The organism is Mycobacterium timonense (assembly GCF_025821985.1).
GTDB lineage: Bacteria > Actinomycetota > Actinomycetes > Mycobacteriales > Mycobacteriaceae > Mycobacterium > Mycobacterium avium.
Genome location: NZ_JACKSY010000113.1, coordinates 114,130 through 158,788 on the forward strand (window position 1 = coordinate 114,130; position 44,659 = coordinate 158,788).

A 44,659-nucleotide genomic window follows, 5' to 3' on the forward strand; every position below is an offset into this window, starting at 1 on the left:
TCGACGCCGAGCTGCGCCGCATCTACCAGGGCTGCGACGTTGCGGCGGGTTGAGCTCGCCGGAGGGCAATTGACGGTCAGCGCAATAGGTTTCGGGTGCGGCGCGCTGATGCAGTCGCCGTCGCGCAAGGACCGGATGGCGGTGCTCAGCGCCGCGCTCGACAGCGGCATTACCCATTTCGACACCGCACGCATGTACGGGCTGGGGCGGGCGGAGGCGGAGCTCGGGACCTTCCTGCGCACCGTCGACCGGGACAGCGTCACCATCGCCACCAAGTTCGGCATCGACGTCGGCGGCGCGGCCCGCCGGCTCGGCCGCTTCCAGGCGCCGGCGCGCGCACTGCTGAAAAAGGCACCCACGCTGCGCCGCATCGTCAAGCGGCAGCAGGAACCCCCGGCGACCGCCCGGGTGTACGACGCCGCCGGCGCGGCGCGCAGCCTGGAGCGCAGTCTGACGGCCCTCGGGGTCGATTACGTCGACATTCTCTTCGTCCATGCCCCCCGGCCCCAGGACACGGTCGCCGCCGCGCAACTGTGCGAATTCTTCGAGCGCGCCCGCGGGCAGGGCAAAATCCGCGCCTGGGGGGTTTCCCAGGACGAGGGGCTCGAGGTCGACTTCGCCCGCGCATTCGCCCCGCACGGGATCAGCCAGCTGCGCAGCGACCTGCTCGACCCCGCCCCGCGCGCGGCCGATCTCGCGTTCGCGGTGCTGCGCCGGCCGCACGCCGCCCTGTCCACGGCCCTGCGGGCCGACCCCGAGCTGGCGGGCCGCTGGCGCCGGGCCCTGCAGCTCGACCCGCTGGCACCCGGTGTGCTCGCCCGGCTGATCCTCGCCGCGTCGGCTACCGCAACCGGTTGCCGCGCAATCATTTACAGCACCACGCGGCCGCCGCGGGTGGCCGAGGCGGCGGCCGCCGTCGCCGCCCCGGACGCCGAGACCGTCGCGCGGTTCCTCGCCCTGGTCACCGAATTCCGCGGGGGGCGGGCCGGATGATCCGCGGCGCGCGGGACTTCACCCCCGGCATGACCATCACCACCGACGTGGCGGTCGTCGGGTCCGGCCCGATCGGCATCGTGACCGCGCTGGAACTCGCCGCCTCGGGTGTGCAGGTGGTGCTGATCGAAAGCGGTGCGCAGCGCCCGGACCGCGCGGCGCAGCAACTGGCCGAATTCGATTCGCGGCACGACGACTATTTCCATTCGCGCAGCGGGCTGACGGTGCGCCGGCAGGTGGGAGGAACCTCGGCGCTGTGGGGTGGGCGCTGCGTCAAGTTCGACCGCATCGACTTCGAGCACCGGCTTATCACCGAACAGGCGCCGTGGCCGATCGGATACGACGACGTTGAGCCGTACCTGCAGCGGGCCTGCGACTGGGCGGCCTGCGGCCGGGCGGTGTTCAACGCCCGCGACATCCCCGAACTCGCGCACCGGGACCTGGTCGCCGGGCTGCCCGACGGCGCCGTCCGCAGCACCGACCTGGAGCGCTGGGCGCTGCCCACCCGGTTCGGCCGGCATTATCGAAAAGCGTTGCGGCGCACCGCCGGACTGACGCTGTGGACCGGACTCACCTGCACCGAGATCGTGACCGAGCCGGCCGGCGGCCGCGTCGATCACCTGGTGGTCAAGACGTTGCCCGGCGCCCAGGGCAAGGTGGTCGCCACCGTCGATGCAGCGGAAAAGTCCTGGTCAGCCGAGGTCTGTGGCCCCTGCGGGACCGGTGACCAGCGGTTCGCCGTGACGAACGACATGTGTTTCCCCTTACGCGGAAAAGACGACCGAGACGTTGTTTAGCCCGTCTGCAAACTGACCATCGCACAATAGCGTACAAAACATACTAATAGTTTGACAACACGGTGTGACCTAGACCGCAGGTATTTACGAGCGCGTCAACCAGGACAGCCGTATGACTGCTAACCTCTGTGGTGGGCTAAATGTCTCGAGCGACGCGAATCCGTGTTCGCTCCGATCCCCTAAAAGAACCGAGGTACTTGTGCCCTGCTCGAGCAACGGCGTCGTCAACGCGACGGCCGGCGCCACGGCCCGCGGCGCCGGGCCCGGCAGGAACGCGTGCCTCATCACCGCCCCCACAGGGGAGCCGAGCTTTCGAACACGATGACCACCCATTCGACCGACGGACGAGCGGATGCGACCCGGCAACAGATCCTGCGGGCCGCATCGCACCAGTTCGCCCGGCGGCCCTACCACGACGTCGGCCTCGACGACATCCTCGCCGAGGCCGAGCTGACCAAGGGCGCGATGTACTTCCACTTCAAGTCGAAGCACGCGCTAGCGGTCGCGATCATCGAGAGCCAGACCGCCAGCGGCGCCGTCGCCGTGCAGGACCTGCTGACCCGCGGGCTCTCCGGCCTGGAGACGCTGATCGACTTCTCCTATCTGATCGCCGTCAAGGACATCAAGACGGACCTGGTCCGGTCCGGGCTCAACCTGATGGAGTCGGTCGGGCTGTCCGACGGGTTGCAGGAGAAGCTGTTCGACCGGTGGATCAAGGCCCTGGCCCGGGTGGCCGAGCAGGCCAAGGGCGAGGGCGACATCAACGAGCACTGCGATCCGCAGGACATCGGCCGGTTGATGGTGTCGCTGCACATGGGGCTGCGCAAGACCAGCAACCTGGACGACCCGGAACGGTTCCTGCGTGATCTGGAGAAGTGCTGGTCGCTGCTGCTCACCGGGATCCTGCAGCCGGACCGCACCGAGTACTTTCAACAGTTCCTGCGCAGGCGTGCTGCCCTCGCGATCAACACCAGTGCAACCGATGATGACGAGTCCTAGCAGCCGGGCCGACGCGCGGTCTGCACATCCGACGAGCCTGCGGGGGTGCGGGGGCGATGGCCCGCCAAGTTCGGTCTGAGGCCACCCGGCAGAAGATCCTGGACTCGGCGATCGAAGTCTTCGGCGAGGTCGGTTACGCCGCGGCCGGGTGGAGCACCATCATCGAGCGGACCGGCATGACCAAGGGCGCCCTGTATCACCACTTCGATTCCAAAGAATCGTTGGCGTCCAACATCATCGAGGAGGGCTCCGACCGGCTGCTCAGTGCGTTCCGCAACGTGTGCGGGTCATCGTCGCCGGGGCTGGAAAACCTGGTGCACGGCACCTTCACCATCGTCGAGGTTTTGCGGTCGGACAAAATGGTGCGCGCCGCAGCGCAATTGGCCACCGCGCTAAGCGGATTCAACGGTGCGGCATCGCGCTTCTACGCGAATTTGGTGCTGGAAACGGCGCAGGAGGCGCGGCGGGCGATCAAGGAAGGCGACCTGCGCGACGACATCGACCCCGACGTGCTGAGCGCGTCGCTGATGGGCACCATATTCGGGGCCCGGTTGATAGCGAGCACCATTTCCGGTCACGGCCGAATCGGTGACATCATCGGCGACCCCACCGCGCGGTTGCACCAGATCTGGAGCCTGCTGCTGCCCGGCATCGTCTCGCAGGCATCGCTGCCGTATTTCGAGCAATTCCTGCGCCGCGAGGGAATGCGCCACGCCACAGCCAACCCCGGCGCGGAACCGGAAGGCGAATAGCCTTCGGCGAGAGCCGTTGCCCGGGTGCCGCTTCGGTCGTCACGATCGCATTTCCGTTATTGGGGTTGAAGCGCTTTCAACAATGCATACTGTTCCGGTGAAGTTGCGGAAATCCCTCGGCCGGGTAATCGCACTGGCCGGTGTCGTCGGATTCTTGGTGAACAGCGTCCCGGAATCCTGGGCCGCGCCCGCCGATCCGAGCGCCCCCTCGGACTCGACGGCGAGCACGACCACCACCACCACGACGCTGTCGATGCCCGACCTCGGGTCGTCGTCCACCCTGGAATTCTGGGGGCTGACCAGCACCCAGCAGTTGTCGCTGCCGGTGCTGCACGGGCTGACCCCGACCGCGCTGAACGCGACGGTGGAACTGCCGATCAACCTGCGGTCCGGGTTGCTCACCGTCACCCAGGGGGAGCGCACCATCGCCAGGCTGAACCTGCCCACCACCGACCAGGCGCCGCTGGTCGTCCCGCTGAACGGGGCCGAGGTGACCGGCAATTGGCTGAACGTGACGTTGCGGGCCTACCTGGTGCCGTTGGACGGCTACTGCCTGTACCCGGAGAGCCCGCTGCGGCTGGTCAACGGGACCGTCAACTACACCGGCACCGAGCTGCCGCCCACCACCGTGTCCCACTTCCTGCCGCCGGTGCTGCGCAAGCTGACCATCTATCTGCCGCAATCGCCGTCGACGGCGGAGTCCGACACGGCGATTCAGCTGGCCACCGCCGCCGCCGCGCACTACGGCAAGCAGGCTCCCGACATCGTGGTGGTCCCATTGCAGGAAGGGCAGGCGGCTCCCCCGGCGCCGCCGCAATCGCTGGAACGCCAGGTCGTCATCAAAGAGGGCCCGGACAACGGGCTTTCGTTGCAGGGCTCCGCCGGGGTGCCGTGGTTGCTGGTCTCAGGGCCGCTGAACCGCACCGACGAATCGGACACCGCCCTGCTGTTCGGCGACCTGTCGGATATGGCCCTGGCGTCCAAGGTCGCGGTGGAATCACCCAAGCCCAAGCCCCAATTGCCTTCGGACAGCGCTACTTTGCGCGAACTGGGCCAGTCGGTCGTCAAAGCGACGTCGCTGCAGCCCCGGATCTCGATCGGGCTGGACCAGACCCGCTTCGGCAGATCCGTGCATTCGGTGCGGGTGCATCTGCAGGGTTCGTACACGCCGACGCCGAGCAACATCGCCGGCCAGATCGCCGTCACGGTCGGCCGGGAGACCATCGACCACTGGCCGACCGACGGCCACGGCACCATCGACCGCTGGGTCGACGTGCCCGATCGGCTGCTGCAGCGCTACACCAGCCTGGATCTGGTTCTCGACGTCGCGAGCAACGTCGGGCATTGCGGAGACTTCTACACCGCCGGCCCCGGCAACCAACTGCTCACGCTGAACATCAACGGCGACAGCGTCATCCAGAGCAGCCCGGCCGCGCCGCCGGTGCCGGACGGGTTCCAGTCGATGCCCCAATCGCTGTTGCCCCGCCTGCAGGTCGGCATCGCCGAGCACTCGTTCGTCGACACGGTGCGCGCGCTCGATCTCCTGGTGGGCCTGCAGCGGATCAGCGCGATACCGATCGACACGACCGTCACCACCGTCAAACAAGCGATCGACTCGTCGAATCCGGCGCTGCTGATCTCGGCCGACGGGTGGAACCAGTCCGACGTGACGCTGCCGGTGGCCGCCGGGCCCAGCGGCCCGATCACTGTCAACGCCGTCAACTCCGGCGACAAGCCCACCAAGCTCACCTTGGACCCGGTGCTGCGATTCGCTTCTCTGCAAACGGTTTTCCACCACGGCAGGTCGTTGCTGATCGCGACGTCCAACGGCGCGGCCGGGCAGCTCGACGAGCTGATCCGGTGGCTCAAGAGCGACACCGACAAGCACTGGCAGCGGCTCAACGGCGTCGCGGTGGTGTCGGTGCCCGGACAGGATCCGGTCACCGTCGACCATCCGCCGCTGGCCGCCGGTGCGTCCGCCGCGGGCGCCGGGCATCACTCCGACCTGGACTGGCTGTGGTGGTTCGGCGCGGGCTGGCTGGCGGTGGCCGTCGTCGGCGCCGGGGTGATCCTGTGGCGGGTGCGACGCGAATCATGGCGGCGCCGCTAGGGTTTCGGCCCCGAGGGCACGCGTGAGAGCCATCGCGACGCGCGCGACCGTCAAGAACGCGGCGGCCGGATTGCTGTGCGCCGCCGGGCTCGACGCGCTGGCCCGGCGGCGACACCGCGACGCACTCGCCATCCTGATGTTCCACGGGGTGGAAGACCGACCGCCGTCGCCGCCCTGCTGGCACGTGTCGGGCGCCGCGCTGTTTCGCCGCCAATTGCGCTACGTGCGCGCGCATTTCAACGTGCTCGCCCTCGAGGACGCCCTGGACAGGCTGGCCGGCGGGACGCTGCCGCCGCGGGCCCTGGCGATCACCTTCGACGACGGCACCCGCAACCTGGCGACCCACGCGATGCCGGTGCTGCGCGAGCTGGAACTGCCCGCGGCGGTGTTCTTGGCGACCGGCCCGATCGGCACCGACCGAACGCTGTGGCCCGACCGGCTCTGGCTGGCCATCGCCCGCAGCCCGGCACGCGAAATCGACTTGACGCCATGGGGATTGGGAACCCGCCCGCTGAAAAGCAACATCGAGCGCGGCGCGGCGTACGCGGTGGTGGTCGAGAAACTGAAAAACCTGCCCGACCCGCAGCGCATCGCGGCGCTGGACGAGATCCTCTGCGCGCTCGGTCATCACGACGACAGCGACGGCGGGCCTTTCCGGATGCTCAGCTGGGAGCAAGCCCGCCAACTGGCCGCCGAGCCGCTGGTGACGCTGTATCCGCACACGGTGACCCACCCGATCCTGGCCCGTTGCGACGACGCTAAACTGCACCGGGAGATCACCGAGTCGTGCGCCGTCATCGAGCGTGAGACAGGCTCGCCGCCAACGGTTTTCGCCTACCCCAACGGCCGGTTGCAGGATTTCGACGAGCGGGCCAAGGACGTGTTGCGGGCCCGCGGGGTGCGCTGGGCGCTGTCCACCGCACCGGGATTCGCCGACCGGAGCTGCGACCCGCTGGCGTTACCGCGGTTGGCGGTGGGCGGCGACGCGTCGTTGAACTACTTCAAGCTGCTGGTCTCCGGCGGACTGCCGCGCCGTTAGCGCGCCTCTTCCCAAAGCTGTTCGGTGAGGTCCTGGAACGCGGCCAGGGCGAACTGGTCGTCGGCGCGCATCACCGCCGACTTGCTCATCATCGCGCGAACCACCGACCCGTCCCGGTGCGCCAGTTCGACCACCATGTTCGCCAGCGCATGCACCGTCGCCAACAGCGACTCCGACGCCGGGGCGTGATGGAAGATCTGCTCGAAGCGCAGCGCCAGTGCCTCCTGGGGCTGGTAGCCCAGCATGTCGGCAAATGCGGTGTTGGCGAACAAGATACTGCCGTCACCCGCGATGGCCAGCACGGGAACCGGGATCCGCTCCAGCACGACCAGTGCGGGCAGCTCCCTGAGGGTGGTCATCGGCGATTGGCTGTGTTGCCGGTTCTGGCGTCGTTCCACGAGCCGATTATGGTCTATGGCACAGGTTGGGTTGGAGGCTTTCGTCCAACGCCGCTCAATCGACTTTCTCCGACTCCGCCTGGTAGCGGGGAAACACACCGGTCGGAGGCGGCAGCACCGTACCCGGAGCCAGCCGCGCGCCCAGCGCGTCGAACGCCCGCCGATCTTGGCCCTGCCCCAGCAGATCCAGCAGCTTGCCGGCCGAATCGGGCATGACGGGCTGCACCAGCAGCGCGGCGATGCGGACCACCTCGCAGGTGACGTACAAGACGGTGCGGAACCGGGTCTGATCCGCCTCGGACTCGCTCTTGCGCAACACCCACGGCTGTTGCGCCGAGAAGTACTTGTTGGCCTCACCGAGCATCAGCCAGATCGCTTCCAGGCCCAGGTGCATCGCCTGCGAGTCGAAACTGGCGCGCACCCGCGGCAACAAACCGTCGGCCGTCTGCAGCAGTTCACGGTCGTCGCCGGTGAAGTCACCGGGTTCGGGCACCACCGAGTGCAGGTTCTTGGCGATCATCGACAACGAGCGCTGCGCCAGGTTGCCCAGCTCGTTGGCCAGATCGGTGTTGATCCGGGTGATGATCGCGTCCTCGGTGTAGCTGCCGTCCTGGCCGAACGGCACCTCGCGCAGCAGGAAGTAGCGCAGTTGGTCGACGCCGAAGGTGTCCACCAACGTGATCGGGTCGACGATGTTGCCCACCGACTTGCTCATCTTCTCGCCGCGGTTGAGCAAAAACCCGTGCGCGAAAACCCTTCGGGGCAGCTCGATTCCGGCCGACATGAGAAACGCCGGCCAGTACACGGTGTGGAACCGGATGATGTCCTTGCCGATCATGTGCAGGTCGGCCGGCCAGTAGCGGCGGAACATCTCCGATTCGGTGTCCGGGTATCCCACCCCGGTCAGGTAGTTGGTGAGCGCGTCGACCCAGACGTACATGACGTGGTCGGGATGATCGGGCACCTTGACGCCCCAGTCGAACGAGGTGCGCGAGATGGACAGGTCGCGCAGGCCGCCGGAGACGAAGCTGACCACCTCGTTGCGCCGCACCTCGGGGGCGATGAAATCCGGGTTCGCCTCGTAGTGGGCCAGCAGCTTGTCGGTGTAGGCCGACAGCCGGAAGAAATACGTTTGCTCCTCGGTCCAGGTCAGCGGGGCGCCGGTTTCGGCGGCCACCCGCGTCCCGTCGTCGAGCACCTTGGTCTCCGATTCGACGAAGAACCGCTCGTCGCGCACCGAATACCAACCGGAATAGCTGTCCAGGTAGATGTCGCCGGCCGCCTGCATCCGCCGCCAGATCGCCTTGGACGCTTCGTGATGATCGGGGTCGGTGGTGCGGATGAAGCGGTCGAAGGAGATGTTCAACCGCTCCTGCAGCCGCTGGAACACATCGGAATTGCGCCGGGCCAGCTCGGCCGTGCCGATGCCCTCGGCCGCCGCGGTCTCGACCATCTTGAGGCCGTGCTCGTCGGTGCCGGTCAGGAATCGCACGTCGAAGCCGTCGAGCCGCTTGAACCGGGCGATGGCATCGGTGGCGATGTACTCGTAGGCATGCCCGACGTGCGGGTCGCCGTTGGGGTACGTGATCGCGGTGGTGACGTAGAAGGGCCTCATCGAGAGTCCACCTTATTGTGTGCGCGTGAGCTCCAACCGACGAGAACGACAAGCCCCGCCCGCCCCGGAGCCGCTGGCGCCCCTGATCGACGCCCACACCCACCTCGACGCCTGCGCCGCCGGACCGGAGACGGGAGCCGCCGACGTGCGGGCCATCGTGGACCGCGCGGCGGCGGTGGGGGTGCAGGCGGTGGTCACCGTCGCCGACGACCTGGACTCGGCGCGCTGGGTCACCCGCGCGGCGGAGTGGGATCCGCGGGTGTACGCGGCCACGGCGCTGCATCCCACCCGCGCCGACGCGCTGGACGACGCGGCGCGCGCCGAGATCGAGCGGCTGGTGGCCCACCCCCGGGTGGTGGCGGTCGGGGAGACCGGCATGGACCTGTACTGGCCGGGGCGGCTGGACGGCTGCGCCGAGCCGGCCGTGCAGCGCGAGGCCTTCGCCTGGCATATCGATCTGGCCAAACGGTGCGGGAAACCGCTGATGATCCACAACCGGGAGGCCGACGCCGAGGTGCTCGACGTGCTGGCCGCCGAGGGTGCCCCGGACGTGGTGATCTTCCACTGCTTCTCGTCGGATGCGGCCATGGCCCGCCGCTGCGTGGACGCCGGTTGGCTGCTGAGCCTGTCCGGCACCGTGAGCTTCCGCAACGCCCGCGCCCTGCGCGAAGCCGTGCCGTTGATACCGCCCGGGCAGCTGCTGGTGGAAACGGATGCGCCGTTTTTGACCCCGCACCCGCACCGGGGGACGGCCAATGAGCCCTACTGCCTTCCTTATACTGTTCGGGCGATCGCCGAACTGGTGGATCGCCGCCCCGAAGAGCTGGCCGCGGTGACGACGGACAATGCTCGACGGGTGTACGGACTGGCCTGACGATCAGGGCCGGCGAACGGGTGATTCTTTTAGCATCGCCGCGTCGGAGTTGCCCAATATTGGCCGGTTCGTTACCGTCTTGTGATCGAACGGGTGGGCCTGCGGGCCCTTCATTTGTGAATTGCCGCTGAGTGAGTGGTTGCTGAGGTTGGGTAGCGCGCGTTGAGTGTATTGACAAAACTTCATCAGAACCCTTCGCCGATGTTGCGGCTCGTGGTCGGGGGGCTGCTGGTAGTCCTGGCATTCGCGGGCGGATACGCGGTTTCGGTGTGCAAGACGGTGACGTTGACCGTCGACGGTGTCGCCATGCGGGTGACCACGATGAAGTCCAAGGTGATCGACGTCGTCGAGGAGAACGGCTTCGTCGTCGACGACCGTGACGACCTGTACCCCGCCGCCGATGTCGCGGTGCACGACGCCGGCAAGATCGTGCTGCGGCGCAGCCGCCCGCTGCAGATCTCCCTGGACGGCCACGACACCAAGCAGGTGTGGACCACGGCCTCCACGGTCGACGAGGCGCTGGCCCAGCTGGCCATGACAGATACCGCCCCGGCCGCGGCCAACCGCGGCAGCCGGGTGCCGCTGGCCGGCATGGCCCTGCCCGTCGTCAGCGCCAAGACGGTGCGCATCAACGACGGCGGCGCCGTGCGCACCGTGCATCTGGCGGCACCCAACGTCGCGGGCCTGCTCAGCGCCGCCGGCGCGCCGCTGGCCGAAAGCGACCAGGTGGCGCCCCCGGCGTCGGCGCCGATCGTCGACGGCATGGAGATCCAGGTGACCCGCAACCGGATTCAGCAGGTCACCGAGCGGATGCCGTTGCCGCCCAACGCCCGCCGGATCGAAGACCCGGACATGAACATGAGCCGCCAGGTGGTCGAGGATCCCGGCAGCCCGGGCACGCAGGACGTCACCTTCTCGGTGGCCACCGTCAACGGCGTGGAGACCGGCCGGCTGCCGATCGCCAACACGGTGATCACCCCGGCCCGCGAATCGGTGGTCCGGGTCGGCACCAAGCCCGGCACCGAGGTCCCGCCGATCAGCGACGGCTCCATCTGGGACGCCATCGCGGGCTGCGAAGCCGGCGGAAACTGGGCGATCAACACCGGTAACGGGTATTACGGCGGTGTGCAGTTCGACCAGGGCACGTGGGAGCGCAACGGCGGGTTGCGGTTCGCCCCGCGCGCCGACCTGGCCACCCGCGAAGAGCAGATCACCGTCGCCGAGGTGACCCGAGAGCGCCAGGGTTGGGGTGCGTGGCCAGTGTGCAGCGGAAGAGCTGGTGCGCGCTGACCATCCGGCTCCTCGGGCGCACCGAGATCAGGCGGCTGGCCAAAGAACTTGAATTTCGGCCACGGAAATCCCTCGGCCAGAACTTCGTGCACGACGCCAACACGGTGCGCCGGGTGGTGTCGACGTCCGGGGTGAGTCGCTCCGACCACGTCCTGGAGGTCGGTCCCGGGCTTGGCTCGCTCACGCTGGCGTTGCTGGACCGCGGCGCCCACGTCACCGCCGTGGAGATCGATCCGGTGCTGGCCGAGCGGTTGCCGCACACCGTCGCCGAACACTCGCACAGCGAAATCCAGCGCCTGACCGTGCTCAACCGCGACGTGCTGACGCTGCGCCGCGACGAGCTGGCCGAGCCGCCGACCGCGGTGGTGGCCAATCTGCCCTACAACGTCGCGGTCCCGGCCCTGCTGCACCTGCTCGCCGAATTCCCGTCCATCCGGACGGTGACCGTCATGGTGCAGGCCGAGGTGGCCGAACGGCTGGCCGCCGAGCCGGGCGGCAAGGAGTACGGCGTGCCCAGCGTCAAGGTCCGCTTCTTCGGCCGGGTCCGCCGGTGCGGCATGGTGTCGCCGACGGTGTTCTGGCCGATTCCCCGGGTGTATTCGGGGCTGGTGCGCATCGACCGCTATCCGACCTCGCCGTGGCCCACCGACCCGGCCTTCCGCCGGCAGGTGTTCCAGTTGGTGGACATCGCCTTCGGCCAGCGGCGCAAGACCTGCCGCAACGCCTTCGTCGACTGGGCCGGCTCGGGCAACGAGTCGGCGGATCGGCTGCTGGCCGCCAGCATCGACCCGGCGCGCCGCGGCGAGACGCTGTCCATCGACGACTTCGTCCGGCTGCTGCAGCGGTCCGCCGATCGGGGCGGGAGCGACCGCGAGGGAACCAGCCCGCCGACCGCCGGACAGGGCGCCCCGGCCTGCTGATCGCGGGACGCCCCGGGTCGCGATGCGTGTGCAAGGCGGCCGGCAGCGATAGTCTGCTGCGGTGGGTAACGATGTCTGACGGCAACACCGCCGCGGCTTGGGTGCCCACCGGGTCGGTCACCGTCCGGGTGCCCGGAAAAGTCAACCTCTACCTGGCCGTCGGCGATCGCCGCGAGGACGGCTACCACGAGCTGACCACGATTTTTCAGGCCGTCTCGCTGCTCGACGAGGTGACCGTGCGCAACGCCGACGTGCTCTCGCTCGACATCGTCGGCGAGGGCGCCGACAAGCTGCCCACCGACGAACGCAACCTGGCCTGGCAGGCCGCCGAGCTGATGGCCGAACACGTCGGCCGGGCGCCGGACGTGTCGATCATGATCGACAAGTCCATCCCGGTGGCCGGCGGGATGGCCGGCGGCAGCGCCGACGCGGCGGCGGTGCTGGTCGCGATGAACTCGCTGTGGGAGCTCAACGTGCCCCGCCGCGATCTGCGCATGCTCGCCGCGCAGCTGGGCAGCGACGTGCCGTTTGCGTTGCACGGCGGCACCGCGCTGGGCACCGGCCGCGGAGAGGAGCTGGCGACGGTATTGTCCCGCAACACCTTTCACTGGGTGCTGGCGTTCGCCGACGGCGAGCTGCTGACCCGCAAGGTGTTCGCCGAGCTGGACCGGCTGCGGCGGGCGGGCGATCCGCCGCGGCTGCCCGGGCCGGGCCCGGTGCTGGCCGCGCTCGCCGCCGGCGACGCCGACCAGTTGGCGCCGCTGTTGGGCAATGAAATGCAGGCCGCCGCGGTGAGCCTGAACCCCGGCCTGCGCCGCACCCTGCGCGCCGGCGTACAGGCCGGCGCGCTGGCGGGCATCGTGTCGGGCTCCGGCCCGACGTGTGCCTTCCTGTGCCCGTCGGCGGCCGCGGCGGTGGACGTCGGCACCGAGGTGTCCGGGGTGGGGGTGTGCCGCACGGTGCGGGTCGCCAGCGGACCGGTGGCCGGTGCCCGCGTGGTCCCGGCACCGACCGAGGTGTGACACCCGAGCAGCGCGGCTGTGAAAAGAGCCCCAATTTCGCCATTAGTTTGGCGCTTCCCTAAGAGGAGTTTAAGATAATCCGCGGTGACGGGAAGCGTTGAGCAGAAACACTTAATCTCATCGTCCGCCGGGTGTTCCGGCGGACGATTGATGAATCGGGCCCGACAAGGTTTTTCGGGCCCGATTCGCGCTTGTCGGACGACCGGGCGCCGCGTCTTTGCCGCGGCCGGCGACGCATCACCGATCCGAGACCGAACCGCCGCCGAACTGTGCTTACCCGCCTGCGTCGCGGGGTGGCCCGGCGGGCGGAACATGAGATTTCGGGTGCTGGGGCCAGGGCTGGAACCGAGGAGGTTTTCGTGAGCAGGTTTACCGAGAAGATGTACCGCAATGCCCGGACCGCGAAGACGGGCATGGTCACCGGTGAACCCCACAACCCGGTCCGTCATACCTGGGGCGAGGTGCACGAGCGTGCCCGCCGCATCGCCGGCGGCCTGGCCGCCGCGGGCATCGGGCCGGGTGACGCGGTCGGCGTGCTGGCCGGTTTCCCGGTGGAGATCGCCCCGACCGCGCAGGGCCTGTGGATGCGCGGCGCCAGCCTGACCATGCTTCACCAGCCCACCCCGCGCACCGACCTGGCGGTGTGGGCCGAGGACACCATGAACGTCATCGGCATGATCGAGGCGAAGGCCGTCGTCGTCTCGGAGCCCTTCCTGGTCGCCATCCCCGTCCTGCAGGAGAAGGACATCAAGGTCCTCACCGTCGCCGACCTGCTGGCGTCCGACCCGATCGACCCGGTCGAGGTCGGCGAGGACGACCTGGCGCTGATGCAGCTGACGTCCGGCTCCACCGGGTCCCCCAAAGCCGTGCAGATCACCCACCGCAACATCTACTCCAACGCCGAGGCCATGTTCATCGGCGCCCAGTACGACGTCGACAAGGACGTCATGGTCAGCTGGCTGCCCTGCTTCCACGACATGGGCATGGTCGGCTTCCTGACCATCCCGATGTACTTCGGCGCCGAGCTGGTCAAGGTCACCCCGATGGACTTCCTGCGGGACACCCTGCTGTGGGCCAAGCTGATCGACAAGTACAAGGGCACCATGACCGCGGCGCCCAACTTCGCCTACGCGCTGCTGGCCAAGCGGCTGCGCCGGCAGGCCAAGCCCGGCGACTTCGACCTGTCGACGCTGCGCTTCGCGCTGTCCGGCGCCGAGCCCGTCGAACCCGCCGACGTCGAGGACCTGCTGGACGCGGGCAAGCCGTTCGGGCTCAAGCCGTCGGCGATCCTGCCGGCCTACGGCATGGCCGAAACCACGCTGGCCGTGTCCTTCTCGGAGTGCAACGCCGGCCTGGTGGTCGACGAGGTGGACGCCGACCTGCTGGCCGCCCTGCGCCGCGCCGTGCCGGCCACCAAGGGCAACACCCGCCGGCTGGCCACGCTCGGCCCGCTGCTGCAGGACCTGGAGGCGCGCATCGTCGACGAGAACGGCGACGTGATGCCGCCGCGCGGGGTCGGCGTCATCGAGCTGCGCGGCGAGTCGGTGACGCCCGGCTACCTCACCATGGGCGGCTTCATCCCGGCCCAGGACGAGAACGGCTGGTATGACACCGGCGACCTCGGCTACCTGACCGAGGAGGGGCACGTGGTGGTGTGCGGCCGGGTCAAGGACGTCATCATCATGGCCGGCCGCAACATCTATCCCACCGACATCGAGCGGGCTGCCTGCCGTGTGGAGGGGGTGCGGCCCGGTTGCGCGGTGGCGGTGCGCCTGGACGCCGGCCACTCCCGCGAGACGTTCGCGGTGGCGGTGGAGTCCAACGCCTTCCAGGACCCGGCCGAGGTGCGTCGCATCGAGCACCAGGTCGCCCGCGAGGTGGTGGCCGAGGTCGACATGCGGCCGCGCAACGTGGTGGTGCTGGGCCCGGGGACCATCCCCAAGACGCCGTCGGGCAAGTTGCGGCGCTCCAACTCCGTCACCCTGGTGACTTAGTCAGCCGAGCAGACACAAAAGCACCCAAAACATCGGCGTGTCGGGTGCTTTCGCGTCTGCTCTCGGTTCCTGCGCTACCAGGCGTGCACCCGGTTCTGGGCGGGCTCGAGCCCCAGTTCGATCAGCAACTCGGTGGCGTCGGCGGCCTGCTCGCAGATGGTCGGGACGTCGGCGCGTTCGGTGCCGGTGAAGTTCTCCAGCACGAAGGCCGCCGGGTCCTTGCGCCCCGGCGGGCGGCCGATCCCGATGCGGACGCGTTGAAAGTCCTTGCTGCCCAAGGCGCTTGCCACTGAGCGCAGGCCGTTGTGGCCACCCTCGCCGCCGCCGATCTTGAGCCGGATGCGGCCGAAGTCCAAGTCGAGATCGTCGTGGATGACGATGATGTCGCCCGGCGGCACCGAGTAGAACTTCGCCAGCGGGCCGACCTGGCGGCCGGATTCGTTCATGTAGCAGCGCGGCTTGGCCACCACCACGGAGCGCCCGGCCAGCCGGCCGCTGACGATCTCGGCGCCGGACCGCTTGTGCGCCTTGAACTTCGAACCCATCCGCGCCGCCAGCAGGTCGGCGACCATGAACCCGACGTTGTGCCGGGTGCGGGCGTAGTTGTCTCCGGGATTGCCCAGGCCGACCACCAGCAACGGCTCGGCCACGATGCGACCCGCCTACTCGGACTCGGCTTCGGCGGCCTCTTCTTCGCCGGCCTCTTCCGCCTCGGCCGCCGCGGGCTCCTCGGTGACCTCGCCAGCGCCCTCCTCGGCGAGTTCCTCGGCCGTCGGGGCGTTGACCACGTTGACCACCAGCAACTCCGGGTCGGAGATCAGGTTGACGCCCTTGGGCAGGGCGATCTGCCCGGCGGTGAACTGGGTGCCGGGTTCGGCGTCTTCGACCGACACGGTGAACTGCTCGGGAATCGAGAGGGCCTCGGCCTCGATCTCGATGGTGCTGGCCTCCTGGGTGACCAGCGAGCCGGGCGCGGCGTCACCCTCGATGACGACGGTGACCTCCACGACCACCTTCTCGCCGCGGCGCACCACCAGCAGGTCGGCGTGCTGAATGGTGCGGCGGATCGGGTGGATGTCGAGCGCTTTGGTCAGCGCCAGCTGTTCCTTGCCGTCGATGTCGAGGGTGAGCACCGCGTTGGTGCCGGCGTGCCGCAGCACGGCCGCGAAGTCGTGGCCGGGGAGCTCCAGGTGCTGGGGATCGGTGCCGTGGCCGTAGAGGACGGCGGGGATCTTGCCGGCGCGGCGGGCCCGCCGGGACGCGCCCTTGCCGGTCTCGGTTCGCACCGCGGCCGTCAGTTGGTTGAGTGCTTGCTTGGCCATCGTGTCGCTCCTGTGTGCTGTTGCGCTGTGTTCGGGGCACGGCCAGGACGCGACAGTCGTCGGTCTCCGTCGATAACGGTGCTGGCCAGCCAGCCACCCTCGCCGTGACGCCCGGCCAGGTTAGCGCATGCGCACCTCAGAGCGGAAATTCGGTCTTGGTGAGCTGCTCGGAGAGCGCCCACAGCGCCGCCGCCATGCCGGCATCTTTGGCCCGCCGGCTGCGCCCGACCGGTTGGGTGCAGCCCAGGTAACCGAACCGGGGGCCGACGAAGGTGTCCCCGGGCAGATCCTGGGACGCCGCGTACAGGGTTTGCCGGGCGCCGAAATCGGCGTCGGTGGCGACGACCCGCGTCGCCGCCGACATCAGCGCGTCGCCCAGCTTGCGGCCCGAGGCGCCCTGCAGGTTGGTGTGCGAGTAGCCGGGGTGGGCGGCCAGCGCGCGCAGCGGGGAACCGGCGGCCGTCAGGCGGCGCTGCAGCTCGCTGGTGAACAGCAGGTTGGCCAGCTTGGACTGGCTGTAGGCCAGCCACGGCGAGTACCGGCGCGACCGCCAGTTCAGGTCCTCGAGGTTGATCCGTCCCGGCCAGTGCGCCATCGACGACACCGTCACGACGCGGTCGGTGAGCCGGGGCAGCAGCAGGTTGGTCAGCGCGAAATGGCCCAGGTGGTTGGTGCCGATCTGGCTCTCGAAGCCGTCGACGGTCAGCGCGTACGGGACGGCCATGATGCCGGCGTTGTTGATCAGCACGTCGGCCCCGCTCACCCCGTCGGCGAACCGGCGCACCGACGACAGATCCTGCAGGTCGAGTTCGCGGACCTCGACCTGGCCGGCCATCGTCCGCGCGGCCGCCTCGCCCTTGCGGGTGTCGCGCACGGCCATGATGACGGTGGCCCCCCGTCGCGCCAGCTCGCGGGCGGTCACCGCACCCAACCCGCTGTTGGCGCCGGTGATGACGACGGTTCGCTGCGCGAACGACGGTAGGTCTGCGGCGGTCCAGCCTGTCATGGCTGCTAACACTAATCGCCGCGGCCGCCGGGCGCCGGGCGGCTACTTCGCCGCCACCACGAAGCCGTGGATGATCGCCTCGATGTCGGTCGACTCCGCGGCGGCCTGATCGGCCAGGCTGGTGATCGTGAGCTGCACCAGATAGCGCTGATGCGCCGGCGGCGATCCGGTGGCGATGACGATCCGGTTCCAGCTGTGCAGCCGCATGCCGTCCAGGTCGTAGCTGCCCTGGATCATCGACGAGGGAAAGCCGTTGTACGGGGCGCCGGACGCGTCCAGCTGCTTGAAGTTCTCGAACAGCTGCGCATCGTCGTTGCCGTGCTTGATGACTTGGGCCGGGTCGAAATCGCCGCTCAGCTTGAAGACCACCAGCCGCGCCGTGGGGAACTTGCCGCCCTTGGAGATCATCACCGTCTGCGGGCTGATGTTCGGGCTGCTGAACGGCGCCCAGCCCGGCGGGGTCGGGATCGACACCGTCAGATCCGGCAGCGACGCCGGGGCCACCTGCTGCCCGGTGACACCGATGCTCTGCAGATACTGCGACAGCGGGACCGGCTTCGCCGTGGCGCTGGTGGTGGTGGTCGTCGTCGGCGTCTTCGACAGGATCGATTGGTAGTCGGGCGGTTTCGGTGCGCAGCCGGCGGTGGCCACGGCCAGTGCAACCGCCGCGGCGACGGCCGCGCAGCCGCGGAGTCGGTTCACAGAATCTCGCGGACCGCGTCGATCGGGCGGGCCAGCCGAGTGCCCTTCGGCGTGACGACGAAGGGCCGTTCGATCAGAATCGGGTGTTCGATCATGGCGTCGAGCAACTGCTCGTCGGACGCCTCGGCCAGGTTGAGCTCGTCATACAGCGACTCGCGCTTGCGCACCGCGGTGCGCACGTCGATGCCGGCGTCGCGGATCATCTTCACCAGTTCGGCGCGCGACGGCGGGGTCTTCAGGTATTCGACGATGCTCGGCTCGAAACCGTTGTCGCGCAACAACTCCAACGTCTTGCGGGAGGTGCTGCAGCGGGGGTTGTGGTAGATGGTCGCGCCCTGAGCCATCTAGGCGTCCCCGTCGAAAAGCCCTGTGACCGAACCGTTTTCGAAGACCGCCCGGATGGTGCTTGCCAGTAGCGGCGCGATGGACAGCACCGTCAGCTGCGGGAACCGCTTTTCCTCGCCGATCGGCAGGGTGTTGGTCACGATCACCTCCCGGGCGCCGCAGGAGGCCAGGCGCTCGGCGGCCGGATCGGAGAGCACACCGTGGGTCGCGGCGATGATCACGTCGCCGGCGCCCTCGTCGCGCAGCAGCTTGACCGCGCCGGCGATGGTGCCGCCGGTGTCGATCATGTCGTCGATCAGCACGCAGGTCCGGCCGGCCACCTCGCCCACCACGCGGTTGGACACCACCTGGTTGGGCACCCGCGGATCGCGGGTCTTGTGGATGAAGGCCAGCGGCACGCCGCCCAGCGCGTCGGCCCATTTCTCGGCGATGCGCACCCGGCCGGAGTCGGGGGAGACGACGACCATGTTGCCGTCGGGGTAGTTGTCGCGGATGTAGCCGGTGAGCAGGTTCTGCCCGCGCATGTGGTCGACCGGCCCGTCGAAGAAGCCCTGGATCTGATCGGTGTGCAGGTCGACGGTCACGATCCGGTCGGCGCCGGCGGTCTTGAGCAGGTCGGCGACCAGGCGCGCCGAGATCGGTTCGCGGCCGCGGTGCTTCTTGTCTTGGCGGGCGTACGGGTAGAACGGCATCACCGCGGTGATCCGCTTGGCGCTGCCCCGCTTGAGGGCGTCGATCATGATCAGCTGTTCCATCAGCCAGCTGTTCACCGGCGCCGGGGCGGACTGCAGCACGAACGCGTCGCAGCCGCGCACCGATTCGTGGAACCGCACGAAGATCTCGCCGTTGGCGAACTCGCGCGCGGTCTGGGCGGTGACGTGGACGTCGAGTTCCTTGGCCACCTGCTCGGCCAGCTCCGGGTGCGCACGACCGGAGAAGAGCATCAGATTTTTGCGGTTATCGGTCCAGTCGTGGCTCAACGCACTGCCCTCGCCATGTCGGGGTCGAGATGAGGATCAAAAGAAGGCCCCATCGTACGAAGCGAATAGTACGGAAATGTCGCCGGGTTGCCAGCTACCCAACCCGCGGTGTCTATTCGGCCTCCCCGGCGGGACCGCCCCTGGCGGCCTTTTCGGCGGCCTCCGCCGCTCGCGCGGCCGCGCTGCCGGGGCGTTTGCGGCGCACCCAGCCCTCGATGTTGCGCTGCGGACCGGCGGACACCGCCAGCGCGCCGGGCGGCACATCCTCGCGCACCACGGTGCCGGCCCCGGTGTAGGCGCCGTCGCCGACCGTGACCGGGGCCACGAACATGGTGTCGGACCCGGTTCGCACGTGCGAGCCCACCGTGGTGCGCCGCTTGGACTCGCCGTCGTAGTTGACGAACACGCTGGAGGCGCCGATGTTGCTGTGCTCGCCGATGTCGGCGTCGCCCACGTAGGTCAGGTGCGGCACCTTGGTGCCGGTGCCGATGGTGGCGTTCTTGGTCTCGACGAACGCCCCCAGCTTGCCGTCGTCGCCCAGCACGGTGCCGGGCCGCAGATAGGCGAACGGGCCGACGGTGGCGCCGGCGCCGACGGACGACCCGGTGCCGTGGGTGCGCACCACCGACGCGCCGTCGCCGACGCTGACGTCGGTCAGGGTGGTGTCCGGCCCGACGACACAGTGGCCGCCGATCTGGGTACGGCCCAGCAGCTGGGTGCCCGGGTGGATGACGGTGTCGCGACCGATGGTGACGTCGACGTCGATCCAGGTGGTGGCCGGGTCGACGACGGTCACGCCCGCCAGCTGATGGGCGGCCACGACGCGGCGGTTGAGCTCGGCGCCCAGCTGGGCGAGCTGCACGCGGTTGTTGACGCCGGCCACCAGCGCGCTGTCGTCGACGTGGCGGGCGCGGATGGGCAGGCCGTCGCCGCGCAGGATCGCGATGACGTCGGTCAGGTACAGCTCCTGCTGGGCGTTGTCGGCGCTCAACCGGTTCAGCGCCGAGCGCAACGCCGCCGTGTCGAAGGCGTACACCCCGGCGTTGACCTCGCGGATTTCGCGTTGCGATTCGGTGGCGTCGGCGTGCTCGACGATCGCCGTCACCTCGTTGTCCTGGGTGCGCAGGATGCGGCCGTAGCCGCTGGGGTCGCTCAGCGTCGTGGTCAGCACGGTGACCGCGGCCCGGGTCGCGGTGTGGCCGGCGATCAGGTCGGCCACGGTGTCGGCGTCCAGCAGCGGGGTGTCGCCGGAGGTGACGACCAGGACGCCGGCGTAGTCGTCGGGCAGCGCCGACAGGCCACACCGGACGGCGTCGCCGGTGCCGCGGGGCCGTTCCTGCAGCGCCACGTCGATGGGACGGCCCAGGTCGTCGGCCCAATCGGCGATCAGCGGGGCGATGCGCTCGTGGTCGTGGCCCAGCACCACGGCCAGGTGTTGCGGCGCCACCTTGGCGATGGCGTGCAGCAGATGGGACAGCATGCTGCGGCCGCCGAGCGGGTGCAGCACCTTCGGGGTGTCGGACCGCATCCGGGTGCCGGGCCCGGCCGCCAGCACCAGGACCGCGGTATCACCAGGAGACGACATCGACCCTCCTCAAACCCCGGCGCGACGGTGCCCGTCGGTGCGACGACACGCCGTCAAGCGTGGCACTTGCGGCACGCTCGAGGCAAAAGGGCTCGTGCCTGTTGGTGCTCCGTCGCCAGGACTCGAACCTGAACTCTCAGAACCAAAATCTGATGTGCTGCCGATTACACCACGACGGATCGCCGGGCCCCTAGGGCCGCGCCAACCCAAGACTTTAGACGCTGCGGGCCGATCGCGGCGCCGCGGGAAAGACGGGCGGCGCGGCGCGGGCGACGCTATACGCTGATTGACGTGGCCGTGCTGGACTCGCAAACCCACAAGGACCCGGACAAGGAGGTGCGGGCGCCGCGCGCGCGGATGACCGGCAGCGAGCGGCGGCAGCAGCTCATCGGCATCGCGCGCTCGCTGTTCGCCGAACGCGGCTACGAGGGCACCTCGATCGAGGAGATCGCGCTGCGCGCCAACGTGTCCAAGCCGGTGGTCTACGAGCATTTCGGCGGCAAGGAGGGCCTGTACGCCGTCGTCGTCGACCGGGAGATGTCGGCGTTGCTGGACGGCATCACCTCGTCGCTGACCAACAACCGGTCCCGGGTGCGCGTCGAGCGGGTCGCGCTGGCGTTGCTCACCTACGTCGAGGAGCGCACCGACGGCTTCCGGATCATGATCCGCGACTCGCCGGCCGCGATCAGCTCGGGCACCTACTCCAGCCTGCTCAACGACGCCGTCAGCCAGGTCAGCTCCATCCTGGCCGGCGACTTCGCCCGGCGCGGCCTGGACCCCGACCTGGCGCCGCTGTACGCCCAGGCGCTGGTGGGTTCGGTGTCGATGACGGCGCAGTGGTGGCTCGACACCCGCGAGCCCAAGAAGGAAGTGGTGGCCGCCCACCTGGTCAACCTGATGTGGAACGGGTTGACGCATCTGGAAGCCGACCCCCGGCTGCAAGACGAGTGAGCGTTCCGCGGGTGTAACGCCACGGCGGTCTCCGGCCGGATTCGGCCGCCGTGGCGTTACGAGCGGCGAGCCGGGGCTACCCGCGGTCGCGGGCCAGCAGGTCGGCCACGGTTTCGCGGCGGACCAGTTCCCGGGCCCGGCCCTCGCTGACCGCCACCAGCGGCGGGCGCCCGACCATGTTGTAGTTCGACGCCATGCTGTGGTGGTAGGCGCCGGTGCAGGCCACGGCCAGCAGGTCACCCGGGCGCAGATCGGCGGGCAGCTCGACGTCGCGGGCGATCTCGTCGCCGGACTCGCAGTGCCGGCCCGCCACCGTGACCCGCTGCTTGAGGCCCAGCGGATGCCGGTTGGCCAGCGCGACGGCATACCGCGCGCCGTACAGCGACACCCGCGGGTTGTCGCTCATGCCGCCGTCGACGGCGACGAAGGTCCGCCCGCCGCATTGCGTCTTCACCGAGCACACCCGGTACAGGGTCACCCCGGCCCGACCGCTGATCGCCCGGCCCGGCTCCACCACGATCTGCGGGCGGGGGAACCGCTCGGCGGCGCACGCCTCGTCCAGGGCGTCCTCGATCACGTCGGCCAGCTGGTCGAGGTTCAGCTCCGGGTCGCCGGACGCATACGGAATGGCATGTCCCCCACCAAGGTTCAGCTCGGTCAGGATGACGCCGTGCCGGGCCCGGACATCGGCCATCGCGGCGATCATCCGGCGGATCGCCTCGCCGTACAGGGCGGGGTCGGACACCTGCGAGCCGAGGTGGCAGTGCAGGCCGACCAGGTCGAGGATGGGGTGGGCCAGCACCCGGCGCACCGCGTCGGCCGCGTGGTCGCCGGCCAGGGTGAAGCCGAACTTCTGGTCGCTGACGCCGGTGGTGACGGCGCGGTGCCCGTGGATGTCGATGTCGGGGGTGACCCGGATGAGCACCGGCTGGCGGCGACGGGCCAGGCCGGCCAGATACGCGATTTCGATGGTCGAATCCAGCACGATGCGGCCCACCCCGACGCGCACCGCCTCGCGCAGCTCCTCGGGCGATTTCGCGTTGCCGTGCATGACGATGCGGGCCGGGTCGACCCCGCCGGCCAGCGCGGTGGCCAGTTCACCGGCCGAGCAGACGTCGACGCCGAGGCGCTCCTCGCGGGCCCACCGGGCCACCGCGGTGCTCAGCAGCGACTTGCCGGCGTAGACCACCTCGACGCCGCGCAGCGCCTTGCGGTACCGGCGGGCGCGGCACCGGAAGTCGGCTTCGTCGACGACGTAGACCGGGGTGCCGAACTCGTCGGCGACGTCGCCCAGCGGCACGCCGCCGACGCACAGCCGGCCCTCCTCGTCGGGATGGGCGGTGACGGGCCAGATCGCGGGATCGAACCGCGGGGGAGCCGCGTGACCCAGCGACGGCAGGATGTCCAGCAATGTCATGCATCCAACCTGCGCGCGTGGGGCGCCGGCCGGTGCGTTTCTTACGCTCCCTTGACGGCGACGAGCTCAATATTGACGTGGTTCGCCCGCGTCCGGCGGTCCCGCCCGGCGCCGGCGAGCGCCGCGTCGGCGGGAGCAGGGAGCCGGGCGCGCCGCCCTAGAATGGAATTCATCATGACCGCACCGGGGGCTGCTCGCCCAGAAACCCCGATCGCGGGGCTCGTTGAATTGGCGCTCACCGCGCCGACCTTCCAGCAGTTGATCGACACCGCGGCCGCATCGCCGGCCGACCTGAGCCTGGTGGGTCCAGCCAGCGCGCGACTGTTCGTCACCAGTGCGCTGGCGCGGTTGGGCCCTTTGCTGGTAGTCACCGCGACCGGGCGCGAAGCCGACGACCTGACCGCTGAACTGCGCGGCGTCGTCGGCGATGCCGTGGCCGTCTTCCCGTCCTGGGAGACGCTGCCGCACGAGCGGCTCTCGCCCGGCGTCGACACCGTCGGCGCCCGGTTGACGGTGCTGCGCCGGCTGGCCCACCCCGACGACGCGAGGCTGGGGCCGCCCCTGCAGGTGGTGGTGACCGCGGTCCGCTCGCTGCTGCAGCCGATGACCCCGCAGCTGGGTCTGGTGGAGCCGGTGACGCTGAGCGTGGGCCAGGAGATCGAATTCGAGCACGTGATCGCGCGGCTGGTCGAGCTGGCCTACAGCAGGGTCGACATGGTGGGCCGGCGCGGCGAATTCGCCGTGCGCGGCGGCATTCTCGACGTCTTCCCGCCGACCGCCGAGCACCCGGTGCGGGTCGAGTTCTGGGGTGACGAGGTCAGCGAGATGCGGATGTTCTCGGTCGCCGACCAGCGTTCCATTCCCGAGATCGCGGTCGACACCGTGATCGCGGTGCCCTGCCGCGAGCTGCTGCTCACCGAGGACGTGCGGGCCCGCGCCGCGGAGCTGGCCGCCCAGCACCCGGCGAGCGAGCCGGCCATCACCGGCAGCGTCAGCGACATGCTGGCCAAGATCGCCGACGGCATCGCGGTCGACGGCATGGAGGCGCTGCTGCCGGTGCTGCGGCCCGGCAAGCAGGTGCTGCTGACCGATCAGCTGGCCGAGCGCACCCCGGTGCTGCTGTGCGACCCGGAGAAGATCCGCACCCGGGCGGCCGACCTGATCAAGACCGGCCGCGAGTTCCTGGAGGCCTCCTGGTCGGTCGCGGCACTGGGGACCTTGGAGAATCAAGCGCCGATCGACGTCGAGCAACTGGGCGGATCAGGCTTCGCCGAGCTGGACGAGGTGCGGGCGGCGGCGGTCCGTTGCGGGCACCCGTGGTGGACGCTGAGCCAGCTGTCCGACGAGTCGGCGGTGGAGCTGGACGTGCGGGCGGCGCCGTCGGCGCGCGGCCATCAACACGACATCGACGGCATCTTCGCGATGCTGCGCGCGCACGTCAGCACCGGCGGCCACGCCGCCGTCGTCGCGCCCGGCACCGGGACCGCACACCGGGTGGTGGAACGGCTGGCCGAATGCGACACCCCGGCCGCCATGCTGGAATCCGGCGCGGCGCCCCGCGCCGGGGTGGTCGGGGTGCTCAAGGGACCGCTGCACGACGGCATCGTCATCCCCGGCGCGAACCTGGTGGTGATCACCGAGACGGATCTGACCGGCAGCCGGGTCGCCGCCGTGGAGGGCAAGCGGCTGGCAGCCAAGCGGCGCAACACCGTCGACCCGCTGGCGCTGACGGCCGGTGACCTGGTGGTGCACGACCAGCACGGCATCGGCCGGTTCGTGGAGATGACCGAGCGCACGGTCGGCGGGGCGCGGCGCGAGTACCTGGTGCTGGAGTACGCGTCGTCCAAGAGGGGCGGCGGATCCGACAAGCTGTATGTCCCGATGGATTCGTTGGACCAGCTGTCGCGCTATGTCGGCGGCCAGGCGCCGGCGCTGTCCAAGCTCGGCGGCAGCGACTGGGCCAACACCAAGACCAAGGCGCGCCGCGCGGTGCGCGAGATCGCCGGCGAACTGGTCTCCCTGTACGCCAAGCGGCAGGCCAGCCCCGGGCACGCGTTCTCCCCGGACACCCCGTGGCAGGCCGAGATGGAGGACGCCTTCGGCTACACCGAGACCATCGACCAGCTGACCGCGATCACCGAGGTCAAATCGGACATGGAAAAGCCGATCCCGATGGACCGGGTGATCTGCGGCGACGTCGGCTACGGCAAGACCGAGATCGCGGTGCGGGCGGCGTTCAAGGCGGTGCAGGACGGCAAGCAGGTCGCCGTGCTGGTGCCCACCACGCTGCTGGCCGACCAGCATCTGCAGACCTTCACCGACCGGATGGCCGGCTTCCCGGTGACCGTGAAGGGCCTGTCCCGGTTCACCGACGCGGCCGAATCCCGCGCGGTGATCGAGGGGCTGGCCGACGGCTCGGTCGACATCGTGATCGGCACGCACCGGCTGCTGCAGACCGGTGTGCGCTGGAAGGACCTCGGCCTGGTGGTGGTCGACGAGGAGCAGCGGTTCGGCGTCGAACACAAGGAGCACATCAAGAGCCTGCGCACCCACGTCGACGTGCTGACCATGAGCGCCACGCCGATTCCCAGAACGCTGGAGATGAGCCTGGCCGGCATCCGCGAGATGTCGACGATCCTGACCCCGCCGGAGGAGCGCTACCCGGTGCTGACCTACGTCGGCCCGCACGACGACAAGCAGGTGGCGGCGGCGTTGCGGCGCGAGCTGCTGCGCGACGGGCAGGCCTTCTACGTGCACAACCGGGTCAGCTCGATCGACCGGGCGGCCGCGCGGGTGCGCGAGCTGGTGCCCGAGGCGCGGGTGGTGGTGGCGCACGGCCAGATGCCCGAGGAGCGGCTGGAACGCACCGTGCAGGGGTTCTGGAACCGCGAGTACGACATCCTGGTGTGCACCACGATCGTGGAGACCGGCCTGGACATCTCCAACGCCAACACGCTGATCGTCGAGCGCGCCGACACGTTCGGGCTCTCGCAGCTGCACCAGCTGCGCGGCCGGGTGGGGCGCAGCCGCGAACGGGGTTACGCCTACTTCCTGTATCCGCCGCACGCCCCGCTGACCGAGACGGCGTATGACCGGCTGGCCACCATCGCCCAGAACAACGAGCTCGGCGCGGGCATGGCGGTCGCGCTGAAGGACCTGGAGATCCGCGGCGCGGGCAACGTGCTGGGGGTGGAGCAGTCCGGGCACGTCGCCGGCGTCGGCTTCGACTTGTATGTGCGGCTGGTGGGCGAGGCCGTCGAGGCGTACCGGGCCGCGGCGGACGGCCAGACCGTCACCACCGCCGAGGAGCCCAAGGACGTGCGGATCGACCTGCCGGTGGACGCGCACCTGCCGCCGGACTACATCGCCAGCGATCGGCTGCGGCTGGAGGCGTATCGGCGGCTGGCCGCCGCGGGCTCGGACGACGAGATCGACGCGGTGGTCGAGGAACTCGTCGACCGCTACGGGGCGCTGCCCGAACCGGCCCTGCGGCTGGTGGCGGTCGCCCGGCTGCGGCTGCTGTGCCGCGCCGCCGGCATCACCGAGGTGTCGGCGCCGTCGGCGGCCACCGTGCGGCTCTCGCCGATCACGCTGCCCGATTCGGCCCAGGTGCGGCTGAAGCGGATGTATCCGGCCGCCAGCTACCGGGCCACCACGTCGACCGTGCAGGTTCCCATCCCGCGCGCCGGCGGGGTGGGCGCGCCGCGGCTGCGTGACGTCGAGTTGGTGCAGATGGTGGCCAACCTGGTGACGGCGCTGCAGGGTAAACCGCAGACGGATGTCGGCACCGGCGCGCCGGTGGCGGCGATGGCCAGTGAGGAGGGGCGCGGGTGATTGTGATCTTGTGCGACCCGCGCCGGCCGTCGCTGGTGCCGGTCGAGGCAGTCGAGCATCTCGCCGGCGAGGTGCAGTACACCGAGGAGATGCCGATCGCGGTGCCCTGGTCGCTGCCGGCGGCGCGCCCGGTGCACTCCGGCGACCCCGATGATCCGGCGCCGGTGCTGCTGTCGTCGGACCGCGACCACCCCGCCGTCACCGCCCGGCTGGCCGCCGGGGCCCGGCTTATCTCGGCGCCGGACGCCCCGCGCGGCGAACGGCTGGTCGACGCGGTGGCGATGATGGACAAGCTGCGCACCGCCGGACCGTGGGAAAGTGAGCAAACCCACGAGTCGCTGCGCCGGTTTCTGCTGGAGGAGACCTACGAGTTGCTGGACGCGGTGGCCGGCGGCAACGCCGAGGCGTTGCGCGACGAGCTCGGTGACGTGCTGCTGCAGGTCCTCTTCCACGCCCGCATCGCGGAGGACGCCCCGCAGTCGGCCTTCACCATCGACGACGTCGCCGCCGCGCTGATCCGCAAACTGGGCAACCGGGTGCCGGGAGTGCTTGCCGGGCAAACCATTTCGCTCGAAGAGCAGCTGGCGCAGTGGGAAGAGCGCAAGGCGGCCGAGAAGCCGCGGAAATCGGTGATGGACGACGTGCACACCGGGCAACCGGCGCTGGCGCTGGCGCAGAAGGTGATCGGGCGGGCCGAGAAGGCCGGTCTGCCCGCCGACCTGATCCCGCCGCAGGTCACCTCGATCGCAATATCTGCCGACGTGGACGCTGAAAGTGCTTTGCGCACAGCGGTTTTGGATTTCGTGGCAACCGTCCGCGGCGTCGAGCGGTCGATCGCGGCGGCGCGCCGCGGCACCAGCGTCCCCGACGAGTTCGACATCGCCCCGCTCGGTGAGATCTCTGAGCAGGAGTGGCGGCAGCACTGGCCGGCGGGCGACACCGATCCCGAGCCGGCCTCCGCCGAGCAGCTCACCGACGACGCCGGCGGCGACGAGAACTGAGCGGCCGGTCCCGTTGGCCATCGGCCCGTGGCGTGTTCACCGCCGCCGAGAGCGATCACCGCATTGTTTGCCGGATTTGGCACCCGCGCCTCGGTAATATCGGGGATGAGGTTGCGAATCCCGGTGGTCGGCCTCGGTCTGACCGCGCTAGCCAAGGCGACCGTCAGCTAATCGACGATTAGCTGAACGCGGCGACAAATCGGTGCCCGCGGGCCCGGCGCAACCGAGCGGTCCCGAAATGCATGGGACGATGGTGGGGCGGAAGTTGGTGCAGGCGAGTCTTAGGGGAGCTCAGGAAAGCATGGTGTCGCCGAGGCGTTGGATGCGCGCGGCCGCCGTGATCGGCGCGACCGCGATCGTGCTGGCCTCCAGCTGCACCTGGCAGCTCAGCCTGTTCATCCCCGACGGGGTCCCGCCGCCGGCCGGCGACCCGGTGCCCCCGGTCGACACCCACGCCAGCGGTCGACCCGCGGATCAGTTGCGCGACTGGGCCGCGCAGCGCGCCGCCGGATTGGAGATCCCGGTCATCGCGCTCGAGGCCTACGCATACGCGGCGCGGGTCGCCGAGGTCGAGAACCCGAAGTGCCACATCGCCTGGACCACGCTGGCCGGCATCGGGCAGGTCGAGAGCCACCACGGCACCTACCGCGGCGCGCGGCTGGCGCCCAACGGCGATGTGAGCCCCCCGATTCGGGGTGTCCGCCTGGACGGCAGCGGCGGCACGCTGCGCATCGTCGACAACGACGAGGACGTCACGGACGAGGACGGCGTGACGCGCGCCATGGGGCCGATGCAGTTCATCCCGGAAACCTGGCGGCTCTACGCGGTCGACGCTCACAACGACGGCCGGGTCAGCCCGGACAACATCGACGACGCCGCGCTCGCCGCGGCGGGTTATCTGTGTTGGCGCGGAAAGGATCTCGCCACACCGCGCGGGTGGATCACCGCGCTGCGCGCCTACAACAACTCCGGTGTCTACGCCCGGGCGGTGCGCGATTGGGCGACCGCTTACGCCAAAGGTCACCCGCTGTAGCAGGATGTATCGCTGACGACGAGTGCACGCACCGGCTACGGATACAAGGAGAACTCAGTGCCGATTATCGAGCAGGTCGGGGCCCGCGAGATCCTCGACTCCCGCGGTAACCCGACAGTCGAGGTCGAGATCGCCCTGACCGACGGAACGTTCGCCCGCGCGGCGGTGCCGTCCGGGGCGTCGACCGGTGAGCACGAGGCCGTCGAACTGCGCGACGGCGGGGAGCGGTACGGCGGCAAGGGCGTGCAGAAGGCGGTGCAGGCCGTGCTGGACGAGATCGGTCCGGCGGTGATCGGGCTGAACGCCGACGACCAGCGCCTGGTGGACCAGGCGCTGGTCGACCTGGACGGCACCCCGGACAAGTCGAGGCTGGGCGGCAACGCGATCCTGGGCGTGTCGCTGGCCGTGGCCAAGGCGGCCGCCGATTCCGCGGAGTTGCCGCTGTTCCGCTACCTGGGCGGGCCCAACGCGCACATCCTGCCGGTGCCGATGATGAACATCCTCAACGGCGGTGCGCACGCCGACACCGCCGTCGACATCCAGGAGTTCATGGTCGCCCCGATCGGCGCGCCGAGTTTCGCCGAGGCATTGCGCTGGGGTGCGGAGGTGTATCACTCGCTGAAGTCGGTGCTGAAGAAGGAGGGCCTGAGCACCGGCCTGGGCGACGAGGGCGGCTTCGCCCCCGACGTGGCGGGCACCACCGCGGCGCTGGACCTGATCGGCCGGGCCATCGAATCGGCCGGCTTCAAACTCGGCACCGACGTGGCGCTGGCCCTCGACGCGGCGGCCACCGAGTTCTACAGCGACGGCACCGGCTACAAGTTCGAGGGCAGCACCCGCACCGCCGAGCAGATGGCCGAGTTCTACGCCGGGCTGCTCGGCGCGTATCCGTTGGTGTCCATCGAAGACCCGCTGTCCGAAGATGATTGGGACGGCTGGGCGGCGCTGACCGCGTCGATCGGCGACCGGGTGCAGCTCGTCGGCGACGACGTCTTCGTCACGAACCCCGAACGCCTGGAAGAGGGTATCGAGAAGGGCGTCGCAAATGCGTTGCTGGTCAAGGTGAATCAGATCGGCACGCTGACCGAGACGCTGGACGCCGTCGCGCTGGCCCACCACAGCGGCTACCGCACGATGATGAGCCACCGCAGCGGTGAAACCGAGGACACCACGATCGCCGACCTGGCGGTGGCCGTCGGCAGCGGGCAGATCAAGACCGGAGCGCCGGCCCGCAGCGAGCGGGTGGCCAAGTACAACCAGCTGCTGCGGATCGAGGAGGCGCTCGGCGACGCCGCGCGTTACGCCGGCGACCTGGCCTTCCCGCGGTTCGCGTTGGAGACCAGATAGCTTGCCCGCCAAGCCCGATCCGAAGCGCCGCTCCCCGGCATCGCGGCCGGGGAAAGCCGGCGATTCGGTTCGGCGCCGTCGCGCGGCCAAGCCGTCGCAGACCGTCACCGCCCGCAAGACCGCCCGGGCGCAGCACGAGCCGGCGGTCGAACCCATCGTGCGGCAGGCCGCCGAGTCGGTGGAGCAGCGCTCCGAGCAGCGGCTGGGTTTCACCGCCCGGCGCGCGGCGGTGCTGGCCGCGGTGATCTGCGTGCTGACGTTGACCATCGCCGGGCCGGTGCGCACCTATTTCGCCCAGCGCACCGAGATGAATCAGCTGGCCGCCAGCGAGGCGGCGCTGCGTCGCCAGATCGCCGACTTGGAGCAGCGCAAGGCCAAACTTGCCGACCCGGCCTATATCGCGGCCCAGGCCCGCGAGCGGCTCGGCTTCGTCAAACCCGGCGACATCCCGTTCCAGGTTCAGCTTCCGCCGACCGCCGCCGAACCCACCCAGCCGGGATCGCCGTCGGCGAAGCCGGTCAACAACGACCCGTGGTACACCTCGCTGTGGCACACCATCGCCGATGCTCCGCACCTGCCGCCGGCCAATCCTGCTGTCCCGCAAGCTCCGCCGGCCGAACCGGGTCCGCCCGGTCCGGTTCCGCCGCCCGCGCCGAATCCCGCGGGTCCCGGTGGTTGATCGCGCCGACCTGGATGCGGTGGCGCGTCAACTCGGGCGTGAACCGCGCGGGGTGCTCGCCATCGCCTACCGGTGTCCCAACGGCGAACCCGGTGTGGTGAAGACCGCGCCGAAACTCCCTGACGGAACACCGTTTCCGACGCTGTACTACCTGACGCATCCCGCGCTGACGGCGGCCGCGAGCAGGTTGGAGACGACGGGGTTGATGCGGGAGATGACCGAGCGGCTGAGTCAGGACGCGGAATTGGCGGCCGCGTACCGGCGTGCCCACGAGTCGTATCTGGCCGAACGGGACGCGATCGAACCCCTGGGCACCACGTTTTCGGCCGGCGGCATGCCGGACCGGGTCAAGTGCCTGCACGTGCTGATCGCTCATTCGCTGGCCAAGGGGCCGGGCGTGAATCCCTTTGGGGACCAGGCGTTGTCGATCCTGGCCGCCGATCCCGCGCTGGCCGGAGTTTTACAGGAGGGCCGATGGTGACCGGCAGGCTCGCGGGAATCGACTGCGGCACCAACTCGATCCGGTTGCTGATCGCCGACGTGCGCGACGGCCGGCTGCGCGACGTGCACCGGGAGACCCGGATCGTGCGGTTGGGTCAGGGTGTGGACGCGACCGGGGAGTTCGCGCCGGAGGCCATCGCGCGCACCCGCGCGGCGCTGAGCGACTACGCGGATCTGCTGAAACAACATGGTGTGCAGCGGGTTCGGATGGTCGCCACGTCGGCCGCCCGGGACGTCGGCAACCGGGCCGACTTCTTTTCCATGACGGCCGACGTGCTGGGCGCGGTGCTGCCCGGTGCGGTGGCCGAAGTGATCACCGGCGCCGACGAGGCCGAGCTGTCGTTCCGAGGGGCGGTCGGCGAATTGGACAGTGCGGCTGGTCCTTTCGTGGTCGTTGACCTGGGCGGCGGGTCGACGGAGATCGTGGTCGGCGGCAGTGACGGGGTGACGGCGAGCCACTCGGCCGACATCGGCTGCGTGCGGTTGACCGAGCGATGCCTGCATTCCGACCCGCCGACGCCCGAGGAGGTGGCGCTGGCCCGTCAGGTGGTGCGCGAACGGCTCGAGGTCGCGCTGGGGGTGGTGCCCGTGGAAGGGGCGCGAACCTGGGTCGGGGTGGCCGGGACGATGACCACGCTGTCGGCGCTGGCTCACGATTTGCCGGCGTATGATTCTGCGGCCATTCATCTTTCGCGGGTGAGCGGGCGGGATCTGCTGGCGGTGTGCGAACGGCTGATCGGCATGACGCGGGCCCAGCGCGCGGCGCTGCCGCCGATGCATGCGGGGCGGGCCGACGTGATCGCCGGAGGCGCGGTCGTGGTGGAGGAACTGGCGCGGGAGTTCCGTGCCCGCGCGGGCATCGACGAGCTGACGGTCAGCGAGCACGACATCCTGGACGGCATCGTGCTGTCCATCGCGGGGTAGGCCACTTCGGTCACGGACGTCTCCGCTGGAGGTCCCTCGCGGACATCCCCGCTGGAGGTCCCGGACGTCTCCGCTGGAGGTCCCTCACGGACGTCCCCGCGGGAGGCGAGGTGTTAAGTGCCCGCCTCTGAGCGACAACCGGGGATGTCACACCCGTGTGGGACGGTTCGGCAATGAATCGACTACTACTCAAGGGAATAGAGCTGCGCTACGTGCTGGCGATGCAGCTGGCCGTGCACGGACCGGCCGACATCGGCGAGCTGATCAAAGCGCTTGACTGGCATGGCTTTTGCGTGCAGGGCCGGCCGTCGAAGGCGGTGTCGGATGCGCTGCGTTGGGAGATCGTGCATGGGCGGGTACGCCGGCTCGGCCGGGGCCGATACGGCCCGGGCGGCATGCCGCGCTCCACCGAACACCGAATCCATCAGCGTGTCTTGGCCCTGCGTGAGGCGGCCCGTTGTCGCTGTGAGGCGGGCACTTAACCGATTGCCCGGCGCGGGGACGCGAGTGGCCGGTGGGGCTGGCGAGGCGGTAGTGCCGGCCGCAGCCCCGCACCGCAATCGCCTCGCTCACGCCTCGAATCGATACCCCATGCCCGATTCGGTCAGCAGGTGTTTGGGGTGCGACGGGTCGTTTTCCAGCTTGCGGCGCAGCTGCGCGAGATACACACGCAGGTAATGGGTTTCGGTGGCATACGCCGGCCCCCAGACCTCCTTGAGCAGCTCCTCGCGGCCGACCAGCTTGCCCCGATTGCGGACCAGCACCTCGAGCATGCCCCACTCGGTGGGGGTGAGGTGCACCTCGCTGCCGTTCTTGGTGACCTTCTTGGCGGCCAGGTCGACGGTGAACGACTCCGTTTCGACGACCGGCTGTTCCATCTCGGAGGCCGCGGTGTTGCGGCGCACCGCCGCCCGCAGCCGAGCCAGGAACTCGTCCATCCCAAAGGGTTTGGTGACGTAATCGTCGGCCCCGGCGTCCAGCGCTTCGACCTTGTCCGACGAATCGGTGCGGGCGGACAACACGATCACCGGCGCGGTGAGCCAACCGCGCAGCCCCGCCAGCACGTCGATCCCGGAGATGTCCGGCAGCCCGAGGTCGAGGATCACCACGTCGGGTTTGTGCTCGGCGGCGGCCCGCAACGCGCCCGCGCCGGTCGACGCGGTGACCACCTCGTACCCGCGCACCGACAGGTTGATGCGCAGCGCGCGCAGGATCTGCGGCTCGTCGTCGATCACCAAAACGCGAGTCATCTGCGCCGCTCCTCAGCATCGCTGCGCTCTGCATCGTCGCCGGCGCGCGTCATGCGGCGCCTTCGGATTGCGGCGCAGCCATATCCACCATCACCGTGAGCCCGCCGCCGGGAGTGTCGGTGGCCGTGATCGTCCCCCCCATCGCCTCGACGAAGCCGCGCGCCACCGACATGCCCAACCCCACCCCGGTGGTGTTGTCGTGATCGCCGAGCCGCTGAAACGCTTCGAAGATCTGTTCCTCGGCGCCATGCGGTATCCCGGGCCCTTCGTCGATGACGTTGATCAGCACCCGATCGCCGACCTGCCCGGCGTTGACCCGCACCACACAGTTGGGCGCGTAGCGCAGCGCGTTGTCGATCAGGTTGGCCAGCACCCGCTCCAGCAGCCCGGCGTCGGCCATCACCATGGCATCGCCCACATCGACCTTGACCCTATCGATCGCGGAGCGGAAGAAGCCGGTGGCGCCCTTGCCGATGCTGACCAGCGCGCGTTGCACGGCCTCCTCCAGATACACCCGGCGCAGATCGGGGTGAATCGCCCCGGCGGCCAGCCGCGACGAATCGAGCAGGTTGCCCACCAGCGCGGTCAGCTGGTCGATCGACTCCTCGATGGTGGCCAGCAACTCCGCGGTGTCGGTGGGGGAGAAGGCGACATCCTCGGCACGCAGGCTGGAGACCGCGACCTTGGCCGCCGCCAGCGGGGTGCGCAGGTCGTGGCTGACCGCTGACAACAGCGAGCGGCGCAGCTCGTCGGCCCGCACGATCGCCTCGGTGCGGCTGGCCTCCTCGGCGAGTTCGCGCTGCCGGATCAGCCCCGCCGCCTGCCGGGCCACGGCGCTGAGCACCCGGCGGTCCCGCGCGGACAGCTTGCGGCCCGCCAGCAACATCTGAAATTCGCTGGAATCGGGGCCGCCCACCTCGATCGCGGTGTCCGCGGCGTCGACGCTGACACAGGGATCCCGGCCCACGCAGGCAACCACCTGGGTCTTGGTGCCGCCGGCCCGCGCGTCCTCCGACTCGCGCAGCATGCTGACCGACCGCTGGGCGTAGGTCTCGCGCACCCGCTCCAGCAGCGTCTCCAGATCGGCGCCGCGCAGCACCGAACCCGCGAACAGCGTCAGCAGCTCGGCCTCCTGGGAAGCGCGCCGGGCCTCCCGGGTGCGCTTGGCCGCGAAGTCGACCAGCACCGCGACCGCCACCGCGATCAGCAGCAGCACCAATTCGGTGATGGCACTGTTGGGTTCGGCGATGGTGAAGCTGTGCCGCGGGGCGATCAGGTAATAGTTCAGCAGCAGCCCGGACAGCACCGCCGAAAGTGCCGCCGGCGCAATGCCTCCCAGCAGGCCCACCAGCAGCACCCCGACGAAGAACAGCGCGCTCTCGCCGCCGGTGTCCAGGTAGGGGTCCAGCCACGTGACGGTGACCGCGCAGATGACCGACGGCACGATCAGCGCCGCCAGCCAGGACGCCACCCGCCGCTCCCGCGGCGCCAGCGAGGACGCCCGGAAGCCGCGTTTGGATTCCTCGTGGGTGACCAGGTGCACGTCGATCTTGCCGGACAATTCGACGATCCGGGGGCCGATCCCCTCCTCGAACAGCCGCGCCCAGCGGGACCGCCGCGAGGTGCCGATCACCAGCTGGGTGGCGTTCATCTCGCGGGCGAACTCGAGCAGGGCCGCGGGCACCTCGTCGCCGACGATGGTGTGCAGCGACGCGTCCAGGCTGCTGGCCAGCTCCCGGATCTTGGCCATCCGCGATTCCGACAGGCCGGCCAGCCCGTCGCCCCGGATGACGTGCACCACCATCAGTTCGGCGCTGGACTTCGACGCGATGCGCGACGCCCGTCGCACCAACGTCTCCGATTCCGGACCGCCGGTGACCGCCACCACGACCCGCTCGCGGGCCTCCCACGTGTCGGTGATCTTGTTCTCGGCGCGGTATTTGGCCAGCGCCGTGTCGACCTGGTCGGCCAGCCACAGCAGCGCCAGTTCCCTTAGCGCGGTGAGGTTTCCGCGCCGGAAGTAGTTGGACAGCGCCGCATCGATCCGATCCGGCGCATAGACATTCCCATGAGACAGCCTGCGCCGCAACGCTTCCGGTGTGATGTCGATGAGCTCGACCTGCGAGGCCTGGCGGACGACCGAATCCGGCACGGTCTCTTTCTGCTCGATGCCGGTGATCTGGGCGACGACGTCGTTGAGGCTTTCCAGGTGCTGCACGTTGACGGTGGAGATCACCGTGATCCCGGCGTCCAGAAGCTCCTCGACGTCCTGCCACCGCTTGGGGTTCTTGCTGCCCGGGGTGTTGGTGTGTGCGAGTTCGTCGACCAACACCACCTGGGGGTGACGGGCCAGCACGGCCGGCACGTCGAGTTCGGGGAAGCGGCCGCCCCGGTATTCGATGTAGCGCGGCGGAATGATCTCGATGCCCTCAAGCAGCTCAGCGGTTTTCGCGCGCCCGTGGGTCTCCACCACCCCGGCCACCAGATCCGTGCCGCGCTCCAGCCGCCGATGTGCCTCACCCAGCATCGAATACGTCTTGCCCACCCCCGGGGCCGCACCCAGATAGATGCGTAGTTCCCCGCGCTTGGGATGGTGGTCGCGGACGTCGGTCACGTCAACCATCATCCCCCCTCGCCGCTAGCTGGTGACCGGATAGCGGTGGTCGAGTTGCAGATTTAGCTGCAGCACGTTGACGCACGGTTCACCGAAAAAGCCCAACGCGCGCCCGCTGCTGTTCTGCGCCACCAGCTCCCGGATCTGCTCCGGGCGGACGTGCCGCACCTTGGCCACCCGCGCCACCTGGATGTCGGCGTAGGCGGGCGAGATGTTCGGGTCCAGGCCGCTGCCGCCGGCGGTGACCGCGTCGGCGGGCACGGCCGGGGCCGCCGGTGCCGCTCCGCGGATGGGCACGATCTGGCCGAGCGAATAGTCCTCCCCGGTCTTGGCGCATTCGACGCGCACCCCCTCGTAGAGGCTCACGAACGGTGTCGGGGTCGATTCGCACGGTTCGTTGACGCTGACCACCCGCGCCGGGTGGGTGACGTTGCCGCGCTCGTCGCGCGGCCCGATCACCGACAGCACCGCCCCCACACCGCCGCCGGTGCAGAACGGCCGCGACCCGTCGACGCCTTCCAGTTCGGCGACGGCGGCGCTGCGCGAGCACACCGTGGTCAGCAGGCCGGGTTTGCCGGGTGCGTCGACGATGCTCTCCGGCCCCAGGTTGCTGCCGCCGCTGGAGGTCGGGTCGTAGCCGGTGCCGGCCGCCGAGGGGCGACTCTGAAAGTACTGCGGCAACGGGTTGCCGTCCTTGTCGGTGAACAGCTGGCCGATCAGTCTGCTGCCCACCGGCTTGCCCGAGGCGGTCAGGATCGACCCCTCGGCGTGGTCGCGTAATCCGGGGAACTGCGCCACCACCCAGACGAGCAGCGGATAGGCCAGGCCGGTGATCACGGTCAGCACCAGCAGCGCCCGCAACGCCGCCCAGTGCAGGCGAATGAAGTTCGACAGTGTCATGTCAGGACATCCCGGGGACGAATTGGACGATCAGGTCGATCGCCTTGATTCCGATGAACGGGGCGACGATGCCGCCCAGGCCGTAGATATACAGGTTGCGGCTCAACAGCTTTGACGCGCTGCTTGGCGTGTACCGCACACCGCGCAGCGACAGCGGGATCAGCAGCACGATGATGATCGCGTTGAAGATCACCGCCGACAGGATCGCCGACTGCGGGCTGTGCAGCCGCATCACGTTGATCAGATCCAGGCCGGGGAAGAGCGCGACGAACATCGCCGGGATGATCGCGAAATACTTGGCGATGTCGTTGGCGATCGAGAAGGTGGTCAGCGCCCCGCGGGTGATCAGCAATTGCTTGCCGATCTCGACGATCTCGATGAGCTTGGTGGGGTCGGAGTCGAGATCGACCATGTTGCCGGCCTCTTTGGCCGCCGACGTGCCGGTGTTCATCGCCACCCCCACGTCGGCCTGGGCCAGGGCGGGCGCGTCGTTGGTGCCGTCGCCGGTCATCGCCACCAGCTTGCCGCCGGCCTGCTCCCGCTTGATCAATTGAAGCTTGTCCTCGGGGGTGGCCTCGGCGAGGAAGTCGTCGACGCCGGCCTCGTCGGCAATTGCCTTGGCGGTCAACGGATTATCGCCGGTGATCATCACCGTCCGGATGCCCATCCGCCGCATCTCGTCGAACCGTTCCCGCATGCCCTGCTTCACCACGTCCTTGAGGTGGATGACACCGAGCACCCGTGCCCGGCCGTCGACGCTCTCGCCGACGACCAGTGGTGTGCCGCCGCCGGCGGAGATGCCGTCCACGATCTCGCCGAGCTGGTGCGGGACGCTGCCGCGTTGGCTGCGTACCCATTCGGCTACCGAACTGGCCGCGCCCTTGCGCAGGGAGTGCCCGTCCAGGTCGACCCCCGACATCCGGGTGGTGGCCGAGAACGCCACCCACTGCGCCTGGGACAGCTCGCCGGGGGTGCGCGCCCGCAACCCGAAGTGCTGCTTGGCGAACACCACAACCGAACGGCCCTCGGGTGTTTCGTCGGCCAGGCTGGACAGCTGCGCGGCGTCGGCCAACTCCTCGGGAGACACGCCGGCCAGCGGGATGAAGGCGGCGGCCTGCCGGTTGCCCAGCGTGATGGTGCCGGTTTTGTCCAGCAGCAGGGTGTTGACATCACCGGCGGCTTCCACCGCCCGCCCCGACATGGCGAGCACGTTGCGCTGCACCAGCCGGTCCATGCCGGCGATGCCGATGGCCGACAGCAGCGCCCCGATGGTGGTCGGGATCAGGCACACCAGCAGCGACACCATCACGATGCCGGTGACGCCACTTGTGTTGAGCGCCTGGGTATCCGGGACGCCCGGGTTGTTCACCTTCGAGTAGATGGCCAGCGGCTGCAACGTGGCGACGGCGAACACGAAGATGATCGTCAGCGCGGCCAGCAGGATGTTCAGCGCGATCTCGTTGGGTGTCTTCTGCCGGTTGGCGCCCTCGACGAGGGCGATCATCCGGTCGATGAAGCTTTCGCCCGGCTTCTGGGTGATCTGCACGACGATGCGGTCGCTGAGCACGGTGGTGCCGCCGGTGACCGCCGATCGGTCCCCGCCGGACTCGCGGATCACCGGTGCGGACTCGCCGGTGATGGCCGATTCGTCCACCGACGCAATGCCTTCCACCACATCACCGTCGCCGGGGATCACCTGCCCAGCCTCCACCACGACGATGTCGCCCTGTTGCAGCGCGGTGGCGGCGACGGCCTCCTCGATCCCGGTCGAGCCGGGCGCCCAGTCACGCAGGCGCCGCGCCATGGTCTGGGTTTTGGCCCGGCGCAGGGTTTCTGCCTGGGCCTTGCCCCGGCCCTCGGCCACCGCCTCGGCGAGGTTGGCGAACAGCACGGTGAGCCACAGCCAGATCACGGTCAGCCAGGCGAACCAGCTCGGGCCGACGATCGCCAACACCGTGCTCCACGCCGCGCCGATTTCGACGATGAACATCACCGGATTGCGCCACAGCGTGCGCGGGTCGAGTTTGCGCAGCGCGTCCGGGGTAGAGCGCCACAGCATCTTCGGGTCGAGCAGGCCGCCCTGCACCCGCTTGGTGCCGGCCGACGGCGCCGGATGCGCCTGCTCGGCCGGGTCGATCGCGGTCACGGTCATCAGTGGATTCCTTCGGCGAGAGGCCCGAGCGCGAGCATGGGCAGGAACGTGAGGGCGACGACGATCAGCGTGACGCCGGCGACCATGCCGACGAACTGGGGCCGGTGGGTGGGCAGGGTGCCCGCCGAGTCCGGGGTGCTGCCCTGCCTGGCCAGCGAGCCGGCCAGCGCCAGCACCAGCACGATGGGCAGGAACCGGCCGAACGCCATGGCCAGGCCCAGGGCCGTGTTGTACCACTCGGTGTTGGCGCTCAGTCCGGCGAAGGCCGACCCGTTGTTGTTGGCCGCCGAGGTGAACGCGTACAACACCTCCGACAAACCGTGCGGACCGCTGTTGGCCATGCCGGCGCGTTCACCGGGCAGCGCCATCGCGATCGCGGTGCCGGTCAGCACGATCAGCGGCGTGACCAGGAAATAGCTTGCAGCGAGCTTGATTTCGCGCGGGTTGATCTTCTTGCCCAGGTACTCCGGGGTGCGCCCGACCATCAGCCCGGCCACGAACACCGTGATCACCGCGAGCACCAGCATGCCGTACAGGCCCGAGCCGGTGCCGCCGGGCGCCACCTCACCGAGCTGCATATTGAACATGGTGATCATGCCGCCGAGGCTGGTGAGCGAGTCGTGCGCGGAGTCCACCGCGCCGGTGGAGGTGAGCGTTGTCGCCGCGGCGAACACGCCCGAGTCGGGAACGCCGAACCGCTGTTCGACGCCCTCCATCGCCGCGCCGACCGCGCTGGGCACCGTGCCGTGATGCTGCAGCTGGAACCACAGCATGAAGCCGGTGCTCAGCAGGTACAGCAACGCCATCACCGACGCAATCGCGTAGCCCTGCTTGGGGTTACCCACCATCCGCCCGAAGGTGCGGGGCAACGAGAAGCCGATCACCAGGATCAGGAAGATCTCCAGCCAGTTGGTCCAGGCGGTCGGATTCTCGAACGGGTGCGCGGAATTGGCGTTGTAGAAGCCGCCGCCGTTGGTGCCGAGTTCCTTGATCACCTCCTGGCTGGCCACCGGGCCGCCGGGGATGGTCTGTGCGGTGCCGCCCAGCGTGGTGACGACCTGGTCGTGCAGATGGAAGTTCTGGATCGCCCCGCCGGCGACCAGCAGCACGGCGCCGACGATCGAGATGGGCAGCAGGATGCGCAGCGTCCCGCGCACCAGGTCGACCCAGAAGTTGCCCAGCTCGCCGGTGCGCCGGCGGGCGAACCCGCGCACCAGGGCGACGGCCACCGCCATGCCGACGGCCGCCGAGACGAAGTTCTGCACCGCCAAGCCGGCCATCTGCACCAGGTGGCCCTGGGTGGTTTCCCCCGAGTACGCCTGCCAATTGGTGTTGGTGACGAAGCTGACCGCGGTGTTCCACGCCAGCGAGGGCGTCATCTTGGTGGCCGGGTCATGCAGGTGCAGCGGTAGCTTGCCCTGCACCAGCTGCAGCACGAACAGGAAAATGATGCTGACCGAGGAGAACGCCAACACACCGCGGGCGTAGGCGCCCCAGGTCTGTTCCGAGCGCGCGTCGACGCCGATGAGCCGATAGATCGTCCGCTCGGCGGCGAGGTCCCTGTCGGTCGTGTAGACACGAAACATATAGTCGCCCAAGGGAACATGGACCACGACCAACGCCGCGACGAGGACGGCGAGAAAGATCAGTCCCGCGGTTGTGCTGCTCACCTAGAACCTCTCCGGGAACAACAGCGCGCCCGCGAGAAAGAGCGCGATGAGAATGGAAAGCACCAAGCCGACCGTGTTTTGGTAGTTCATAGCCGTTCGACCAGCTTCTGGGCCACGCCGAGCGCCGCGAACACCGCCACGGTCAGCGCCAGATACACCACCACGCCCATCTGCGTCTCCGTTCCGCGCCGATCACCTGCATACGAAAAGGGCTCCGTCGAGCCGGCCCGAAGCGGGGCTCTCGAGGCGAAGTCAGCTTGAAATTAATCGGGCCCGCGCTGCCAGGGCCTTTGGTTGACGGTTTCCTAACGGGGCCGTAGTGCACCTTTACGGTTTGTTAACGCCCCTTGCGCAGGGGCCGTCAAAGACCCGCTACGCCAAGGGTTCCCGGTCCGTCGATCAGCGGGAGCCGGACCCGGAACACCGTCCTGCCCGCGGTGGATTCGACGCCCACCGAGCCGTGGTGGGCCTTGACGATCGAGCTGACGATGGCCAGCCCCAGCCCGTGGCCCGAGCCGTCGGACCTTGACTTGTCGGCCCGGACGAACCGCTCGAACAGGTTGGGCAGCAGGTCCGCGTCGATGCCGGGGCCGTCGTCGGTGACGGTCAGCTCGGCGAACGGCGCCTCGCGGCCGCCGCGGTGACAGCGGATCGCGGTCGTCACCGTGACCCCGGGTGGGGTGTGCACGCGGGCGTTGCCGAGCAGATTGCTGACCAACTGATGCAGCCGGGCCTGGTCGCCGCGCACCCATACCGGTTCGTCGGGCACGTCTTTGACCCAGTGGTGGGTGGGGGCGGCCACCATCGCGTCGTTCACCGCGTCGCTGACCACCTCGGTCAAGTCGACGTCCTCGGACTGCAGGTCCTGGCCCTCACCCAGCCGGGAAAGCAGCAGCAGCTCGTCGACCAGGAGCGCCATCCGCCGCGCCTCCGACTCGATGCGGGCCAGCGCGTATTCGGTGGTGGGCGGCAGCGTCGAGCTGTCCTGACGGGTCAGTTCGGCGTAGCCCTGAATGGCGGCCAGCGGTGTCCGGAGCTCATGGCTGGCGTCGGTGATGAATTGGCGCATCCGCAGATCGGAGTCGACCCGATGCGCCAGGGCGCTATCCACGTTGTCCAGCAACCGATTCAGCGCATGCCCGACGATCCCGACCTCGTTTTGCGGGTCGGTGTCCTGCGGTTGCACCCGGACCGTGATCCGGTGGTCGTCGTCGGTGAGCGGCATCGCGGCGACGTGGGCGGCGATCGCCGCCAGCCGGCGCAGCGGGCGCAGCGTGTAGCCGACCACCCACACCGTCAGCCCGGCGGTGAGCAGCAGCGCCGATGCGGTCAGCGCCACGGTGGTGAGCTGTTTGCGCGCGATGATCCGGTCGGCCAGGTTGTGTGACACCCCGACCACCAGCACGTCCGAGCCGTTCACGGTGCTGTTGACCCGGTACGGCCCCAGCCTGCCCAGGATTTCGGTGCGCGGCGGGCTGTCCTTCCACGACTGGGCGGCGAGGTCGCGGACGACGTCGGGGGGTGCGGGCCGGGGTTCGTCCTCGGAGAAGACCGCCGAGCCGATCACGGCGCCGTTGCGCAGCACCGCGATCAGGTTCCCCGGCGTCTGGCCGGTGAATTCCAGGATGGCCTGTTGGATCGGCGGGGTGCCCGGATGTGGCGAAACATGTTCGCCGTTGCGGTATTTGGTGTACTGGTGGCTGAACGCGTCCAACGATTCGGCGACGTCGGCGTCGCTCATGGCGTTGACGTAGCCGCGCAGGCTCAACACCGAGACGAAGCCGACCGTCACCAGCACCACGCTGACCACCGCCAGCACGCCGAACAGCAGTTGGCGGCGCAGCGAGGAGGGAAACCACCGGGGAAATCCCCCGGATGCGGTGTCGCGGTCTCGGGTCATTCCGCCGGCCGCAGCATGTATCCGACACCGCGGACGGTGTGGATCATCGGCTCGCGGCCGGAGTCGATCTTCTTCCTCAGGTACGAGATGTACAGGTCCACGATGCTGGTGCGCCCGGCGAAGTCGTAGTTCCACACCCGGTCCAGGATCTCGGTGCGGCTGAGCGCGCGGCGGGGGTTGCGCATCAAAAAGCGCAGCAGCTCGAACTCGGTGGACGACAACGACACCGGTGTGTCACCGCGGGTGACCTCGCGGCTGGCGGTGTCCACCACCAGGTCGCCGACCTTGAGGGTTTCGGCGGTCGGGGCGGGCTGCTGGCTGGCGCGGCGCAACAGCCCGCGCAGCCGGGCGACCAGCTCCTCGAGGCTGAACGGTTTGGTCATGTAGTCGTCGGCGCCCGCGGTGAGGCCGGTCACCCGGTCCATCACCGAGTCGCGCGCGGTGAGGAAAAGCGTTGGCGTGTAAGCGTTGGACTGGCGCACCCGCTCCAGGATCCGCAGGCCGTCCACGTCGGGCAGCATGATGTCGAGCACCAGCACGTCGGGGGCCGCCCGGTCGAACTTGGCCATGGCCTCGCGTCCGTTGTGGGCGATGTCGACCACCCAGCCCTCGTAGTGCAACGCCATCTTCACCAGGTTGGTCAGCGCCGGCTCGTCGTCGACCAGTAAAACCCTGATCGGTGACCCGTCGGCGCGGTAGATCCTGGGCAACTGCCCCAGGATGGCCTGGCGTGGCCGCTGCGCGGCTGATTGTCCCGACATTACGGTCATGCTCCTACATTCTGGCGACGCACACATAGGACTGTCACCGAGTTCATAGAGTTCTCAAATGTGGGAGCCGGGGTGTCGCGGCCGGCGCGGCTATTTCCGCGCGGCGGCGACCGGATCTAAAAGCCTTGCCGCACAGGCGTATTAGTGTGCTCTACCGACGAAAAACGGGGCCGCGCACCAGGCGCGGCCCCGTTTGTTTCGAGACGGTTGTCAGGCCCAGCTGGACCCGACGGCGCTGTCGGTGCTGGCCATGTTGCTGCCCGCGGTCTGGACCTTCTGGCCGTGGGCGTTGGCCTGCTCGTAGATCACCTGGAAGTTGCGACCCAACTGGGTTGTCAGGCCCAGCTGGACCCGACGGCGCTGTCGGTGCTGGCCATGTTGCTGCCCGCGGTCTGGACCTTCTGGCCGTGGGCGTTGGCCTGCTCGTAGATCACCTGGAAGTTGCGACCCAACTGGGTGATGAACTCCTGGCAGGCCACCGAACCGGCACCGCCCCAGAAGTCACCGGCAGCCAGCACATCACGAATGATGGCCTGGTGCTCGGCCTCCAGGGACGCGGCCTGGGCGCGGATGAGCGCNCCGTGGGCGTCGACATCGCCGAACTGGTAGTTGATGCTCATAGCGATTGCTCCTTAAAAGTGTTGGACGGCAGCAGTTCTGGGCTAGCTGCTGAGGATCTGCTGCGAAGCCTGCTCTTGCTGCTCGTAGTTGTTGGCGTCGCGGATCAGCCCGTCACGCACCCCGTGCAGCATGTTGACGATGTTGCGGAAGGCCTGGTTGACCTGACCCATCGTGTCGTACGAGGTCGCCTGGGCCTGACCACTCCAGCCCGCACCGGCGATGTTCATCGACGACGCCCACATCTTGCGGGCCTCGTCCTCCACGGTCTGGGCGTGCACCTCGAAGCGGCCCGCCATCGCCCGCATTTCGTGCGGGTCGGTCATAAAACGTGTTGCCATCTCGGCTGTCTCCT

At 69.3% G+C, this 44,659-nt stretch carries 41 protein-coding genes, 1 tRNA gene and 1 pseudogene (1 of these 43 cut by a window edge); 21 read left to right on the plus strand and 22 right to left on the minus strand.

Annotation, left to right across the window (positions count from 1 at the left end; genetic code table 11):
• The 7 genes and pseudogenes from H7I87_RS27080 to H7I87_RS27110 all read left to right on the plus strand — a co-directional run.
• Positions 1-53: the end of a glycosyltransferase family 4 protein gene (locus H7I87_RS27080; protein WP_011723964.1), read on the plus strand. 961 nt of this gene lie to the left of the window's left edge; 53 of the gene's 1,014 nt are visible here — the last part of the coding sequence; its start codon lies beyond the left edge, outside the window; its stop codon occupies positions 51-53.
• 16 nt (positions 54-69) lie between these two features.
• Entirely contained in the window at positions 70-993 is a 924-nt protein-coding gene (locus H7I87_RS27085; RefSeq protein ID WP_031348082.1) for an aldo/keto reductase, read from the plus strand.
• A pseudogene (locus H7I87_RS27090) lies at positions 990-1,661 on the plus strand (FAD-dependent oxidoreductase); the annotation flags it as partial. The gene H7I87_RS27085 and the pseudogene H7I87_RS27090, both read left to right, overlap by 4 nt.
• A 450-nt stretch (positions 1,662-2,111) precedes the next feature.
• The gene (locus tag H7I87_RS27095; RefSeq protein ID WP_009975308.1) at positions 2,112-2,789 is read left to right on the plus strand and encodes a TetR family transcriptional regulator; all 678 of its coding nucleotides are present in this window, start codon (positions 2,112-2,114) and stop codon (positions 2,787-2,789) included.
• A gap of 56 nt (positions 2,790-2,845) precedes the next feature.
• Positions 2,846-3,541: a TetR family transcriptional regulator gene (locus H7I87_RS27100; protein WP_009975307.1), complete on the plus strand. Its 696-nt coding sequence runs from the start codon at positions 2,846-2,848 to the stop codon at positions 3,539-3,541.
• Positions 3,542-3,638: 97 nt separating this feature from the next.
• A complete protein-coding gene (locus H7I87_RS27105; protein ID WP_031344417.1) occupies positions 3,639-5,651 on the plus strand; it encodes a hypothetical protein in 2,013 nt (670 codons plus the stop codon).
• 22 nt (positions 5,652-5,673) lie between these two features.
• Positions 5,674-6,690 carry a polysaccharide deacetylase family protein gene (locus H7I87_RS27110; protein ID WP_011723966.1) on the plus strand — a complete coding sequence of 339 codons (1,017 nt, stop codon included), beginning with the start codon at positions 5,674-5,676 and terminating at the stop codon, positions 6,688-6,690.
• Here H7I87_RS27110 and H7I87_RS27115 read toward each other — a convergent pair.
• Together H7I87_RS27115 and metG are read right to left on the minus strand one after the other, a co-directional pair.
• Positions 6,687-7,049 (minus strand): PAS domain-containing protein, encoded by a 363-nt coding sequence (locus H7I87_RS27115; protein WP_009975300.1) that lies wholly within the window; start codon positions 7,047-7,049, stop codon positions 6,687-6,689. The genes H7I87_RS27110 and H7I87_RS27115 overlap by 4 nt on opposite strands.
• Before the next feature lie 94 nt (positions 7,050-7,143).
• Entirely contained in the window at positions 7,144-8,703 is a 1,560-nt protein-coding gene (gene metG, locus H7I87_RS27120) for a methionine--tRNA ligase (protein WP_019732441.1), read from the minus strand.
• Between the two features lie 19 nt (positions 8,704-8,722).
• Between metG and H7I87_RS27125 the strand changes: the two genes are divergently transcribed.
• The 5 genes from H7I87_RS27125 (at position 8,723) to H7I87_RS27145 (ending at position 14,803) form a co-directional block, all read left to right on the plus strand.
• Entirely contained in the window at positions 8,723-9,577 is an 855-nt protein-coding gene (locus H7I87_RS27125; protein WP_011723968.1) for a TatD family hydrolase, read from the plus strand.
• A 162-nt stretch (positions 9,578-9,739) separates the two neighbouring features.
• Positions 9,740-10,867 (plus strand): resuscitation-promoting factor, encoded by a 1,128-nt coding sequence (locus H7I87_RS27130; protein ID WP_196758054.1) that lies wholly within the window; start codon positions 9,740-9,742, stop codon positions 10,865-10,867.
• Positions 10,831-11,787, plus strand: a complete 957-nt coding sequence (gene rsmA, locus H7I87_RS27135) for a 16S rRNA (adenine(1518)-N(6)/adenine(1519)-N(6))-dimethyltransferase RsmA (protein WP_011723970.1) — start codon at positions 10,831-10,833, stop codon at positions 11,785-11,787. The genes H7I87_RS27130 and rsmA overlap by 37 nt, the downstream gene beginning before the upstream one ends.
• Positions 11,788-11,858: 71 nt before the next feature.
• Positions 11,859-12,809, plus strand: coding sequence for a 4-(cytidine 5'-diphospho)-2-C-methyl-D-erythritol kinase (locus H7I87_RS27140; protein ID WP_011723971.1), 951 nt, complete (start codon positions 11,859-11,861; stop codon positions 12,807-12,809).
• 359 nt (positions 12,810-13,168) lie between these two features.
• A complete protein-coding gene (locus H7I87_RS27145) occupies positions 13,169-14,803 on the plus strand; it encodes a fatty acyl-AMP ligase (protein WP_010949050.1) in 1,635 nt (544 codons plus the stop codon).
• Between the two features lie 74 nt (positions 14,804-14,877).
• Here H7I87_RS27145 and pth read toward each other — a convergent pair whose 3' ends face one another.
• From pth to H7I87_RS27185, 8 genes are all read right to left on the minus strand, one after another.
• Positions 14,878-15,453, minus strand: coding sequence for an aminoacyl-tRNA hydrolase (gene pth / locus H7I87_RS27150; protein ID WP_033710681.1), 576 nt, complete (start codon positions 15,451-15,453; stop codon positions 14,878-14,880).
• A gap of 12 nt (positions 15,454-15,465) precedes the next feature.
• Entirely contained in the window at positions 15,466-16,125 is a 660-nt protein-coding gene (locus H7I87_RS27155; RefSeq protein ID WP_003872743.1) for a 50S ribosomal protein L25/general stress protein Ctc, read from the minus strand.
• A gap of 136 nt (positions 16,126-16,261) precedes the next feature.
• A complete protein-coding gene (locus H7I87_RS27160; protein WP_033726633.1) occupies positions 16,262-17,131 on the minus strand; it encodes an oxidoreductase in 870 nt (289 codons plus the stop codon).
• A gap of 42 nt (positions 17,132-17,173) precedes the next feature.
• On the minus strand, positions 17,174-17,833 hold the full coding sequence (locus tag H7I87_RS27165; RefSeq protein WP_003872741.1) for an LpqN/LpqT family lipoprotein: 660 nt from the start codon (positions 17,831-17,833) through the stop codon (positions 17,174-17,176).
• Positions 17,830-18,177, minus strand: a complete 348-nt coding sequence (gene arsC, locus H7I87_RS27170) for an arsenate reductase (glutaredoxin) (protein ID WP_009975291.1) — start codon at positions 18,175-18,177, stop codon at positions 17,830-17,832. Before arsC ends, H7I87_RS27165 begins: the two co-directional genes overlap by 4 nt.
• The gene (locus H7I87_RS27175) at positions 18,178-19,158 is read right to left on the minus strand and encodes a ribose-phosphate diphosphokinase (protein ID WP_003877535.1); all 981 of its coding nucleotides are present in this window, start codon (positions 19,156-19,158) and stop codon (positions 18,178-18,180) included. It abuts the gene before it with no gap.
• Between the two features lie 112 nt (positions 19,159-19,270).
• Positions 19,271-20,743, minus strand: coding sequence for a bifunctional UDP-N-acetylglucosamine diphosphorylase/glucosamine-1-phosphate N-acetyltransferase GlmU (gene glmU, locus H7I87_RS27180; RefSeq protein WP_033710679.1), 1,473 nt, complete (start codon positions 20,741-20,743; stop codon positions 19,271-19,273).
• Positions 20,744-20,850: 107 nt separating this feature from the next.
• Positions 20,851-20,922 (minus strand) — tRNA-Gln (locus tag H7I87_RS27185).
• Between the two features lie 178 nt (positions 20,923-21,100).
• Between H7I87_RS27185 and H7I87_RS27190 the strand changes: the two genes are divergently transcribed.
• Positions 21,101-21,694, plus strand: a complete 594-nt coding sequence (locus H7I87_RS27190; RefSeq protein WP_003877537.1) for a TetR/AcrR family transcriptional regulator — start codon at positions 21,101-21,103, stop codon at positions 21,692-21,694.
• A 76-nt stretch (positions 21,695-21,770) separates the two neighbouring features.
• Here H7I87_RS27190 and lysA read toward each other — a convergent pair whose 3' ends face one another.
• Positions 21,771-23,111, minus strand: coding sequence for a diaminopimelate decarboxylase (lysA, locus tag H7I87_RS27195; protein ID WP_033710678.1), 1,341 nt, complete (start codon positions 23,109-23,111; stop codon positions 21,771-21,773).
• A 174-nt stretch (positions 23,112-23,285) separates the two neighbouring features.
• Between lysA and mfd the strand changes: the two genes are divergently transcribed.
• The 8 genes from mfd (at position 23,286) to H7I87_RS27235 (ending at position 32,912) form a co-directional block, all read left to right on the plus strand.
• The gene (gene mfd, locus H7I87_RS27200; RefSeq protein WP_167380270.1) at positions 23,286-26,945 is read left to right on the plus strand and encodes a transcription-repair coupling factor; all 3,660 of its coding nucleotides are present in this window, start codon (positions 23,286-23,288) and stop codon (positions 26,943-26,945) included.
• The gene (locus tag H7I87_RS27205; protein ID WP_033710676.1) at positions 26,942-27,946 is read left to right on the plus strand and encodes a nucleoside triphosphate pyrophosphohydrolase; all 1,005 of its coding nucleotides are present in this window, start codon (positions 26,942-26,944) and stop codon (positions 27,944-27,946) included. Before mfd ends, H7I87_RS27205 begins: the two co-directional genes overlap by 4 nt.
• 304 nt (positions 27,947-28,250) lie before the next feature.
• Positions 28,251-28,979, plus strand: a complete 729-nt coding sequence (locus H7I87_RS27210) for a lytic transglycosylase domain-containing protein (RefSeq protein WP_003877541.1) — start codon at positions 28,251-28,253, stop codon at positions 28,977-28,979.
• A 57-nt stretch (positions 28,980-29,036) separates the two neighbouring features.
• Entirely contained in the window at positions 29,037-30,326 is a 1,290-nt protein-coding gene (eno, locus tag H7I87_RS27215; protein ID WP_003877542.1) for a phosphopyruvate hydratase, read from the plus strand.
• A 1-nt stretch (position 30,327) separates the two neighbouring features.
• Positions 30,328-31,005 carry an FtsB family cell division protein gene (locus H7I87_RS27220; protein ID WP_009975284.1) on the plus strand — a complete coding sequence of 226 codons (678 nt, stop codon included), beginning with the start codon at positions 30,328-30,330 and terminating at the stop codon, positions 31,003-31,005.
• Positions 30,998-31,486 carry a DUF501 domain-containing protein gene (locus tag H7I87_RS27225; RefSeq protein ID WP_003872730.1) on the plus strand — a complete coding sequence of 163 codons (489 nt, stop codon included), beginning with the start codon at positions 30,998-31,000 and terminating at the stop codon, positions 31,484-31,486. Before H7I87_RS27220 ends, H7I87_RS27225 begins: the two co-directional genes overlap by 8 nt.
• Positions 31,480-32,430 (plus strand): Ppx/GppA phosphatase family protein, encoded by a 951-nt coding sequence (locus H7I87_RS27230; protein ID WP_019732886.1) that lies wholly within the window; start codon positions 31,480-31,482, stop codon positions 32,428-32,430. The genes H7I87_RS27225 and H7I87_RS27230 overlap by 7 nt, the downstream gene beginning before the upstream one ends.
• Positions 32,431-32,585: 155 nt before the next feature.
• A complete protein-coding gene (locus tag H7I87_RS27235; RefSeq protein WP_003877544.1) occupies positions 32,586-32,912 on the plus strand; it encodes a hypothetical protein in 327 nt (108 codons plus the stop codon).
• Between the two features lie 87 nt (positions 32,913-32,999).
• On the opposite strand, the gene H7I87_RS27240 is transcribed toward H7I87_RS27235, so the two are convergent.
• The 11 genes from H7I87_RS27240 to H7I87_RS27290 all read right to left on the minus strand — a co-directional run bounded on the left by H7I87_RS27240 (position 33,000) and on the right by H7I87_RS27290 (position 44,645).
• Complete coding sequence (locus H7I87_RS27240) at positions 33,000-33,680, minus strand: response regulator (RefSeq protein WP_003877545.1); 681 nt, start codon at positions 33,678-33,680, stop codon at positions 33,000-33,002.
• 49 nt (positions 33,681-33,729) lie between these two features.
• Positions 33,730-36,306, minus strand: coding sequence for an ATP-binding protein (locus tag H7I87_RS27245; protein WP_009975281.1), 2,577 nt, complete (start codon positions 36,304-36,306; stop codon positions 33,730-33,732).
• A gap of 12 nt (positions 36,307-36,318) precedes the next feature.
• Entirely contained in the window at positions 36,319-37,194 is an 876-nt protein-coding gene (locus tag H7I87_RS27250; RefSeq protein WP_019732885.1) for a potassium-transporting ATPase subunit C, read from the minus strand.
• Between the two features lies 1 nt (position 37,195).
• A complete protein-coding gene (gene kdpB / locus H7I87_RS27255) occupies positions 37,196-39,346 on the minus strand; it encodes a potassium-transporting ATPase subunit KdpB (RefSeq protein ID WP_019732884.1) in 2,151 nt (716 codons plus the stop codon).
• A complete protein-coding gene (kdpA, locus tag H7I87_RS27260) occupies positions 39,346-41,016 on the minus strand; it encodes a potassium-transporting ATPase subunit KdpA (protein WP_019732883.1) in 1,671 nt (556 codons plus the stop codon). Before kdpA ends, kdpB begins: the two co-directional genes overlap by 1 nt.
• Complete coding sequence (locus tag H7I87_RS27265; protein ID WP_003872722.1) at positions 41,017-41,106, minus strand: hypothetical protein; 90 nt, start codon at positions 41,104-41,106, stop codon at positions 41,017-41,019.
• Complete coding sequence (locus H7I87_RS29080; protein WP_019732882.1) at positions 41,103-41,186, minus strand: hypothetical protein; 84 nt, start codon at positions 41,184-41,186, stop codon at positions 41,103-41,105. The genes H7I87_RS27265 and H7I87_RS29080 overlap by 4 nt, the downstream gene beginning before the upstream one ends.
• A gap of 191 nt (positions 41,187-41,377) precedes the next feature.
• Positions 41,378-42,916 (minus strand): sensor histidine kinase, encoded by a 1,539-nt coding sequence (locus tag H7I87_RS27270; RefSeq protein WP_019732881.1) that lies wholly within the window; start codon positions 42,914-42,916, stop codon positions 41,378-41,380.
• Positions 42,913-43,686 (minus strand): response regulator transcription factor, encoded by a 774-nt coding sequence (locus tag H7I87_RS27275; protein ID WP_033726635.1) that lies wholly within the window; start codon positions 43,684-43,686, stop codon positions 42,913-42,915. Before H7I87_RS27275 ends, H7I87_RS27270 begins: the two co-directional genes overlap by 4 nt.
• Positions 43,687-44,021: 335 nt before the next feature.
• The gene (locus H7I87_RS27285; protein WP_003874405.1) at positions 44,022-44,306 is read right to left on the minus strand and encodes a WXG100 family type VII secretion target; all 285 of its coding nucleotides are present in this window, start codon (positions 44,304-44,306) and stop codon (positions 44,022-44,024) included.
• Positions 44,307-44,348: 42 nt separating this feature from the next.
• Positions 44,349-44,645, minus strand: a complete 297-nt coding sequence (locus tag H7I87_RS27290) for a WXG100 family type VII secretion target (RefSeq protein WP_003874404.1) — start codon at positions 44,643-44,645, stop codon at positions 44,349-44,351.
• Positions 44,646-44,659: the final 14 nt, after the last annotated feature.

Coding starts and splice junctions, on each gene's coding strand:
- H7I87_RS27095 (WP_009975308.1), top strand. CDS start 2,112: ATGACCACCCATTCGACCGACGGACGAGCGGATGCGACCCGGCAACAG.
- H7I87_RS27100 (WP_009975307.1), top strand. CDS start 2,846: ATGGCCCGCCAAGTTCGGTCTGAGGCCACCCGGCAGAAGATCCTGGAC.
- H7I87_RS27115 (WP_009975300.1), bottom strand. CDS start 7,049: ATGACCACCCTCAGGGAGCTGCCCGCACTGGTCGTGCTGGAGCGGATC.
- metG (WP_019732441.1), bottom strand. CDS start 8,703: ATGAGGCCCTTCTACGTCACCACCGCGATCACGTACCCCAACGGCGAC.
- H7I87_RS27140 (WP_011723971.1), top strand. CDS start 11,859: ATGTCTGACGGCAACACCGCCGCGGCTTGGGTGCCCACCGGGTCGGTC.
- H7I87_RS27155 (WP_003872743.1), bottom strand. CDS start 16,125: ATGGCCAAGCAAGCACTCAACCAACTGACGGCCGCGGTGCGAACCGAG.
- H7I87_RS27160 (WP_033726633.1), bottom strand. CDS start 17,131: ATGACAGGCTGGACCGCCGCAGACCTACCGTCGTTCGCGCAGCGAACC.
- arsC (WP_009975291.1), bottom strand. CDS start 18,177: ATGGCTCAGGGCGCGACCATCTACCACAACCCCCGCTGCAGCACCTCC.
- glmU (WP_033710679.1), bottom strand. CDS start 20,743: ATGTCGTCTCCTGGTGATACCGCGGTCCTGGTGCTGGCGGCCGGGCCC.
- H7I87_RS27190 (WP_003877537.1), top strand. CDS start 21,101: ATGACCGGCAGCGAGCGGCGGCAGCAGCTCATCGGCATCGCGCGCTCG.
- lysA (WP_033710678.1), bottom strand. CDS start 23,111: ATGACATTGCTGGACATCCTGCCGTCGCTGGGTCACGCGGCTCCCCCG.
- mfd (WP_167380270.1), top strand. CDS start 23,286: ATGACCGCACCGGGGGCTGCTCGCCCAGAAACCCCGATCGCGGGGCTC.
- H7I87_RS27230 (WP_019732886.1), top strand. CDS start 31,480: ATGGTGACCGGCAGGCTCGCGGGAATCGACTGCGGCACCAACTCGATC.
- H7I87_RS27240 (WP_003877545.1), bottom strand. CDS start 33,680: ATGACTCGCGTTTTGGTGATCGACGACGAGCCGCAGATCCTGCGCGCG.
- H7I87_RS27245 (WP_009975281.1), bottom strand. CDS start 36,306: ATGATGGTTGACGTGACCGACGTCCGCGACCACCATCCCAAGCGCGGG.
- H7I87_RS27250 (WP_019732885.1), bottom strand. CDS start 37,194: ATGACACTGTCGAACTTCATTCGCCTGCACTGGGCGGCGTTGCGGGCG.
- kdpB (WP_019732884.1), bottom strand. CDS start 39,346: ATGACCGTGACCGCGATCGACCCGGCCGAGCAGGCGCATCCGGCGCCG.
- H7I87_RS27265 (WP_003872722.1), bottom strand. CDS start 41,106: ATGAACTACCAAAACACGGTCGGCTTGGTGCTTTCCATTCTCATCGCG.
- H7I87_RS29080 (WP_019732882.1), bottom strand. CDS start 41,186: ATGGGCGTGGTGGTGTATCTGGCGCTGACCGTGGCGGTGTTCGCGGCG.
- H7I87_RS27270 (WP_019732881.1), bottom strand. CDS start 42,916: ATGACCCGAGACCGCGACACCGCATCCGGGGGATTTCCCCGGTGGTTT.
- H7I87_RS27275 (WP_033726635.1), bottom strand. CDS start 43,686: ATGACCGTAATGTCGGGACAATCAGCCGCGCAGCGGCCACGCCAGGCC.
- H7I87_RS27290 (WP_003874404.1), bottom strand. CDS start 44,645: ATGGCAACACGTTTTATGACCGACCCGCACGAAATGCGGGCGATGGCG.